This is a genomic window from Cognatiluteimonas profundi (genome assembly GCF_009792795.1).
Lineage (GTDB): Bacteria > Pseudomonadota > Gammaproteobacteria > Xanthomonadales > Xanthomonadaceae > Cognatiluteimonas > Cognatiluteimonas profundi.
Window position 1 is genome coordinate 1 of the sequence record NZ_VKHQ01000001.1, and the last position, 56,218, is coordinate 56,218.

The following is a 56,218-nucleotide window of genomic DNA, read 5'->3' on the forward strand; positions in this document are numbered from 1 at the left end:
GGCGGGTCAAGACCCGCCCTACGTTAAAATGCCTGTCTCGCTCCCAAGGACGCCCCCATGCAACTCAACGCTGTTCGCGCCGTCGTCACCGGCGGTGTCTCCGGTCTCGGCCTGGCCGTCGCCCGGCACCTGGTCGCCCATGGCGGCAAGGTGTCGCTGTTCGACGTCAACGATGACAAGGGCGCCGCGGCGGTCGAGTCGTTGGGCGCGTCGAACGCCCGCTACTTCCGCACCGACGTCACCGACGAGGGCTCCGTCGCCGACAACATCGACGCGGCCAGCGAATTCCTCGGCGGGCTGAATGTCGCCATCAGCTGCGCGGGCATCCTCGGCGCCGGACGCATGCTCGGCAAGGACGGCCCGATGCCGCTCAAGCAGTTCGCCGGTACCGTGATGGTCAACCTCGTCGGCAGCTTCAATGTCGCCAAGGCCGCCGCGGCGCGGATGCAGCACAACGAACCCGGCGATGACGGCGAGCGCGGCGTGATCATCAACACCGCGTCGGTCGCCGCCTACGAAGGCCAGATCGGCCAGGCCGCGTATTCCGCATCCAAGGCGGGCGTCGTCGGCATGACCTTGCCGATGGCGCGCGAGCTGGCGCGATTCGGGATCCGCGTCATGACCATCGCGCCGGGCATCTTCTGGACGCCGATGGTCGACGGCATGCCCGAAGCCGTGCAGCAATCGCTCGCGGCATCGATCCCCTTCCCCTCGCGCCTCGGCAAGCCCGAGGAGTTCGCCGACCTCGCGGCCTACATCCTGGGCAATCCCTACCTCAATGGCGAAACCATCCGCCTGGACGGCGCGACGCGCCTGGCCGCGAAGTAGGCGTGCCGGCATGAGCGTGCGCACGTGAACCAGAGTTGGCTGCAGCGGCGATGGCCGGCCATCCGCGCCAAGGGCCAGCTCAACTTCGTGCTGGTGCGCGGGCTGGTGGTCTGGGGTGGGCTGATGACGCTGGCGATGTACGCGATGCTGCTGGTCGCGGAGCGACGCCAGGGCCTGCACCTGGAAACCGCATGGCCACTGGTGCCGCTGTTCTGCCTGCCCGCCGGCGCCTTCTGGGCGCTCATCAGCTGGCACTGGAACGAATATCTCTTCCGCAAACTCGGATTCGACAAAGGCAATCCCAAGCGATGAAAGCGTACGACATCAAGAAAGGCAACGTGGTCGAGCACAACGGCACCGTCTATCAAATCCGCGACATCGAGCGCAGCTCGCCGCAGGGTCGCGGTGGCAACGTCAAGTTCCGTTTCACGATGTATTCGGTCCCCGGCGGCAGCAAGTTCGACCTCAGCCTTGGCGGTGACGACGAGCTCAAGGAAGTCGAACTGTCGCGGCGCCAGGCGACGTTCTCCTACAAGGATGGCGATGCTTTCGTCTTCCTCGACGACGAGGACTACACGCCCTACACGCTCGATGCGGACGTGGTCGGCGACGCAGCCGGCTACATCGTCGACGGCTTGTCCGATTGCTACGTGCAGATCATCGACGACATGCCGGTGGCCCTGCAGTTGCCGCAGAGCGTGGCCATGGAAGTCGTCGAGACCCCGCCGGAACTCAAGGGCGGGACAGCGACCAAGCGGCCGAAGCCGGCCCGGCTCTCGACCGGCCTGGAAATCCAGGTGCCCGAGTACATCGGCAATGGCGAGCGCGTGTGGGTGAACACGACGACGGGCGAGTTCGGCGGACGCGCCGACTGAGTGTCGCGGGGCGTTTCAACGGCCCCGCGCGCTGGTTCGCGCCAGCCACTTCCGTGCCATCCGCTGTAACGATGCGTCCGCCCCTGCGTCGGCGGCGAGCGATGGGATGTCGCGCCATGCCAGATCGTGCGATTCGTCGCTGACGACGAACTCCTCCGCATCGCCGGCGCGCACCACGAAGCGCACGTCGTAATGCCAATGCGCGCACACGCCGCCGTGCTCGGGAATCCAGTGCCGGTCGAGGTCGAAGATCTCCGGCTCCACCGTCAGCCCGGACAGGCCCGACTCCTCATGCGCCTCCTTCAATGCCGCGCGCGCCAGGTCGGGATCGCCGTCGGCATGGCCGCCCAGCTGCAGCCAGCGGCCGAGCTTGCGATGGTGGGTGAGCAGCACGCGCGCGCCATCGCGATCCACCAGCCACGCCGAGGCGGTGAAGTGGCCCGACAGGCGTTCGCGGACGAAGGAGTTGCCGTCCTCGCCAAGCAAGGCGGTGAACAGATCGACCGTCGCCGCTTCAGCAGTCCAGCGGCGACGATACTCGGCAAAGGCGTCAGCCAGGGACGCGACAGCGTCGGCGTTGCATGGGTCCATGTTGCATCGCCGCATCGGTTGTCCAGGCTGCTGATTATCGCTGCCGGACGCCCAGCGGCGCTTGTGCGTATCGCGGGCGCCCGGTAAGGTCGGCGCGGGAATCAACCGCGCGGCTGTTTCGCGCCCGATCATTGCCTTTGGGGAGTCCGCAATGCTGTTCCAGCGTGTCAAGCCGCTCGACGAAATCCTCGCCACCGCAGAGAAGCGCAGCCTCAAGCGCCAGCTCGGTCCCATCCAGCTCACCCTGCTGGGCGTCGGCGCCATCATCGGCACCGGTATCTTCGTGCTCACGGCCGAAGCCGGCCAGAAGGCGGGCCCCGGCATGATGGTGGCGTTCGTCATCGCCGCGGTGGTCTGCGCGCTCGCTGCGCTCGCCTACTCCGAGCTGGCGGCCATGATCCCGGTCGCCGGATCGGCCTATACGTACACGTACGGCGTGCTTGGCGAGAGCCTGGCGTGGGTCGTGGGTTGGGCGCTGGTGCTCGAGTACGCGATCGCCGCGGGTGCCGTCGCGGTGGGCTGGTCCGGGTACATGAACGGCCTGCTGCGCAGTGCCGGGATCGAGATACCCGAGATGTTGCGAACCGGTCCGTACGACGGCGGCACGTTCAACCTCCTCGCCTTCCTCATCACACTGGTCATCACCGTCCTGCTGGTGGTCGGCACCTCCAAGAGCGCGAAGGTCAATGCCGTCCTGGTGTCGATCAAGATCGCTGCACTGACTGCCTTCATCGTCATCGCATTGCCCGCCGTCAAGGATCCGAACTTCCATCCGTTCCTGCCGACCGGCTGGGGCAGCCCGCTCGGCGGCATCGGCGTGCTGGGCGCGGCCGCATCGATCTTCTTCGCCTTCGTCGGCTTCGATGCCGTCTCGACCGCGGCGGAAGAAACCACCAATCCCAATCGCAACATCCCGATCGGCCTGATCGGGTCGCTCGCGATCTGCACCGTGTACTACCTGCTGGTCGGGTATGCCGCCGTCGGTTCGGTCGGCTCGCAGCCGATGTTCGGCGCCAATGGCCTGGCCATCCATCCCGGCACGCCGGAGCTCGCGGAAGCCTGCCGTGGCTCGCAGGCGCTGGTCTGCAGCAAGGAGCCGCTGGCGCACGTGCTGCGCATGCTCGGCTTTGAAGGCATGGGCAACATGATCGGCATCGCGGCCGCGCTGGCGCTGCCATCGGTCGTGCTGATGATGATCTACGGCCAGACCCGCATCTTCTTCACGATGTCGCGCGACGGCCTGCTGCCGGCGGTGCTGTCGAAGGTGCATCCGCGTTTCCACACCCCGCACGTCGTGACGATCATCACCGGCATCGCGGTGTCGCTGTTCGCGGCGATGTTCCCGGTCGGCATCCTCGCCGACATCTCGAACTCCGGCACGCTGTTCGCCTTCATGATGGTGGCCATCGCGGTCATGATCCTGCGGGTGAAGCAACCGAACCGGCCGCGCCCGTTCCGCACGCCCTTCGCCTGGATCGTCTGCCCGCTCGCGGTTGCCGGTTGCCTGCTGCTGTTCCTCAACCTGTCGATGTATACCGTCGGACTGTTCTTCGCCTGGGCCGTGATCGGCCTGGTCGTCTACTACCTGTACGGCTATCGGAAGAGCCATTACGCGCACGGCACCGAGCCGCCGCACGATGGTCCCAAGCTGCCCGCGGAACCGGCGTTCCACGAGGGCCCGGACCTGGGTCCCTGATCCGGTCGTCCGCATCGAGGAAAAGCCCGGCTCCGGCCGGGTTTTTCTTTGACCGGCCGACAACATGAATTCGCTAGACTGGCAGCCATGCACAGCCCGCCTCCATTCAACCCGCAACAGCTGCGCCGCGTCGCGGCTGAGATCATCAGCAACGTGCGGGAGTTGTCCATTGCCGGCCTGACACCGGCCACCAGCAGCAATTTTTCATGCCGGCTGGACGACCTCCATGCCGCCATCACTGTGTCGGGCCGCGACAAGGGCCGGCTCGACGAAGGCGACATCATGGTCGTCGACTTCGATGGAAAACCTGTCGGCAGCGATCACCGGCCATCCGCTGAAACCCTGCTGCACACGCAGCTGTATCGGCGCTTCCCCGAAATCGGCTGTGTGCTGCATACGCATTCGCTGGCCCAGACCGTCGCATCGCGCCTGTTCGCCGGTGCCGGGCACGTCTCGCTGGAGGGCTACGAACTGCTGAAGGCATTCGCCGGCAACGCCACGCACGACACGCGCATCGACATTCCGGTGTTGGCCAACACCCAGGACATGCCCACCCTCGCCGCCCAGGTCGATGCGCTGCTGGATGGTCCGTGCCGATGGGCTTATCTCATCGATGGCCACGGGCTCTACACCTGGGGCAGCGACATGGCGCAGGCGCGCCGGCACCTGGATGCACTGGAATTCCTGCTGAAGTGCGAACTGGAACTGAGGAAGCTCAAGTGAGCCGGCTGCGCATCTTCGACGAAGAACACCCCGACATGCCGCTGCTGTCGACGACCGACCATGCAGCGATGGCGCGCGAGTTGTCCGCCATCGGCGTCGGCTTCGAACAGTGGCAGGCAACGCAGCCGATCGCCCCCGGCGCGTCGCAGGACGCCGTCCTGGCAGCGTATCGCAAGGACATCGATCGCCTGGTGCACGAACGCGGATTCAAGTCGGTGGATGTGGTCAGCATCAGCCCCGATCATCCGGACCGCGAGCAGATGCGCAGCAGGTTCCTCGAGGAGCATTTCCACAAGGAGGATGAAGTCCGTTTCTTCGTCGCCGGCTCGGGGTTGTTCACGCTGCACGTCGGCGGCAGGGTCTATGAAATCCAGTGCACGCAGGGCGACCTGGTCGCGGTACCGGATTCGACGCACCACTGGTTCGACATGGGGCCGGAACCGAGTTTCGTGGCGATCCGTTTTTTCACCGAGCCGGAAGGCTGGATCGGGCATTTCACCGGCACCGACATCGCGCAGCGATTCCCGCGCTACGACCCCGGCCAGGACGGCTGATGGCAGCCACGATCCTCACCGACATCGAAGGCACGACCAGCAGCATCTCCTTCGTCAAGAACGTGCTGTTCCCGTATGCGCGGCGCGAGCTGCCGCGATTCGTGCGCGAACGCGCCGACGATCCCGCTGTCCGTCGATGGCTGGACGCGGTTGCCACCGAGAGCGGCGGGATCTGCAACGACGATGTCATCGTCGAGACCCTGCAGGGCTGGATCGACCAGGACCGCAAGCACACCGCGCTGAAGGCACTGCAGGGCATGCTGTGGCGCGACGGTTACGAGCGCGGCGATTTCCGCGGCCACGTCTATCCCGATGCAGCGGCCGGCCTGCGGCAGTGGCGCGACGGTGGCCACGCACTCGCGGTGTTCTCGTCGGGCTCCGTGGGCGCGCAGCAGCTGCTGTTCGGCCACAGCGAGGCCGGCGACCTGGCATCGCTGTTTTCCGACTTCTTCGATACCGAGGTCGGACACAAGCGCGAGCCCGCGAGCTATCGACGTATCGCCGACATGCTGGGCCGGCAACCATCGGACATCCTGTTTCTCTCGGATGTGGTCGAGGAGCTCGATGCAGCCCGCGATGCCGGCATGCGGACCGTGCTGGTGGACCGGCTGGACGACTACCCGCAGCCGCGAGTCGGCAATGCGACCGCTGGCCACCGTCGTGTCGAGAGCTTCGCGCAGATCGATCCCAACGCCTGACCAGTCGCGCCGGACCGGGTCCGGCCCGGCTGTCTAACGCGTCTGCAGCGCGGCCCGCGCCGCGGCGAGGATGGATCCGTCCTCCACCATGCGCACGGCGGCGGAGACCTCGCCATCCAGCGCACGATCGCGATCCAGGAATGCAATCGACTCGCGGATCCTGGCGTGCGCGGCGGCAACCGCCCTGCCCGGCCGGAATGCGGGAGCGGCAGACAATTCACTGCGCAGGTTGTCGACCTCCACGAGGAATTGCCCGTGGTCCGGGCTGTCGGTTCGCGGACCGCATTGCACCTTGCCTGCAAATGCCATCGCGTCGCAGTTGCGCGCAAGCTCACGGGCGGCGGTGATCATGTCGCTACGCAGGTCCAGGGCCTGCGCAGCGGTGTACAGCTCGAGCGCCAGCACCTTGCCCAGGTCATCGGCCATCGCCAGCACGTGTCGCGCCTCGTTGGCGCCCATCGAGACGTGGTCCTCGGCGTTGGCGCTGGTCGGGATCGAATACACCGATGCCGGCATCGCGCGGCTCGCCAGGTCGTTGACGATGGCGGCCGCGGTGTACTGCACGATCATGTAACCGGATTCGGTGCCGTCCTCGTTGCCGATCAGGAATGGCGGCAATCCATCGTTCGTCGCCGGATCCAGCAGCTTGTTGAGGCGGCGTTCGGAAATCGACGCGAGCACCGGAATCGCGGCCTTGAGGTAACTCATGGCCAGGGCGAGCGGCATGCCGTGGAAGTGTCCCGCCGAGATCACCTGCTCCTCGACGTGCTCGGCATTGGAGTCGGGGAAGACCAGCGGATTGTCGGTGACCGAGTTGAGCTCGATGTCCAGCACCCGCTTGGCCTGCTCCACCGCGTCGCGCACGGCGCCATGCACCTGCGGCACGCATCGCAACGAATAGCTGTCCTGCGGCTGGTGTTTCTTGCCACCGCGGAACGGCAGGAACCGCTGGTAGAAGCGATCGCGCCCATGTCGCTGGTCCAGCGGCACCCATTCCCAGCCGATGTCGAAGCACGGCTGCCTGGACGCCAGCGTGTCGCCGGGAAGTACGCCGTTGGAAAACATGCTCCAACTGTTCGGCTGCCACTGCCGGAAACGGGGCACCAGGTGGTAACGGATGTCGGCCAGGCTCGAATCGGCAAGCATCGCTCGCAGGTTTTCAGCGACATGCACCTGGCCCGGATGCGGGCGCAGCTCATGCACCGCTTCGGCGAATGCACCCAGGCGGCCGGCGAAGGCGTCGATCGTCATCGCGGCGGCAAGATCGGCGGTATCCAGCAGGTCGTCGAGTTGCTGCACGGCCAGCACGCCTGTGGCGAGCATCTGCGCGGTGCCGTTGTTCAGCGCCAGGCCTTCCTTGTACGACAGTGAAATCGGATGCAGTCCGGCGCGCTCCAGTGCAAGCCCACCGGGCATGCGTTCGCCGGCGAAAAATGCCTCGCCGCCACCGATCAGGACGATGGCCAGGTGCGACAGCGGCGCCAGGTCGCCCGAGGCGCCGACCGATCCGAGTTGCGGCACGACCGGCACGATGCCGGCGTTGAGCAACGCGGCCAGCGCCTGCAAGGTTCCGACACGGATGCCCGAATGCCCGCGCAGCAGCGTGTTGATGCGGATGCACAACATCGCGCGGACCACGTGCGCCGGAAACGGCTCGCCGACACAGACGGCGTGGGTCACGATCAGGTTGTGCTGCAGCTCCACGTGCAGCGAGCGCCCGGGCGCGGCCGCATTGACCGCCGTGTCGCGCATGGGGTGGCCGCCAAGCAGCTTGTCGGCATTGCTGCCGAAGCCCGTCGAGACGCCGTAGATGGGTTCCTCGCGCCGCACCTGTTCGGCGAGGAAATCCGCCGCGCGTGCGACCGCGCGCAATGCCTGCGCGTCCAGCTCGACCGATGCACCGCGCGCGACCGCCACGAGTTGTTCGCGCGTCAGCGACCGTCCATCCAGGTTGATGACGACGCTCATGCCGCGGCCTCCGGAAGCGGATTGGTCCGCCCATGCTGGGCTCTCAACGCATCGGCGATGTCGTCTTCGGCAACGTCGAACTGTTCGCCGCGGCGCAGGTCGCGGATGGCGACCGCGCCACGCGAGGCCTCGTCGTCGCCGCGGATCACGACGAAGCGGATCCCGGCACGGTCGGCGTATTGCAGCTGGCGCGCGAGCTTGCGCGGCTCCAGCTGCGTTTCCACGTTCAATCCCGCCGCGCGCAGGCGCTGCGACAGCGCCAGCGCATGTTCGAGCCCGGAGTCGTCGAGGAGCGCGACCAGCACGTCGACGGAACTTTCCGCGGCGGCGACGATGCCCGCATCGCGCAACTGGAAGAACAATCGCGTCAGGCCGATGGAAATACCAACACCTGGCAGCTTCGAACGCGTGTAATGCCCGGCAAGATCGTCGTAGCGCCCGCCCGAACAGATCGAGCCGATCTGCGGGTAGGCATCCAGCGTCGTCTCGTAGACGACGCCGGTGTAGTAATCCAGTCCGCGCGCGATCGACAGGTTGAGCGCGTAACGCGACTCCGCAACCCCCATTGCGCGCAGCTGCTGCAGGATCCCGCGCAATTCGCTGCGACCTTCCTCGAACAACGGCGTGCCGTCGCCGAGCGCATCGAGCTTCGCAAGTGCATCGGCATGACCATTCGAACGCACCTGCGAAAACGCCATCAGCCGCTCGATGGCCGCTGCCGGCATGTCGAATCCCTCTCCGGCCAGCGTTGCGCGCACCGCCTGCTCGCCGCGCTTGTCGAGCTTGTCGAGCTCGCGTAGCACCCCGGACTGCTGCTGGCCCTCGCCGATGCCGAGGCCCTCGAAATAGCCGCGCAGCAACTTGCGGTGGTTGAGCTGGATGGTGAACTCGCCGATCGCCAGCCCCTCGAACACCGCGCTGATCACGGCCGGGATCTCGGCATCGAATCGGATCGACAACGCGTCCTTGCCGATGACGTCGATGTCGCACTGGTAGAACTCGCGGAAGCGACCGCGTTGCGCGCGCTCGCCACGGTAGACGCGCTGCATCTGGTAGCGACGGAACGGAAACGCGAGCGCATGTTCATGTTCGGCCACGTAACGCGCCAGCGGCACCGTCAGGTCGAAGCGCAATGCCAGTTCGGGGCGCGCGTCGCCAGCCGCCTGCTCCGCCGCCTTGTCCAGGGCGCCCGTGGACTGGACGAAATACACCTGCCGCTCGGTTTCCCCGCCGGACTTGGTCAGCAGCACCTCGGACAGCTCCATCACCGGGGTTTCCACCGGCAGGAATCCGAAGCGCTCGAAGGTCTGGCGAATGCCATCGAGCATGCGCTGGAACGCGATCTGCTCGCGCGGCAGCAACTCCATGACTCCGGGCGGGGTACGCGGCTTGATCAAGCGGAAAACTCCGGGCGGCGCGGGCCGCACAGTGTAGCGGCTGGCGCCGGCGTGGCTGGCTCGCCATCGACAGGGCTTGCCCCGAACCCATCCAAGTCACTAAAATGCCGGGCTCACCTGTCGGGGTGTAGCTCAGCCTGGTAGAGCGCTACGTTCGGGACGTAGAAGTCGCAGGTTCAAATCCTGTCTCCCCGACCACCGGTTCGCGCTTGTCAGCCCGCATCGCTGCCTGCGCCAGCGCGCCATCTGTCGCGCAACACGTCCAGACCCATGTCCGCCGCGCCTCCGGGCGATACGCGTGCCGCAAGGCTCGCCTCGGCGTCCGTGCGCGTCCAGCTGGCGGGGTCGGCTGCCTGGCGGTAGGCATCCCGGAACGGGACACCCTGACGCGCCAGGTCGACCGCGATGTCGGTGGCGAACAGCGATGGGTCCAGCGCGGCCCGCATCCGGTCGGGATTCCACTGCAGGTTGCGCAGCAGGTCCGGCAGCAGGGCCAGCGCCGCAAGGCCCCTGCCGAAGCCATGCACCAGCGCCCCCTTGCTGATCTGCAGGTCGCGGTGGTAACCCGAAGGCAGCGACAGCAACTGTTCGATCTCGCATCGCGCCGCCGCCACGCTGGCATAACTGCCGCGCATGAGCTCGATCACGTCCGGATTGCGCTTGTTGGGCATGATCGAACTGCCGGTGGTGTATTGCGCCGGCAAGGTGACGAAGCCGAACTCCGCTGTCGTGAACAGGCTCAGGTCCCAGGCCAGGCGGCGCAGGTCGAGCATCGCGCTGCCGAGCGCCTCCAGCGCGGCGAGTTCGAACTTGCCGCGGGACAGTTGCGCGTAGAGCGGCGACACCTGCATGCGACCGAATCCCAATGCCAGGGTGGAATGCGCGCGATCCAGCGGAAGGTTGACGCCGTATCCGGCGGCGGTGCCCAGCGGGTTGGCGTCGATCCAGTCACGCGTCCGCGCCGCGCGTTCGGCGTTGTCGATGAAGGCCTCCGCCCAGCCCGCCCACCACATGCCCGCCGTCGACACCACCGCCCGCTGGAGGTGCGTGTAACCGGGCATCGCCAATGCGGCCTCGGCCTCCGCGCGGGCAAGTGCGATGTCGGCGATCTCGCGGCACAGCGCCACGACCTGTCCCAAGCGGTCCTTCAGCCACAGTCGCGTCGCCACAAGTACCTGGTCGTTGCGGCTGCGGCCGGTGTGGATCTTGCGGCCGACGTCGCCCAGCCGCTCGGCCAATCGCGCCTCGATCGCTGAATGACCGTCCTCGAATCGCGCATCGAGCACGAAGGTGCCGTTGCTGAAGTCGCCTGCCAGCGCGGCCAGCTCACGCAGCAGCGCATCGAGTTCGGCACTGGTGAGGATCCCGATCCGTTGCAGGCCTTCGGCATGCGCTCGGCTGGCGGCGATGTCGTGCAGGAAGAACTCGCGATCCAGGATCACATCGTCACCGGCGAGGAACGCCTGGATCGATGCATCGACGGCGACGCCGGGCTTGCTCCACAGGAGGTCGGTCATTGTCGTTTCCCGGATGACGGATTGCTCGACACGTCTACGGCGAGATGCCGTCGAACTCGTCGAATCCAAAGGCGATGTTGAGGTTCTGCAGTGCCTGCGTCGCGGCGCCCTTGAGCAGGTTGTCCAGCGTCGCGACAACCACCAGCCGCTGTGCGTCGGCCGTAAGCGTGAAGCCACCGATCTCGACGTGATGCCTGCCGGCAATGCGGCTGACCCATGGCGCCTGCTCCATCACGCGCACCAAAGGCTCGTCCGCATAGCGCTGCGTGTAACGCGATACGACCTCGTCGATGGTGAATGGACGGGACAGATGCAGGTTGGCCGTGATCGAGAGCCCGCGGAAGTGTGGTGCGACGTGCGGCATGAACTCGACGGCATGATCGAGCTGTCGCGACACTTCCGCTTCGTGCACGTGACCAGCCAGCGCATACGGCATGAGGTTGTCGCGCAGCTTGCCCGGGTCGTTCCTGTCCGAAGGCGACGTGCCGGCGCCGGAGTACCCGGACACGCCGAAGCACTGCACCGGGCCGGACAGGACATCGCGCATCGGCGCGATGGCCAGTTGCATGGCGGTGGCATAACAACCCGGATTGCTGATCCTGCGCTGGCCGGCATAGCGGCCGCGGGTGAGCTCGGGCAGGCCGTAATACCAGGCATCGTCGAAGCGATGGTCGGCCGACAGGTCGACGATCACCGGTTGGCGACCGCCATGCGCATCGAACGCCGCCACATAGACGGCCGCCTTGTCGTTGGGCAGCGCGAGCACGATCGCGGACGCCCCGGCATGGGGAAGTTCTGCCGGATCGGGAGCGGTGTAGCGCAGCCCGCCTGTGTAACCCGGGACGTGGTCGGCAACGGCTTGCCCGGCGCGCTCGCGCGAGGACACGAACGCGAGCTCGAGTTTCGGGTGGCCAGCGATCAGCCGGATCATGTCTTCGCCGACGTGCCCGCGTGCACCAACGAGTCCGACCGATTCACGCATGCGCGGCGAGCCTCGCCAGCAGGTTGGTCTTCACCGCCGGCCACTCGGACGCGATGATCGAGAACACCACGGTGTCGCGCACGCTGCCGTCGGCATGGCGCTGGTGGCTGCGCAGGACGCCGTCCTGCTTGGCGCCGAGGCGGGCGATCGCCGCGCGTGAGGCGTGGTTGAACCAGCTGGTCTTCAGGCCGACGGAAATGCAGTCCAGCGATTCGAAGGCATGGCCGAGCAGCAGCAACTTCGCTTCCGTGTTCAAGCCGGTGCGTTGCGCGCTGCGTGCGTACCAGGTGTATCCGATGCTTAGTCGCGGCACGCTGGCGTCGATGTCGTAATAGCGCGTCGAGCCGACGACGGCGCCCGTCACATCCTTCACCACGAACGGAAACGCGGTGCCGGCATCGCGCATCGCCAGTGCGGCCGCGATGTAGGCGTCGATGGCATCGGGCGCCGGCACATTGGCGTACCAGCTCCGCCACAAGGCGCCGTCGTCGCTCGCCGCCCGCAGATCCGCTGCATGCGCGTCCGTCAGCGGCTCCAGCGAAACGTGCGACCCGCGCAACTGCGCCGGCATCGTCCAACCCGTCATTCCACCCTCCCCGGCCATGTCAGTCCTTCAGCGTCGCGGTGCGGCCGCGACAGTGTGCCACTGCCTCACGGATGTCTTCGAACCGTTCAAGGCCATACCAGAACACATTCCATCGATCACCCTTGAAACAGCCGTCGGCTTCGCCGAAGTAGAACTCGTTGACCGGATTGGATGGCCGCGAACGCCAGAACAGGCGCTCGACGTCGCCGCGCATCACATGCCAGATCGCGCGTCCCAGGCCCTCGCCCTGCGCGTCGTCGGCGACCGCGAATTTGTCCAGGTGTGCCACGCCGTCGGTGCCGTCGAGCATTTCCTGCGTCAGCAGCAGCGCCGCGCGGTAGTGCTCGGACACATAGATGCGATAGGGCCGCGTCGTCTCGAAGTAGTCGGGTTTGAGCTTGCGCCCGAAAGCCGATTCGATCAGCGCGCGCAGGCGTTCCAGGTCCAGTTCGTCCCAGCTGGTCGCGCACAGGATCCGCTCGCCACGTCGCACGAGCGTGCCCGAGCCGCGGTGGGTGAACAGCTCCTTGGCCAGTTCGTCCGGCCGCGTGATCGACACGGACGACGACGGCGGCAATGCCATCAGCAGGTCACGGACCTGCTCGATCTTGACCCGCATACCCGAATGCAGCCATGGCTGTGCGAGCAGTTCCTCGTACTCGGTGCTCAGGTTGATCGAATCGATGACCGCGCCGTCGCCGTCGAGCAGGCCGCCGGTTCCGGTGAGGAACACGATCTTGTAGGGCTGCAGCGTCTTGACCAGCTCGTTGGCCGCCCAATCGGCGTTGACGTTGACGATCTGTCCACCGGTGGTTTCGCCCAGTGACGCAATCACCGGGATCGAGCCGACCTTGATCGCGGCATGGATGCCTTCGACATCGACCCTTGCCACCGCCCCGACGAGGCCGTAGCGCTCGCCGTCGAGCAGCGTGCATTCGAATACGCCCGACTGGATCGACGTCGCGCGCACGCCATCGGCCTGCAGTGCCTCGACCAGCCGCAGGTTTTCCCGGCGCATGACCCGCCGCACGACCGACAGCACCGCCGGATCTGTATGGCGCAGGTTGTCGACGACGATCTTTTCGATGCCCGCCGCCTGCATGTCGGCGTCAAGCTGCGGGCCCGCGCCGTGCACGACGATCGGCGTCAGCCCCACCTGCTGCAGGAAGGACAGCGACGAGACGAGTGCCTCGAGCTGGTCGCGCAACACCGCCCCGCCGACCTTGACCACGGCAAAGCGCGCGGCATCGACCTGCGAGAAGCGCTTGAGGTATTGCTGGATCTCCCTGGCGTTGGCCATGTTCGACAGCAGGCGGACGATCGTGGGCCGAAGGTCCTTCTGCACGGGTACCGCCATTGCCCCGGCGCTCATGACAGCAGCCGCAGGTAATGACCGGCTGCGCACGACAACTGGTCCAGCGACACCCATTCGTCGGCGGTGTGGGCCTGGGCGATCGAGCCCGGCCCGAACACCAGCGCCGTCATCCCGGCCTGCGAGAACAGCGAGGCCTCGGTCCAGAAGTCGACCGCGTTGCCGACCGGCAACTGCAGCTCGTCGGCAAGATCGCGCGCCATCAGCCGCCGTTCTTCGGCCATGGCGACGTCGCCGGCGGGCAGCGGCGGTCCGCGGAAGGTTTCGACGTAGCGTTCGAGCGCTTCGGCGCCGGCGAAGCCGCGCAAATCGTCGTGCAAAGCCTGCATGTCCTGCGACGGCAGCGGCCGGAAGCCGAAGCGGACCTCCGCGCTCGGGGCGATCATGTTGGCCTTGATGCCGCCCTCGACCCGTCCGATGTTGAAGCGCAGTCCGGTCAGTCCGCCAAAGCGCAGGTGCGATTGCGACTGCACGAAGTCCAGCGCACGCACGCCCCAGCGCATCGCCTGATGCACGGCGCTGGCGTCGGCAGCCTGCGCACCCGAGGCATGCCCGGCTTCGCCACGGAACCCCAGCAGCACGGAGCTGATGCCGCGGTGGGCAAGTACCGCCTCGCAGCCCGTGGGCTCGGCGACGACAGCCTCGGTGAAGCCATGATCGCTGGCGAGGAAGGCCGCGATGCAGCGCGCGTCATTGGCTTCCTCGTCACTGCTGAACAGGAATGCCGCATCGCCGCTGGTGCGCGCCGCAGCGGCGAGCAGGCCGGCGGCCGCGCCCTTGGTGTCGCAGGCGCCCAGGCCGATCGCACGATCCTCTGTCACGCGCAAGGCCAGCGGGTCGGCCTGCCATGCCGCCGATGCCGGCACCGTGTCCAGGTGCACGTTGAAGATGCGATGCGGCGACCCGCGCCGTGCGATCAACGACACGGCGCCCGCCCCGTGATCGATGCAGTCCACGTCGAACCCGGGCAGTTGCGCGCGGATGTAATCGAAGATGCCGCCGGTGCCGATCAGCCGCGGCGGATTGCGGGTGTCGAAGGACACCAGCGCCTCGAGATGGCGAAGGACGTCATCGAGCACGTCAGCCTCCATCGGGCGTGTTGACCTGCGCCCAGACCGTGCTGCTCATGCCGAACAGGCGGATGAATCCTTCTGCTTCCTCGACACCCCAGTCCGCGGACTGCGCATAGGTGGCGCCCTTCGCATCGAGGATGTGCGGCGACCGGACCGCCACGGCATCGACGCGACCACCGCGCGTTTCCAGCACGACGTCGCCATTGACCATGCGCTGGCTCGATGCAAGGAAGCGTTCCAGGTCGGTCTTCAGCGGATCATGGAAGAAACCTTCGTACACCAGCTCCACCCACTTGCGCGCAACGTCGGGCTTGAAGCGGTTCTGCTGCTTGCTCAGCACCGCCTCCTCCAATGCCTGGTGCGCGACCAGCAACGCGGCCAGGCCCGGCGCCTCGAACAGGATGCGGCCCTTGAGGCCGATGGTCGTGTCGCCGGTGTACAGGCCGCGGCCGACGCCATAAGGCGCGAAGATCGCGTTGAGCCGCGCGAGGATCTTCTCGCCGGGCATGTTTTCACCGTCGATCGCGACTGCTTCGCCCGCGACGAATCGCAAGCTCACCTGCAACGGTTGCGCGGGCCAGTCCTCGCGTGACGCGCACCAGCCGCGCGCGCCGTCGCCGGGCGCCTGCCAGCGGTCGATCTCGCCGCCGGACATGGTCAGGCCAAGCAGGTTTTCGTTGACGGTGTAGGCCTTCTGCCGGGCATCGACCGCGAAACCGCGCGACTCGAGATACTGCTGCTCGTAGGCGCGGGTCTGCGTGTGCTCCTTCTGGATCTCGCGGATGGGCGCCACGATCTGGTAGTCGCCGGATGCCTTCACCGCGAGGTCGAAGCGCACCTGGTCGTTGCCCATGCCGGTGCAGCCGTGCGCAATGGCACGCGTGCCGAGGTCACGCGCACGCGCGAGCGCGGCATCGACGATCAGGTAACGGTCGGACACAAGCAGCGGATACTGGCCCTGGTACGACTGTCCCGCCCAGACGAATGGCTTGACGAACCCAGCCCACAACGCGGGTCCGCCATCGATGGTCACGTGGCTGGCGACGCCGAGCTGGGCAGCACGCTGCTCGATGGCCGCACGCTCCGCGGCATCCACCCCGCCGGTGTCCGCGAACACGGTGTGCACGTCCCAGCCTCGCTCCTGCAACCACGGCACGCAGAAGCTGGTATCGAGGCCGCCGGAAAACGCGAGGACGATGGTTTTGTTTGTCATGTGCATGGCCCGGATGGTTTATTGGGAAATCAGCGCGGACATCACGGCTTTCTGCACGTGCAGGCGGTTTTCCGCCTCGTCGATGGCGATGCAGCGTGGCGAATCCATCACGCCGTCCGTGGCCTTGACGTTGCGTCGCAGCGGCAGGCAGTGCGAGAACACGCCATCGTTGGTGAGCGCCATCTTGGCCTCGTCGACGATGAAGTGCCGATATCGATCGCGGATGGGTTTTTCCGCTTCCCACTGGCCGAAATACGGCAGCGCGCCCCAGCTCTTGGCATAGACCACGTCGGCGCCGGCATAGGCTGCCGCGATGTCATGGCTGACCTGCAGCGATCCACCGCTCTCGGCGACATTCCGCGCGGCCCAGTCCATGTAGCGCTGGTCGAGCACGTAGTCCGGTGTCGGGCACAACAGCGTGACGTCCATGCCCATGCGCGTGGCGATCGTCAGCGCCGAATTGGCCACCGCCGTGTTGAGCGCCTTCGGGTGGTAGGTCCAGGTCAGGACATATTTCCTGCCGCGCAGGTCGGTGGTGCCGAAGTGCTCTTGCAACGCCATCACGTGGGCAAGTTCCTGGCACGGATGCGTGATGGTTTCCATGTTGATCACCGGGACCGTCGCATGCGCGGCAAAGCTGCGCAGCACCTGGTCCTGGCGATCGACCGACCAGTCGACGAACTTCGGGAATGCGCGCACACCGATCAGGTCGACGTAGCGCGACAGCACCTTCGCCACCTCGATGATGTGTTCCTCCGCATCGCCATCCATGCGCGCACCGATCCCGAATTCGATCGGCCACGCGTCCTTGCCGGGCTGCAGCACGACCGCGTGGCCTCCGAGCTGGAACGCGCCCAGCTCGAAGCTGGTCCGCGTCCGCAGCGACGGGTTGAAGAACACCAGCGCGACCGACTTTCCCTTCAATTCATCGCCGATACGGCTGCGCTTGAAACGCGCCGCATCCGCCAGCAGCGCGTCGAGCTCGCTGCGGGTCCAATCCTGGGTGTTGAGGAAATGCTTCATGGGGGCCTGGTGTCGAGCGAATGGGGGGGAAGCGGCGTGGCATGCAACGGACAACAAAAAAGCCCAGCGTTGGCTGGGCTTGATTCGTCTCGTCGGCAATGACGGTGGACGCTACCCGGCGCGGATGTGGGCTTCCAGTCGGCGCGCACGCGAGGTCATGCCTGCCGCCATGCGGGCGGAGGTCAGGATCATGGCGGTGGCGAGGGCTAGGCGCATCGGACGCGCATCGTGGCATCGCGAACCGGTGGATGCAAGATCAGCGCTTGTCGGGAGCGACATACGGCGTCACCGATACGCGCACGCGCAGGCGGTTGCCCGGATCGTTGGGCAGGCGCGACCGGTACTTCATGCCCTTGTAGATGTAGTCGACGTCGAACGCGATCGGCCGGCGGAACTGGCGCTGGACCGGCACCATCCGGCAGTCCCGGTTGGGCGTTGGGGCGGCATCGGTGGACCTGGATCCGAGCGCCTTGATCTTGCCGACGATGCGCGACAGCCCCTTTGGCGATGGGTTGGGCACTGGCACGCCGTCGCATTGCTGCTCGATCTGGGTTGCCGTCAGGGTCTGGTAGACCGGCGCGACCTGCAGCACCTGTGCATAGTCCATGCGGACGTTTTCGACCTGAATCACGGTTTCCTGCGCGCGCAGGGCTCCGCCGAACAACACCAGCGGCGGCAGCAACGCAAGGACAATGGGCAGTCGAAGGAGTCTCATCAGCCTCGGAAGTGTATGCGCTGGAGACGCGGGAGGCCTGAATCTCCGCTGTCGTGGGCGCTGGCGACGGTAGAATTGCGCCGCTGGATCCCCTCCTTCCGACCCATCCGCGATGAGCCTGCACCTGTACAACAGCCTGACGCGCCGACTCGAGCCGTTCGTGCCGCTGGACCCGGCCCGTCCGACGATGTATCTGTGCGGCCCCACCGTCTACAACTACGTGCACATCGGCAATGCGCGGGGTCCGGTGGTGTTCGGCGTGCTCGCCGAGGTGCTGCGCCGGCGTTTCGGGTCCGTGCGTTACGCCCGCAACATCACCGACGTCGACGACAAGATCAACGCGGCCGCGCGGGACATCGGCGCGCCCATCACCACGATCACCGATCGCTTCGCCGCCGCGTATCGCCAGGACATGGCTGCACTGGGCGTCGCGCCGCCCGACCTGGAGCCCGAGGCGACCCGGCACATCCCGCAGATCATCGCGATGATCCTGGACCTTGTCGCATCGGGACACGCGTACGCCGCCGATGGCCACGTGCTGTTCTCGGTCTCCAGCTTCCCCGATTACGGTAAGCTCTCGCGCCGCGACCCCGACGACATGCTGGCCGGCGCACGCGTGGAAGTCGCGCCGTACAAGCGCGATCCGGGCGACTTCGTCCTGTGGAAGCCATCGACCGACGACCTCCCCGGCTGGGATTCGCCCTGGGGTCGCGGTCGCCCCGGCTGGCATATCGAATGCTCCGCGATGGCGGCCGCGCACCTGGGCGACACCATCGACATCCATGCCGGTGGCGTGGACCTGCAATTCCCGCATCACGAAAACGAGATCGCGCAGAGCGAATGCGCACATGGCGGCAAGCCGTTCGCGCGGTACTGGCTGCACAACGGCATGCTCAATTTCGGCGGCGCGAAGATGTCCAAGTCCGTCGGCAACATCGAGAAGGTGCATGACCTGGTGCGCGCGCATCCACCCGAGGCGCTGCGTTACGCGCTGCTGTCCGCCCAGTACCGGCAACCGCTGGAATGGTCGGACGAACTGATCGAGCGATCGGTGCGCACGCTGGATCGACTCTATGGAACCTTGCGCGACCTGGGTCCGGTCGCAGCCACGCCTGGCATCCCTGGGGCGATCGAAGCTGCGCTGGACGACGATCTCAACACGCCGCAGGTGTTGGCCGAGATCGCCGCGATCGCAACCGACGCGCGCAAGGCCGAAACACCCGCGGAGCGGCAACGGCTGAAGTCAGCGCTGATCGGCGCCGGCCTCGCGGTGGGCCTGTTGCAGCAGGAGCCATCGGCATGGTTCGAGCGCGGTGCGTCGCTCGATGACGACGCGCGCATCCAGGCATTGATCGAGGAGCGCGCGGCAGCCAAGAAGAGCCGCGACTTCGCCCGGTCCGACGCCATCCGCGACCAGCTCGCACGTGAAGGCGTGCTGCTGGAGGACACGCCACAGGGTGTGCGCTGGAAGCGCGCATGAGCGAACCTGCGCAGCTGTTCCCGATGGAGCCCACGGCCGCGGACGCGCAACGGGCGATCGTCGAGGAATTCGCGTTTTTCGGCGACTGGTCCGAGCGCTACCAGTACCTGATCGACCTCGGCCGCAAATTGCCGCCCTTCCCCGATGCGTTGAAGACCGAGGAACACCGCCTGCACGGCTGCCAGTCGATGATCTGGATCGTCGCTTCCGGCGATGCGGCGAAGCTCGACTTCGCGGCAGCGAGCGACTCGACCATCGTGTCCGGATTGGTGTTCCTGGCATTGCGCGTGCATTCGGGCCGCCCGGCCGCGGAGATCCTCGCCACCAACGCGGATTACATCCGTGAAATTGGACTCGCGCAGCACCTGTCGCCAACGCGCAGCGGCGGCCTGGATGCGCTGCTGGCCTTCATCCGCGATGCCGCGAGGCAGGCCGGATGAGCGAGGACGCCACGACGGCGTCGCCCTTGCGCAGCAAGGCGTTCACGGTCCTGCTGGCCTATCGCATCCTCGCGATCCTGTCGTACCAGATCGTCGCGGTGACCGTCGGCTGGCATGTCTACGAATTGACGCACGATCCGCTGGCGCTGGGCCTGGTCGGCCTGGCGGAAGTCATCCCGTATTTCTGCGTTGCGCCATTCGCCGGTTACCTGGTCGACCACCTGCCGCGACGCAAGCTCGGCATGGCGGCCTGCGCGGGCCTCGCCGCCACCGCATCGATCCTGATGGCGATCGCCGCCGGCTGGCTGCCCCCGCACGGGACCTGGCTCATCTATGGCGCCATCGCCCTGACCGGCATGGTGCGTGCGTTCCTGACCCCCATCTACAACGCACTGTTCGGACGCGTGCTGCAGCGTCGTGACTTCGCGCGCGGCGCAGGCGTCGGCAGCGTGGTGTTCCAGCTGGGCCTGGTAATCGGTCCGGCGCTCGGCGGCATCCTCGTCGGCTGGTCGGGCAAGACCCTGGCGTACGCGACGGCGGCGGGACTGGCGCTGGCGGCGCTGTTCGCGCTGGCGCTGTTGCGCGTCGGCGAGCCGGCGTCCACGAGCACGCGTACGCCGGTATTCGCCAGCATCCACGAAGGCCTGCGCTTCGTGTTCGGGCACCAGGTGCTGCTGGGTGCACTGGCGCTGGACATGTTCTCGGTGCTGTTCGGTGGCGCGGTGGCACTGCTGCCAGCCTTCATCACGGACATCCTCCACGCCGGGCCGGAGGCGCTCGGGATCCTGCGTGCGGCGCCCGCAGTGGGCGCGGTGCTGGTTGGTGCCTGGCTGGCGCGGCGTCCGCCCGAACACGGCGCCGGGCGGCTGCTGCTGGCCGCGGTCGCCGGTTTCGGGCTGTGCATCATCGGTTTCGCGCTCTCGCGCGATCTGTGGCTGTCGGCTGCGCTGCTGTTCGCATCGGGGCTGTGCGATGGCGTCTCGGTCGTCATCCGCTCGACCATCCTGCAACTCGCGACGCCCGATGCGATGCGCGGGCGCGTATCGGCCATCAATGGCATCTTCATCGGCTCGTCGAACGAACTGGGCGCATTCGAGTCCGGTCTTGCCGCCAAGCTGCTTGGTCTGGTGCCGTCGGTCATATTCGGCGGCTGCATGACGCTGGGCGTGGTGGGCATCACCGCGAAGGTTGCGCCGAGGCTGCGGCGGCTGGACCTGAAGCAACTGCACGGCGCGCCGGCCGGCTGAACGACGCCGGCATGGCGAAGCCGCCATCGATCCGATCCCTGGAAGAAGAAAACCCCGCATTGGCGGGGCTTTCTTCGCGAACAACTGCGTCAGCGATCGTGCAGTTCAGTCGCCGATCTGCTTCTGCAGGTGCTCCCAGCGCTCCTGCTCGTCGATCGTGCGCTCGGCGGTGAGGCGGGCTTCGAGCCGCTCCAGGCCGATGTCCTCGCCCGAGTCGACGCTGTAGCCGTATTCGCCGGCGTCCACGCGCTTGAGCGTGCTGTCGATCTTGCCGATCAGCTTGCGATAGCGGTCACGGGTGCGCAGTTCGAGCGAGTTCTCGGTTTCGCGGGTGGCGCGCTCGGCTTCATCGCCGACGTCACGCACTTCATCCTTGAGGTTCTCGATCGTCTGCTTGGATTCCTCGACCAGGTCGGCGCGCCATGACAGCAGGCGCTGGCGGAAGTACTCCACCTGCAGCGGACCCATGTATTCCTCATCCGGGCTGGGCTTGTAGCCCGGCGGCAGGATTGGTCGACCGGTCGATTGGTCGGTCTTGTACGGCACCATCTTGTATTTTTCCTTGCGCGCGGGCGCGCTGGGCTTGGCTGCGACAGCCACGGCGACCTTGCCGATCGGCCGGGGCGCGGTGACGGGCCGCGTGGCGGGTGCAGCCTGTTGCGTGGGTTCCTTCGCGACCGGTTTGGCAACCGGCTTGGCGACGGGCTTGGGCGTGGGTTCCGCAGTGCGGCCTTGGGACTGGCGCGTCGACTGCGCGGACGACGCTTCGCGCCCAACCGACTTTACCGCCGGCGCCTTGGCCGACATCGGTTTGGATTTCGCTGCCGGCGTCGGCTTGGCGGTTGGTTTGGTGGCGGAGACGGACCTGGTCGGCTTCGACGGCTTTCCGTTGGCCGCCTTCTTTGCCGGAACCGGCCGTGCCGCAGCCTTTGCTGGCGCTGCCTTGGCCGGGATCTTCTTCGGCGCGGGCTTGCCGGGCGCCGCTTTCTTCGGCGCGACTTTCTTCACGACGGCCTTTTTTGCCGGCGCCTTGCTCGCAGCCGGCTTCTTCACCGCGGACTTGCCTGCGGCGCCCTTGCTGGCCTTGACGGCCTTACCGGGGGCCTTGGCGACCTTCTTGACTGGTTTTTTCACTGCCACGAGCGAGTAATCCTTGATTCCCTTGAGGCGGGAAAGCGCGCTGTTATACCCTGCCGGGCCTACAGCGGCAACCGCGCGAGTCTGCGGCGCCGCAACGTGCAAAGGCCGTGATCGATCAACTTCTCATCCGTATCCTGCGGACTTACAAGCGCTGGTTGAGTCCGTTACTGGGACCTCGCTGCCGCTTCACCCCGACCTGCTCGGAATACGCGATGCTGGCGATCCAGCGCTTCGGCACGCTCAAGGGTGGATGGCTGGCGATCCGCCGCATCGCCCGCTGCCACCCACTGCACCCGGGCGGCCACGATCCCGTGCCGCCCCACCCCCACGACTGAGGAATCCGCCGCATGCCCGACACCCTGATCGTCAATGCCCGCCTGGTGAGTTCGGGTCGGGAGTACGACGGCGACCTGCGAATCACTGGCGGCCGGATCGCACAGATCGGCTCGGGACTGTCGGCGCGCGATGGCGACAACGTGATCGACGCCGCGGGGCGCCGCCTGTTGCCCGGAATGATCGACGACCAGGTGCATTTCCGCGAACCGGGCCTCGAATACAAAGCCGACATGGCCACCGAATCCGCGGCTGCCGTGGCCGGTGGGCTGACCACGTTCATGGACATGCCGAACACGACGCCACCGACCCTGGATGCCGCGGCGCTGGAAGACAAATACCGGCGCGCGGCGGGCCGCGCCTGGGGCAATTTCGGGTTCTACCTGGGCGCGAGCAACGACAACCTGGAGGCCGTCCGCACGCTGGACCCGCGCTCTGCGCCGGGCATCAAGGTGTTCATGGGCGCATCGACCGGCAACATGCTGGTCGACGATCCGGAAACACTCGATGCCATCTTCCGCGAAGCGCCAACGCCGATCATCACCCACTGCGAGGACACGCCCACGATCGAGGCCAACCTCGCCCGTTACAAGGCGCGTTACGGCGAGGACATCCCGATCGAGGCACATCCGGACATCCGCTCGCGCGAGGCCTGCCTGAAGTCGACGCAACTCGCGCTGCAGCTGGCCAGGCGCCACGACACCCGGTTGCATGTCCTGCACATCAGCACGGCCGATGAACTGGCGCTGTTCGAGCATGGCCCGCTGATCCGCGCCGACGGTTCGCGCAAGCGCATCACCGCCGAAACCTGCATCCACTTCCTGCGCTTCGATCGCGGCGACTACGCGCGACTGGGCAACCTGATCAAGTGCAATCCGGCGATCAAGGACGCCAGCGATCGCGAAGGCCTGATCCGCGGCCTCGCCGAGGATGCCATCGACGTGCTCGCCACCGACCACGCGCCGCATACGCTGGAAGAGAAATCCCGCCCGTACCAGCAGGCCCCGTCCGGCCTGCCACTGGTGCAGTACGCGCTGAACGCCGCGCTGGAACTGGTCCATGAAGGCAGGCTCACCACGGCCCAGGTCGTGCAGAAGTTCGCGCATGCGCCGGCGCAGTTGTTCGATGTGCGCGAGCGCGGCTTCCTCGAGGAAGGCTTCTGGGCGGACCTCGTGCTCGTGGACGACACCCCGATGACCGTGCGCCGCGAGGACGTGATCTCCAAATGCGGCTGGTCGCCGTTCGAGGGCACCACTTTCCACACGCGCATCGCGGCGACATGGGTCAATGGCGTGTTGGCCTGGAATGGAACCGCGCTGGCTGGAACGCCGCAAGGCCAGCGCCTGGAATTCGCCAGGTGAGACGCGCTTCCATGCTGCTGGCGCCGCTGATTGCACTGGCTCTGCCGGTCCTGGCGTCGACGGACGACACCACCCTTCCACCGACCGTTGAGCAGGGCGCCCTCGTGCTCGGGCATACGACGCCTGGAAACCAGGTCTCCATCGGCGATCGCCCGGTGCGCGTCGGCGGCGATGGTGCATTCGCCTTCGGTGTCGGCCGCGACGAGGCGGGCCCCCTGCAGGTCGAGATCCACAGGCCGGATCGCTCCTCGCAGGCCGTCGCCATCGCCGTCACCGCGCGGCAATGGCCGATCGAGCGCATCGTCGGCGTGCCACCCGCAACGGTGAACCCGCCACCGGCGATTGCCGAACGCATTGCGCGCGAGCAGGCGGCAGTCGCCTCGGCACGGTTGCGCGACGATGATCGCGACGACTACGAGCAGGCTTTCCAGTGGCCGGTGCAGGGCCGCATCAGCGGCCGCTTCGGCAACCAGCGCGTCTATGTCCTGCCCGACGGTTCGGACGCGCCCAAGTCGCCGCATTCGGGGATGGACATCGCGGCGGCAACAGGGACGCCGGTGCTCGCGCCAGCGCCGGGCGTGGTCACGTTCGTCGGACCAGAGCTCTACCTCACAGGCGGCACGGTCGTGCTCGACCACGGCCACGGGATCAGCAGCAACTTCCTGCACCTGTCGCGCATCGACGTGCGCGTTGGCGACCGGATTGCCGAAGGCCAGCGGATCGGCGCGGTGGGCGCGACGGGTCGCGCGACGGGGCCGCATCTGCATTGGGGAATGAACTGGTTCGACGTGCGCATCGACCCGCTGCTGGTGCTGGGAAAGACTCCGTAGCCGTGATCCAAGGCGCGCGGCGGCGCGCTGCACTGAGCTGGCAATCGCGTGGATAGCGGCGCGGTTCGACGTTCGCATCGACCCGCTGCTGGTGCTGGAAAGATCCGCTCCGCCTGGCTCACCCCAACGGACAATTGCGAATCCGTGATCCAAGGCGCGCGGCGGCCCTCGTATCGGTGATCCAAGCCGCGCGGCGGCGCGTTGCACCTATCCAGCAAGCGTGTGAATCGCGGCGCCCCTCAATCGACGTTACGACCGCTCACCCGCGCAGTGGCATCGTGCGGATGCAGGCTCTCGAAATGCGCCACGCTTGCGTCGAAACGTTCAACGCGCGGGTCGGTCGACAGCGCGGTGGCGATACGCCGCGCCGCGTCCTCGCAGAACATCAGGTTGGCCGCATTGAGCCTGGCGAATGCCTGCTCGTCCTCGCGCTTCACCGCGGTCTGCACCGGTGTTCCCAGCGCGCGCTCCAGTGAATCGATCAACGCCATCACCGGCAATTCGTCGAAGGCGGGACGCAACTGGACGTGCACGTCGGCGCGGCTGCGCTGCGCATGCGGGGTGGCTGCAAGCCCGCGCTCGGATTCGAGCCATTCGCGCACGATGCCGGCTTCCAGTGGATCGGACGCGGCAAAGTCCTCGGCGAAGCGTTCGGCATTGAGCTGGCGCGACAAGGCCGTGGATGCCGGGCACGTGCTGGAATATTCGACGGCCAGGGTCAGCCCGAGGTGCAGGTGGCCATCGCGCAGCAGGGCGTCGATCGCCACCGGATAACGCCGCCAGCCCTGGTGTGCGCTCGCCAGCGCCGGGCGCTGCACCATGTGGTCGTATCGCACCACCAGGCGCGACGCCGTCGAGAGCCCTTGCTGGGAGTCGATGAAACTTTGCAGCACGCGGCGCAATCCTGCCGGCGTGACGGTGTCGGTCGCGAACGCCTGCTGCAGCTGCAGGTACAGGCGCGACATGTGGATGCCGCGCGCATGCGGATCGCGCAGGTCCACGGCGACATCGACCGACGCGGCAACCCGTAGCAGGCCGCCCTGGCCGTCGGCAACCTGCACCGGCAGCGCAATCCGGTCCATTCCGACCCAGTCGAGCGGTCGCGCAAGCGCCGCTGCGTCGCTGGCGACGTCGGGCATCGGCATGGCATCGGGCAACGAGGACACGGCAGCGCTCGCGCGGAGGGGCCGCCATTGTAACGACCACCCCGGGCAGGCGCCGTCACTGCATGCAACGCTGTGTCGCGCGTGGTGCTTTGCGCCCAACGCCGACCATCCGCCGGCGCGTGGTGGATCAGCCCCGCGCAGCCCGCCAGGCGGTCCACAGCGTCGGCCACCGCGGCACCGGCCCGAATGCCGCCTGGCCAGCGGCGAATCGCGCCAGGCGCTGGCGCTCCAGCGCCGCGAGGATGCGGCCCGCGCGCGATCCTCCGTGCGGCGGCCACCGCTGCAGGACTTCACCCGCCCACGCCCGGGCAACCGCCTGCTCCGCGATTAGGTGCCCGGCGACAGCGGCGGCCTGCCGCGCGCGCAGCTGCAATGGCGCGGCGGCATCGCCGAGCAGGACGATCTGCTCGCACAGCAAACCAGCAACCACAGCCGTCGCTGACGCCGGCTGCGGCGACGCAAGCAGCGCCGCGTCGATCGCGATGGCAGCCTCGGCGAATGGCGTCAGGCGGAGAATGGCTTCATCCGCATCCCGCGCCGGTTCGCGGGTCGCTGCCAATGCAATGGCAGCCGTGGCCAGCGGCGACCACGCAGCCGAAGTGCGTTGCAGCACGATACCCAGCGGATGCCGACGTCGCCCCTGCGTCCATCCGAGCAACTCCTCGGCCCACCAGCCAAGCTTGGCTTCACCCGGCCGCGGGTCGCTGCCAGCCCACGCCGCATCCAGAAGCTCCTGCCGCAGTGCAAACCAGGCCAACGCCACCGCGTGCTGCGAAGGCGCGACAAAGACCTGCGCGATGCGCCACTCGGGCCAGCGATCCTGCCACTTGGCGGTGAATGCCGACGCGGACTGCGAAGTGTCCATGCCTGTCACGGCCAGGCCTGTCACGGCCAGTTGGCGGGATCGAGCAACTGCATCGGGCTGTCGATCATCCGGTCGCCCCCCCATGCCGACGGGTCGTCATCGTCCAGGCGATAGCCCCATAGCGCCACGATCGACGACATGCCGGCCGCGCGTGCGGCGTCGATGTCGCGCTGGTCGTCGCCGACATAGGCGCAGTCCGCGATCCCGACCCGCAACTCGCGCGCCGCATGCAGCAGCGGGAGCGGATCGGGCTTGCGCACGGGCAGCGTGTCGCCGCCGATGAGGATCGCGCAGCGTGCGTCCCATCCAAGCAGCGGCAGCAAACGAAGCGCAAGGTATTCCGGCTTGTTGGTCACGATTCCCCATCGGCAACCGGCGGACTCGATCGCACCGAGCAAGGTCTCGACGCCATCGAATGCCTGGCCGTGGCGGGCAAGTTCCCCGGCATAGACCTCGAGGAAGCGTGGAATCAGCGCCTGCACCGCCGCTTCCCCGATCTCCGGGAATGCAGCCGTCACCATGGCGCGGGCGCCGCGGGACACATGCGGGCGCAACAGCGCCGCGGGCAGCGCGGGGTGGTCGCGTTCGGCCCGCAGCACGTTGACGGTGGCGACGAAATCCGGCGCGCTGTCCAGCAGCGTGCCGTCCAGGTCGAACAGCACCAGCTCAGGGAAGGCCCGGGTGATCAAGCTGGTTTCAATGCGCAGGCGAGGTAGTTCACATCCGTGCGGCTGGAGATGCGCGCCGCATTGCGCCACGGCTCGTACACCAGGCCGCTGACGTCCTCCAGCTCGAGACCGGCTTCGCGCAGCCAGGCAGCCAGCTCGGACGGCTTGATGAAATCCCGGTACTCATGCGTTCCACGCGGCAGCAGCCGCGCGATGTATTCGGCGCCGACAATCGCAAGGGCAAACGCAGCGGGCGTCCGGTTCAACGTCGAGACGAACAGGCGTCCGCCTGGCTTGAGCAACCCGGCGCAGGCAGCGATGACCGCTGCGGGATCCGGCACGTGCTCCAGCAGCTCCATGCAGGTGATGGCGTCGAAGGGTGCTTCGCCCGAAGCGGCCATCGCCTCGATCGACGAGCGTCGGTAGTCCACCTGCACGCCCGACTCCAGGCGATGCAGGCCGGCGATCTTCAGCAGTTCCGGTGCCAGGTCGATCGCCGTGACGTCGGCCCCCGCCAGCGCCAGCGCTTCGCTGAGCAGCCCGCCGCCGCAGCCGACGTCCAGCACGCGCGCGCCGCGCAAGGCGATGCGTTGGCTGACGTACGCCAGCCGTGGCGGGTTCATCGCGTGCAGCGCCTTCTGCGGGCCCGACGGATCCCACCAGCGATGCGCAAGCTCATCGAACTTGTCGATATCCGGCTGTGAAAAATTGTCGTCGCGCACGGTACTCATCGGGTCTTGATCCCTGCAATGCGTTCGCGCCATTGCCTGGCGTTGGCGAGCAGTCCGGCAATGTGGATATCGACCAGCACGCGCCCATCGAGTTTGCGGTGTCCGCCGATCCACACGTCGGTGACCTGGTCGCGCCCGCACGCGTAGACCAGCTGCGACGCGACGTGGTGCAGCGGCTGGGTCTCGACCTGGGCCAGGTCGACGCAGACCAGGTCCGCCTGTTTCCCGGGCTCGATCGTGCCGACCAGATGATCCATGCCCATGGCCATGGCGCCGCCGAGCGTCGCCGCCCGCAGCGTGGTCGCGGCGTCCATCGCGCAGGGATCGCTGGCGACACCCTTGGCGAGCAATGCCGCGCTGCGCATTTCGCCGAACATGTCCAGGTCGTTGTTGCTGGCGGCGCCATCGGTACCCAGCGCCACGGTGACGCCGGCGCGCTGCAACTTCGCGACCGGGCAGAATCCCGATGCCAGCTTGAGGTTGGATTCGGCGCAATGCACCACCGACACGCCGCGCTCGGCGCATTGCGCGATCTCCGCGTCGGTCAACTGCGTCATGTGCACGGCGATCAGGCGGTCGTTCAACAGGCCAAGCCGGTCGAGCCGCGCAAGCGGACGCTGGCCGAATTTCTGCACCGATTCGCCGACTTCCGCTTCGGTTTCGTGCACATGGCAGTGCACCGGGATGTCCAACTGATCGGACAGCATGCGGATGCGTTCGAAGTTTGCGTCCGAGACCGTATACGGCGCATGCGGGGCGAAAGCCGTCGCGATCAGCGGATCCCTGCGCCACTGGTCGTGGACTTCGGTGGCGCGGTCGAAATATTCGTCGTCCGTGCGCGCCCACGCCGAGGGGAAATCGATGATCGGCAAGCCGATGCGCGCACGGAATCCGTGGTGCTTGTAGGTCGCTGCCTGCACGTCGGGGAAAAAGTAGTTCTCGTTGCAGCAGGTCGTGCCGCCCCGCAACATCTCGGCGATCGCCAGCGAGATGCCGTCGGCAACGAATGCCGGCCCGATCAGTTGCGCTTCAAGCGGCCAGATATGTCCCTGCAGCCACTCCATCAGCGGAAGATCGTCCGCCACCCCGCGCAGCAGCGTCATCGGATTGTGGACGTGGGCATTGACCAGCCCGGGGATCACGCAGCCATCGGGGCGGGCAACCACCTGGGCCGCGGCAAACCGGGTCCGCGCCTCGGCCGTTGGCAGCACGGCCACGACCAGGCCGTTGCTCACCGCGATCGCGTGGTCCGCCAGCACGACGCCGTGCGGGTGCACGGGCACGACATGACCGGCTTCGATCAGCAGGTCGCAATGCTCACGCGCGCCGTCCGTCATCGCTTATTTCACGCGTGAGACGTATTCGCCGGAACGCGTGTCGACCTTGATGATCTCGTCCTGGCCGACGAACAGCGGCACGCGGACCACGGCGCCGGTCTCGAGCTTGGCCGGCTTGCCGCCGCCGCCAGAGGTATCGCCGCGCACGCCCGGATCGGTCTCCACGATCTTGAGTTCGACGAAGTTCGGCGGCTGCACCGAGATCGGAATCCCGTTCCACAAGGTCACGACGCAGTCTTCCTCGCCCTTCAGGTATTTCGCGGCATCGCCGACGCCGGTCTTGTCGGCCTGCACCTGCTCGAAGGTCTCGGGCTGCATGAAATGCCAGTGCTCGCCGTCGGCATACAGGAACTGCATGTCGGTATCGACGACGTCCGCGGCTTCGAGGCTGTCGGTCGCCTTCATGGTGAGCTCGACCACGCGGCCCGACTTGATGAAGCGGTACTTGATCCGGGTGAACGCCTGGCCCTTGCCCGGCTTGACGTATTCCGTCTCGGTGATGATGCACGGCTCGTTGTTGACCAGGATCTTCATGCCGTTCTTGACGTCGTTCATGCCATAGCTGGCCATGGAAACTCCTGCGGGCCGCCTCGGGGGACGGCTAAACTAAGGGGATCGAGATTCCGGCCGCTGCCGGAAGATGCTGGAAACGCTGACCGCCAATGATACCTGCAGCCTCCCCCGTACTGCAGCCTTCGCCTGTGGATGCCAGGACCGAAGCGTCCGGTGATGCGGCTGTGGGTGCACTGTCGGCTGACTGGCGACGCCTCTGGCGCGAGTCTGTCCGCGATCCGCACGAACTGCTGGCAATGCTCGGCCTGGAGGCGCTCGCCGGCCGACTGTCCCGGTCCGCCGCCGAACAGTTTCCGCTGCGTGTTCCGCGCGGGTTTGTCGGGCGGATGCGCCACGGCGATGCCTCGGACCCGTTGCTCCGGCAGGTGCTGCCGCTGGACGACGAGGAACGCCTGCTACCCGGCTTCGTTCTTGATGCGGTCGGCGACACGGCGGCAGGCATTGCGACGGGCGTGCTGCGGAAATACCAGGGCCGCGCGCTGCTCATCACCACCGGCGCCTGCGCCGTGCATTGCCGATATTGCTTCCGCCGGCACTTTCCCTATGCCGGGCAGGCGGCGTCGCGCGACGGATGGGCCGGCGCGCTGGACGCCATCGCCCAGGATCCGACCATCGACGAGGTGATCCTGTCCGGAGGCGATCCCTTGTCGCTGGACACGCCCAAGCTCGCGCAGCTGACGGCGGCCCTCGCCCGCGTCCCGCATCTCAAGCGACTGCGCATCCACACGCGTTTGCCGATCGTCCTGCCAGAGCGGGTGGATGACGCCCTGCTCGACTGGATCGATGGGATGCCCTGGCCCGTCGCGGTCGTTGTCCACGCGAACCACGCCAATGAATTCGACGCCGATGTCGATGCGGCGATGGGGCGGCTGCGCGGCACCGGAGCGACCCTGCTCAACCAGGCCGTCCTGCTTCGCCACGTGAACGATTCAGTCGATGCGCTCGCCGCATTGAGCGAGCGCGCCCATGCCGCTGGCGTGCTGCCGTACTACCTGCACCAGTTGGACCGCGTCCAGGGCGCGGTGCATTTCGAGGTCGACGATTCAACCGCACTGGCGCTCCATGACGGATTGTCGTCACGCCTGTCCGGCTATCTTGTCCCAAGGCTGGTCCGCGAAGTCCCCGGGGACACGGGAAAGCGTCCATTGACGCCATTGCGGCAGGATCCGGCGGATGGATGACGCGCCCGGATTGGACGCAATCCGCCCCATCGTGTAGAAAACGGCCCATACGGAGAGCTGCATGCAGAATGGGGTCGACACCGCGTTGCGCCTGATGATCGTCGACGACAGCGTCGAGGACGCCGAAGCGATCGTCAGCGCCATGCGTAATGCCGGGATCGCCGTGCGGCCATTGCGGCCGGCGTCGGCGGAAGAATTGCAGGACATGCTCGGCGCGCAGCCCGTCGATCTGGTGCTCGCCGCGCAGCAGTCCACCGGCATCCCCCTGGACGACGTACTGCAGCTGGTGAAGGCCAGCGGCAAGGACCTCCCGGTCATCGCCATCGCCGATCGTGTCGATGAAGCCAGCCTGGCACAGGCCTTTGCCTCGGGCGTGCGCGGGATCGCCCTGCGGCAAAAACCGCAGCAGTTGCTGGGCGCCGTCCGGACCGAGTGGGCCGACCTGGAGGCCCGCCGCTCGCTGCGTCGCCTGGAAGCCCAGGTGCGCGAAACCGAACGCCGTTGCGACGCCCTCATCGAATCGTCCCGCGAGCCCATCGCCTATGTGCACGAAGGCATGCACATCCGTGCCAATGGCGCCTACCTGGAAATGTTCGGGTATGAGTCCTTCGATGACCTCGAGGGAATGTCGCTGCTCGACCTGGTCGCACCGCACCATGTCGAAGGGTTCAAGAAGCTGCTGAAGTCGCTGAGCAAGGGCGAGCCGCCACCGCCGCGCTACGAACTGGAAGCGCGCGACATCGCAGGATCGGCGTTCGCGGCGGTCATGGAATTCACGCCTGCACTCTATGAAGGCGAGCCTTGCCTGCAGGTTGTGTTCCGGCGCCAGGAAACCGACCCGGAGCTTGCCCGGGAAGTCGAGGAACTGCGCCAGCGCGACCAGGTGACCGGGCTGCTCAACCGTCCGACCTTCCTGCGCGCGCTGGAGGATGCGGTGGCCGGCGCCGCCCAGAACCAGGGCCAGCACGGCCTGCTCCTGCTCGAGCCCGACCACTACCAACGACTGCTGCAGGAAATCGGGCTGGATTCGGCCGACGCATTGCTCGAGGCCATCGCCGGCCGCCTGCGCAGCGTGCTGGAAGCGGGACATGCCAACGACGCACTGGCTGCCCGCTTCGGCGAACACAGCCTGGCGGTTCTCGTCCGGGCCGACCACGTGACAACCACGGCGCTGGCGGAGAACATCCGCGAGGCGTTCGCATCGCACGTCTTCGAGATCGGCAACCGCTCCAGCGCGATCACCGCGAGCATCGGCGGCGTGCAGATCGGCGAAAAGATCGCCAGCGTCACCCAGGTCCTGGCCAAGGCCAACCATGGCGTGCAGTCCTCCATCGCCGTGGGTGGCAACCGGTTCGAGATCTTCGACCCCAGCGCCGTGGATCGCGCCGAGGAGGAGCGCATCCATGCATGGGTCGCACGCCTGCGCGATGCGCTGGACCACGACCGTTTCCTGCTGTTCTACCAGCCCGTGATCAGCCTGCAGGGCGAACCGGGTACCACCTACGAGACCTACATCCGGCTGGATGCGGGCGCCGGCGAGATGGTCCCGCCGCTGAGCTTCCTGCAGATCGCCGAGGAGCACGGGCTGCTGTGGGAGATCGACCGCTGGGTCGTCGGGCATGCGATCGCCGTGATCGGCGAGCGCGCCCGTGCGGGCAACCCCACGACACTGCTGGTGAAGATCACCCAGGCCTCGCTGGCCGACGACACCCTCTCCCGCTTCGTCGGCGAGCAACTCGCCGCGCAGGGCGTGAGCGGCGAATACCTGGTGCTGCAATTGCCCGAGGCGAAGGTGTTCACGCACCTGCGCGCGGCGCAGGAATTCGCGGGCGCGGTCGCCGCGCACAAATGCCGTGTCGGGCTGGAGCAGTTCGGCGTGGGCCTGGACTCCTTCCAGCTGCTGTCGCATTTCGATCCGGCCTTCCTCAAGCTCGATCGCAGCTTCATGGAAGACCTTGCCAAGAACACCGCCAACCAGGCCCGCATCCGCGAGATCGCCACCAAGGCGCGCACGCTCGGCATCCGCACCATTGCGGAATTCGTCCAGGATGCCGCCAGCATGTCGGTGCTGTTCTCCAGCGGCGTGGACTTCGTGGAAGGCCACTTCCTCGCGCCCGCCGGGCCCGACATGAATTACGAATTCGACTGACGAAGTGCTCGCGGCCGGCGCCCTGCCGCGACGGCCTCAGGCCACCACGCCCTCATGCAGGGCACGACCGTCGAGCGGTGCATTGCGCAGCGCCGCGATCCGCTCGTCCAGCGGCGGATGGCTCATCAGCAGGCGGCGCAGTCCGCCACTGGTGCCACCGCTGATCCCGAAGGCCGCCACCTGTTTGGGCAAGGTGGTCTGGCCGTGGTTCTGCGCCAGGCGCTCCAGTGCGGCGATCATCTTGTCGCGGCCGGCGAGTGTCGCCCCGCCCGCATCGGCGCGGAATTCGCGATGCCGCGAAAACCACATCGCGATCATGCTGGCGAACAGGCCGAACACCATGTCGAGCACGAAGACGACCGCGTAATAGCCGATGCCGCCACCGCTGCTCTCCCTGCCGCCGCTCAGGTAGCCATCGACCACCCGGCCGACGAGGCGGGCCAGCACGATCACAAATGTATTGAGCACGCCCTGCAGCAGGGCCATCGTCACCATGTCGCCGTTGGCCACGTGGCTGACTTCATGGCCCAGGACGGCCTCGGCCTCGTTGCGATCCAGCGCGCGCAGCAGGCCGGTCGACACCGCGACCAGCGCGCTGTTGCGGTTGGCCCCGGTGGCGAAGGCGTTGATCTCCGGAGCATCGTAGATGGCGACTTCCGGCACGCCGATGCCGGCGGCCGTCGCCTGGCGGCGGACCGTCGCAAGCAGCCATTGTTCGGCTTCGTTGCGTGGTGTCTGGATCACCTGCGCGCCGGTGGCGCGCTTGGCGACCCACTTGGACAGCAGCAGCGAAACGAACGACCCGCCGAAGCCGAACAGTGCGGCCATCACCAGCAGTCCGCCGAACTGATCGGCGTTGACGCCAAGCACGGACATGACCACGCTGACCAGGGCCAGGACAGCGAGATTGGTGACGAGGAACAATGCAACGCGCTTCAACATCCGGGTGCTCCATTGGGTCGCGCTCATGCGCGCACTACGCACGATCTGTGGCAGCCGGCCGGGAATTTCAAGTGAGCACGCCCTGCATGGCTGGTGTCCGGGTAATCCGATGAGCCTGGACCAGACGAGCTACCGCGGACGCTTTGCGCCATCGCCAACCGGCCCGCTGCACCTCGGGTCGTTGCTGACCGCATGGGGAAGCTGGCTGCTGGCCCGGAAGGCCGGTGGACGCTGGCTGGTCCGCATCGAGGACCTGGACCCGCCGCGCGAAGTCCCGGGTGCCGCGGGACTGCAGTTGCGCACGCTCGCAGCCTTCGGCCTGGCAAGCGATGAACCGGTCGTGCGCCAGAGCGAACGCGGCCCGTTGTACCAGGCGGCCCTGGACCGCCTGCTCGATCGCGGCGACGCCTTCCACTGCCACTGCTCCCGCAGGACCCTCGCGGCCAACGGTGGCGTCCACCACCAGTGCGTGGCTGCGCACGCCATCGACCACCCATCGGTGCGCTTCCGGGTTCCGCCACGCACCCGCTTGGAATTCGACGACCTGATCCAGGGTCCGGTGCACCAGGATGTCGGCAGCGAGGTCGGCGACTTCGTCCTCAGGCGCGCGGATGGCCCATGGGCGTATCAGCTGGCGGTGGTGGTGGATGACGCCGCGCAGGGCATCACCGATGTCGTACGCGGCGCCGACCTCCTCGTCTCAACGCCACGGCAGATCCTGCTGCAGCGCGCATTGGGCCTGTCGACGCCACGTCACGCGCACCTTCCCCTGCTGCTGGATGCCGACGGCCGGAAGTTGTCGAAGTCGCTGGCATGCGCGCCGGTCGACGCGTCGGATCCGCTGCCCGCATTGCGCGTCGTCTGGGCAGCCTTGGGGCAGGATCCGTCTGCGCATGCCGGCGCCGCGTCGGTCGCCGCGATGCTGTCGATGGCGCAACGGGAATTCGATCCGTCACGCATACCCGGACAACCTGTCGCGATGCCGTCCCTGCCCGACACAAGCGTAACGCGCCGTCCTTAAACTGCTGCCTGGCACGTTACATTGACCGGACAACGACCGCGTCCGCGGTCCCTGAGGATTCGACATGAGCGAACGCGTGGCACTGGTGACCGGTGGAACCGGTGGTATCGGAACCGCCATCTGCAGGCGGCTTGCCGACCTTGGCCACAAGGTCGCCACCAACTACCGCAACGAGGACAAGGCCCGCGAATGGCAGGGGAAGATGCGATCGGATGGCTACGACATCGCACTGGTCAAGGGTGACGTGTCCTCGCCCGAGGGTGGAGCGGCGATCGTGGCCGAGGTCGAACGACAGGTCGGGCCGGTCGACATCCTCGTCAACAACGCCGGCATCACCCGCGACACGACCTTCCACAAGATGCGCCCGGAACAGTGGAGCGAGGTCATCAACACCAATCTCAACTCCGTCTACAACATGACCCGCCCGGTCATCGAGGGCATGCGCCAGCGCCAATGGGGCCGCGTGATCCAGATCAGCTCGATCAACGGGCAGAAGGGACAGTACGGCCAGGCCAACTACGCCGCCGCCAAGGCGGGCATGCACGGGTTCACGATTTCCCTGGCCCAGGAAAACGCCAGGTTCGGCATCACCGTCAACACCGTGTCGCCCGGCTATATCGGCACCGACATGGTGATGGCGGTTCCCGAGGAAGTCCGCGCGAAGATCGTCGCGCAGATCCCCACGGGGCGCCTCGGATTGCCCGATGAAATCGCGTATGCCGTCGCCTTCTTCATCCCCGACGAGGCCGCGTGGATCACCGGCGCAAACCTGTCCGCCAACGGTGGCCAGTACATGGGCTGGTAGCCCCGCGCCAACCGTCGCGGCTGGCACAGCCGGCGATGAACGTCGGCGGCCTCCCATGACTTGTGACGCTTGACACGGCGGTTGCAAGGGCTGCGGAGCTGCGCCATGCTCGGGCTTCCACCGGGGGGTCCGTCGCATGGCTACGCGCGTCATCAAGAAATATCCAAACCGTCGCCTCTACGACACCGAGATCTCCAGCTACATCACCATCGAGGATGTGCGCCAGCTGATCGTCGAGGGCGAGTCGTTCGAGGTGCGCGATGCCAAGAGCGGCGAGGACCTGACGCGCCAGGTGCTGCTGCAGATCATCGCCGAGCATGAACAGGACGGCGAACCCATGCTGTCCACCCAGCTGCTCAGCCAGATCATCCGTTTCTATGGCGATTCGCTGCAGGGCTTCATGGGGAACTACCTCGAGCGTTCGATGCAGGTGTTCCTGGAGCAGCAACAGCAGTTCCGCCAGCAGGTCGGCGGCCTCCTCGGCCAGACACCGTGGACGATGATGAACCAGTTGACCGAGCGCAATCTCGAGGTCTGGAAGGACTTCCAGCAGACCCTCGCCGGAGGCGTCAATCGCGCCGCCGGTCCGCCTCCGCGCGAGAAGGAAAAGGACAAGTCCCGCAGTTGAGGCCGGCCATGGCCGCCACGCCGCGCGTCGCCGCCGTCAGCGGTGGCATTGGTGGACTGGGGACAGCCATCTGCATTGCCCTGGCCAAGGCCGGGCGTCGCGTGGTCGCGCTGGACCTGGACCGTCAGGCCGCCGTCGCCGGGTTCCGCCGCGCCGTGGAAGGACTGGACGTGGGCTTCCAGCCGCTGGACGTGACCGACTTCGACGCCTGCGGGGCATGCGTGCGGGGCATCCAGTCGGACCTGGGCTCGCTCGACATCCTCGTCAACGCCGCCGGCATCACACGCGACACGACGCTACGCAAGATGGACAAGCTGCAGTGGGACGCCGTCATGGGCGTGAACCTGGATGGCGTCTTCAACCTGAGCCGGCATGCGGTCGACGCGATGATGACGGCGGGATTCGGCCGCATCGTCAACATCAGCTCGGTCAACGGACAAACCGGGCAGTTCGGCCAGACCAACTATTCGGCATCCAAGGCCGGCATGCATGGCTTCACCATGGCCCTGGCGCGCGAGGTGGCGCGCAAGGGCGTCACGGTCAACTCGGTTTCACCCGGCTACTGCGAAACCCCGCTGGTGCTCGCGATGCCCGAGGAGACCCGCGCTTCCATCGTGCAGGGCGTCCCGGTGGGACGCCTCGGTAGGCCCGAGGAAATCGCACGCGTCGTGGAATTCCTCAGCGCTGACGAGTCCGGCTTCATCACCGGCACCAACATGGCCGTCAACGGCGGCTTGTTCATGAGCTTCTGAGTGCGCCGCGCCGATCATGGCGCAGCGGCAGCGCTCCCGGCTCCCTTGCAGAAGCGTGACTGGTAATCGAGCGCCTTCGGCATCAGCGCCTGCAGGTTCTGGATGCGCGTGCCGGGATTGGGATGGGTCGATGCGAACTCGGGCTGGCCACTGCCACCGCTGGCTTCGGTCATGCGCTGCCACAGCGGGATGGCTTCGCGCGGGTTGTAGCAGGCCGCCGCGGCCAGCATCAGGCCCATCTCGTCGGCCTGCGTCTCCTGCTTGCGCGCGTAGGGCAGCGCGTGCCCGTAACCGTAGACGGCCATGACCGCCTGCATCTGGTTCTGGTCCATGCCGCTGGCGGCGCCCGCCATCTGGCCGATCTGCTCCAGCTTCTGCTCCGTCAGGCGCTGCGCACCATGCCGCAGCAGCGCGTGGGAAATCTCATGCCCCAGCACGACCGCCATCGCATCGGCGTTCTGCGCCACCGGGACGAGTCCGGTATAGACCGCGATCTTCCCGCCAGGAAGGCAGAACGCGTTGACCTGGTCGGACTGCAGCACGTTGACGGCCCAGTCGAACGACTTCTCGACATGCGGCGCCTGCATGCCGTGCTCGCTGGCCAGGGCATCCTCGACCTCGGGGACCTTGGCGATGAGGCGCTGGGCGACTTCGTGCACCTGCTGCGCGATCTGCGAGTTGGGATCCAGCGGTTGTTCCTGGGTGAGGATCTCCTGGTATGCCTGCAGCCCGAGCGCCTTTTCGTCCTGTGGCGAGATGTTCTTGTCGATGACGACTTTTTCGCCGGTCAATGCATCGGTCGTGCGATTGGAAAACCAGTAGTAGCCAGCATAGGCGGCGAACAACACCAGCACCCACAACCGCAATCCGCCAAAGCCGAACCCGCGGCGCGTACCTGTTGGATCCTGTCGCATCGTGGTTCCCCTGATGGTTGAGCTGTCATGTCCCTGTCCGGGACGTCATATTTCGCGAACGACCCGGAAGCCGATGCGTGCATTCGTGGCTTCGGCATCCAGCGGCGCACGCCACGCGGACCGTGTCTGTGCCGGTGAACTGGCCCAACTCCCGCCACGGACGACTCCCATCCGGCATCCGGGGTTCAACCAGCCTGCCCCATCGTCCGGTGCACGCCGATAGCTGTCATGCCAGCAGTCAGCGACCCATTCGCTGACATTGCCGGCAAGGTCGTGAAGATCGTATGCATTCGCTCCGAAATGGCCGACCGGCGCGGGGCCCCAGAAGCCATCGCCATAACCGGCGTATGCATTGCTCCAGCGCCGACCGCCCGGGGACGTGTCCTTTGCGCCAGCAATGTTGTCCGTGCCCGGCGACGGCGATCCATTGCCCCAGGGATAGCGTCCGCTGCTGCCTGCGCGCAGGGCGTATTCGAATTCCGCCTCGCTGGGCAGGCGGTAGCGCTGGCTGCTCTGGGCCGCAAGCCATTCGACGTAGGCCTGCGCGTCGCGTGCACTGACGAACACCACCGGCAGCGAGCCGTCCGCACGGCTGCCGTCATACGCTGACTGCCAGTCCACGCCGCCGCGGCGGACGAAATTGCCGCTGCGCTCGTCGTACACCATCGCCTGCCCGCGTCGCGTCGCGGTGGTCCGATAACCACTGGAGCGGATGAAGTCGCGAAACTGATCCACGGTGACTTCCGTCCGCGACATGGCGAAGCCCCGCGCGAAACGCACGTAATGCGCCGGCTTCTCGACGTCGCCGGCTTCATCGTCCTCATCCGCTGCCCCCATGCGGAATCCACCGTGCGGCACCACCACCATCTCGGGGCTGCGCGCGCCCAGCTTCAGCCCATCGGTGAAATGCTGGCCCGCGCGAAACTGCCCGTAGTGCGTCACCTGGTCGATGCGCTGTCGCAACTCGGCAACCGCCCCGTCGGCGGGGTCGGCGATGCGCAGCATCTGCGTCAGCTTGCCGCGCGCCAGCGCAATACCCTTGGGCTGCAGCAATGCCTGCATGCCTTCGTCATGAAGCTGGTCGACGCGGACGCTGCGGATGACGGCGATGCGCGCGCGGGCGTCGGCGATCGTGCCCGCATCGTGGCGAACCGCGGATGCGACAGCGAGCCAGCGCGAGGCCGACGCGAAGTCTTCCTTGCGGGCAGCGTCCTCAGCCCTGCGGATCAACCCGCTTTCGACCGCAGCCAGGCCCTGGCTTGCGCGCGACTGGCCAGGCTGCAGGCGCAGGGCGGCACGCAGCTTCGTCAGTGCGCCCTTGCCGGACTCACCGAGCCGGCCAGCCCGCAGGTCTTCTTCGGCCTGCCGGTTGAGTTCCCACAATTGATCCGCCGTGTCGACGCGATGCAGGTAGTCGCGCACCGCGTCATCCTCCGGGGCCGCAGTCCTGGCCACCGCCGCGACCCGATGCGCGCTTCGCAGGGCTTCGATATCGTCGCCGGACGTCGCCAGGAAACCGTCGCCGCTGGCAAGCAGGACATCGAGCGCATGCCGCAGGCCGTTTCGCGCAATGACGTCGCCGGGCTCCTGCCTGACCAGGGCCATGTACAGGGGGATCGCCGCATCGCCATCGTCGTACAAGTGTCCGGCGGCAAGCGCGGCGGCGGCTTTCGCCAGTGCGACCTTTCGGCCCCCGGCCGGCAATTCCACGGCGGGCGCCTGCCATGTGAGCGACTCGGCGATACGGTCGTCGCCCTGGACCGTGACAGTGCCGGTACGGTCGGTTGCGGTGCCCGATTTCGAAGGTGTCCCGGCGTCGCGCGAACAGCCCCCCAGCAACGCCATGCCCAGGACGGTCGCCGCCAGGATGCCGCGCAATGCAACCATGAACGGAACGCGCAAGGACACTCTCCATCCCTCGATCGAGGGCAGCCAGCGCCAACTTAGGCCATTGTCGCCGCCTGCGGCAACCCGCACATGCGGTGTTGGACAATCCGCGTGCGCCCGTTAGGCTCTTGAGCCGCAACCCAGGAAACCCCTCACCGTGGAGTGGATCACCGACCCCGCCCAGCTCCAGTCGCAGCTCGCGACCGCATCGTCGCGGGTGGGACTGGACACCGAATTCATCCGGGAGCGCACCTGGTGGCCGCAGCTGGCGCTCGTGCAGGTGGCGATCGAGCACGAAGAGGTGTCCGCGCCGCGGATCCTGCTGGTCGATCCGCTGCTCCCCGGCATGTGCGACGCGCTGCGCGACATGCTGGTCGACGCCTCGCTGACGAAGGTGATGCATAGCGCCAGCGAAGACCTGGTCGCGCTGAAGCACGCGTGTGGCGTGGTGCCCGCGCCGCTGTTCGACACGCAGATCGCCGCCGCGCTGGCCGGCGTCGGCGCCGGTGTCGGTTACCAGCGCCTGGTGCAGGAGACACTCGGCATCGCACTGGAAAAGGGTGAGACGCGATCGGACTGGTTGCGTCGTCCCCTGTCGCCATCGCAACTGCAGTACGCAGCCGATGACGTCCGCCACCTGTTCCTGCTGCACGATGACCTGGCCACGCGGCTCGATGACCTGGGACGTCAAGACTGGCTGCACGAAGACTGCCTCAGGCTCGTCGGCAACGCGCAACGCGATGATCTCGAGCTCTGGCCGCACCTTGGCCTGCGCTCGGCGCAATACCTCGACGCCGACGCGCAGGTACGCCTGTTGCGCCTGCTGCGCTGGCGCGACGCCTACGCGCGCGACAACGACCGCCCACGCACCTGGATCCTGGAGAGCGAATTCGCCGCGTTGCTGGCGCGCGCGCCGCCGGGCGACCTGCCAGCCCTGCAATCGCAGCTCGATGCGCAGCCCAAGGCGCCACGCAAGTTGGCATCCGCCATCTGGGCCGCACTGCACACCCCGTTGGCGGATGAATCCGACGCGCCTGCGATCAGCAGCGACGAGCCCGACAAGAATGCGTTGCGCAAGCTGCAGCAGGCTGTCGCGGCGCGCAGCGCCGAGCTTGGCCTTCCCGATGGCGTGCTGGCCTCGCGCCGGTGGCTGGAACCGCTGCTGGGCGGCAAGGACTGGCCGGGGCCGCTGTCCGGCTGGCGACGCGGCCAACTGGAGCCGTCGCTTGCGCCACTCCTGCGCCCGACTGGCGGCGGCAGCGACCCGTCCGTATAATTCGCCGCTCGTGGGGCGGTAGCTCAGCTGGGAGAGCGTCGCGTTCGCATCGCGAAGGTCAGGGGTTCGATCCCCCTCCGCTCCACCACTCGCCACCGACAAGGTCGCGAGCCCCGCAAGCCCGGCCGCAATGCCGGGTTTTTAGTTTCCGGCGCCTGGCATCGAAGACCGCGCGGGATTCCGGCACCCGACGAATCGCGCAGGCGCCAACGCAGCGCCTGCCATGGACAGCTTCGGCCAATGCCTCCCGGGTTGACGCTGGTCAATTGCAACAGGGTCCCTTCTGAATCATTGTTGCAGGGCAGACCAGCGTGCATCCTTCGAGGAGAGCCCCATGCGAATCCTTCTGGCGGTTGATGGCAGCCAATCCGGCAACCGGGCCGCGCGATATGTCGCCAAGCTCTCGTCGGCCCTTGCCGAGAAGCCGCACGTCACCCTGATCAACGTCGACGAGCCGCTGATGCGATCGGTCTCGGTGGAACTCGGTGTGCAGGGCACGGCCCGCTACCATGCCGAAAACGCCAACTACGCGGTTAAAACCGCGCGTTCGGTGCTCAGGAAGGCCGACGTCGACTTCGAGGAACAAATGCTGGTGGGCAACCCGGCCGACACCATCATCAAGGTGGCCAAGTCGTCCCGAAGCCAGCTGATCGTGATGGGCTCACATGGACGCAATGTGCTCCAGAGCGTCTTCCTGGGTTCGGTGACCATCAAGGTACTGGCGCATTCGACCATCCCGGTGACCATCATCCGCTAGCGGAACCCGCGCGGCCCGGCGGTGGACGCAAACGGGTCAAAGCAGCAGTTCGTGGATCAGCTGGGACGCGTCATCCGGGTCCACGTGGTGCAGGAAGCCCAGGTCGCCTGCGAGTTCCGTCATCCTGACGTTCTCCGCCGAGTCGACCGAGTACATCCGATGGATTCCCCGTGCGCGCGCGACCTCGATGAGATGCTTCATCAGCAGCGTCCCCAGCCCCTTGCCTTGCCAGTCGTCGCTGACCGTCACCGCGCATTCGCAGACGTCGCCGGCGGTGTTGGCGCTGTAGCGCCCCACGCCGACGATCCGCTCGCGCGAGTCCTCGTGCGTGACGGCCGCAAAGGCAACGTCGTGGACGTTGTCGACATCGGTCAATTGATCGAGCAGGCGGTCGCTGGGGCGGCATACCTGCCCGAGGAACCGGAAATGCCGCGATTGCGGCGACAGGCCTTCGATGAATGCACGCTCCTCTTCCCGATCCTGCGAGCCCATGGGCCGGATGACGACGTGGCTTCGGTCACGCAGCGTTTCCGACCAGCGTGGATAGTCGGGGGCGTGCGTGGTGTTCAATCCGGATGCCGTGATGTTCATGGCTGGCCTGCGATGGGTGGGCACCCAGCGTAGGCAGCAGCGGATCGAACGGCTTGACGTGGATCAACAACCTGGAGCAGCTGGCATGTTCATCTTTGCGATGACGAATCCAAGGTGCCGATGATGTTCAAGGACATCCTGCTTCCCATGCTGGAGGGCGACATCCCGGAATCCGCGCTGCACCACGCCCGCGTCCTGGCCGAAGGCTGTGGCGGGCGAGTCACCGCGCTGGTGGCGGTGAGCGCCTACCTTCCGGCTTCCGCGGACTGGGTGCGCCGTCCGCTGGCCACCTACGAAACCCTGCACCAGGCAGCGACGTCGGCCCTCGCCGAACAGGTGCGCAATGTCGAAGCCCGGCTGGCACGGGAAACCGTCCAGCACGAGGTCCGCGGATCCCAGGCCTTCTGGTCGACACCAGCCGAGATCCTTGCCGCACAGGCGCACATCGCTGACCTGATCGTGCTCGAAGCCCGTCGCCCGCTGGACGAGCCGGGGCGACACTTGTTCGCCGGGGCGCTGATCGGCTCCGGGCGACCGGTGCTGCTGGTCCCCGCGAGCGATACGCCGCATGCGCTTGGTCGCGTGCTGGTCGCCTGGAAGCCGTCGCGCGAAGCCGCGCGCGCATTGCACGATGCCATGCCGCTGCTGCAGGCGGCTGCACGCGTTGACGTGCTGATCGTCGATCGCAAGGGTTCGGCCCCCGCCGACGGCGACTCCGACGCGATGCTCATCGAGCACCTGCGCCGTCGCGCCATCGAGGCAACGCTGGTCCATCAGCCCTGCACGGGCGCATCGACCGGCGAAACGATCGCGGCGTATGCAGCGCAGATGCACGCCGACCTGATCGTGTCAGGTGGTTATGGCCGATCGCGCGCGCTCGAGCAGGTCTTCGGGGGAGTGACCCGGTTCCTGCTCGAACACGCGACGATACCGGTGTTGTTCTCGCACTGATCCAGCGATCCGGATGCGTTCGCGACGCATCATGCAATCAGGATATGGTCCTCGACGGCGCTGACGCCGGGCGTCGACCACACCGCCCGCTCCACGGCCTGCCGTTCGTCCCAGTTGTCCACCTCGCCGTCGATCTTGACGGTGCCGTTGGGGCGGACGTCGACATGGATGCGGTTGGCTTCGACTTCGGCATGGCGTTTCAGCGCACCGACGATCCGCTCCTTCACGTCGGCGGGCTGCACCGTCTGGACCAGCTTGATGTCGTTGCTGATTCCCTTGACGCCGGACAGCTTGCGGATGCCCGCCTCCGCCGCGAGGCGCTGGAATTGCCAGTTGACCTGGCCGCTGAGCGTGACCCAGCCCTGCTGCACCTTCACCTTGATCGCATCGCGCGGGATCGTCGTGCTCCACGCAAGCATGTTGAGCGCGCGTTGCGCGATTTCGTCGTCGTTGATCTTCTCCGACGTCGGGAACCGCACCTCGATCTTCTCGGCGATGGCCTTGACACCCTTGACACGCCAGGCGGCCCTCTCCGCGGCCAGCTTCTGGGTGTAGCTCGGGACGTGCCCGCTCAGGGTGATCACGCCATTCTCGGCGGTGACGCCGATATCCGACGAATCCACGCTCGGCTCGAAGTCGAGCTCATCAATCACATGCTGGCGCAATTGCTTGTCGTTCATGGGGGTGCTTCCTTGTTGGCTGGGGGAAGCCACGATTCTGGTGCGGGCGCGGTGTCGCACGTTGATGTACGTCAACAAACACCGGTCTGTCGAGGCCGCGCACCGCGCGCCCCGATGCATGTCATTTCATTCCGGTTCCTTCGCGCCGGTCCCTTCCGACGACTGGTCTGCCTGCATCAACGGAAGATCCTCGCGCTTGCTGCCGGCTTGCGTCGGATCGTCGGTGACGACCAGCGTCGTGCCCGGGACCAGCAAGTCATAGACGTTCCTGGCGAAGGACGGCGGTATGGACAACTGCCCGGCGGCGACTGCCTGTCGCAGCGTGTTCCCTGCCGGCTCCGCGCCCTGGTCGAGCGGCACCCGCATCCAGCGCAGCGACGGGCGCCCCGGCACGAGTCGGCTCATGCCATCGTCAGTGCCGCCCAGCAGCACATACACCTGCGTTCCCGGCAACGCACCGGGATCCAGTTCCACCGGGGCACGGCCAATTTCCACGGCGTTGCGCATGACGACGATGTCCCGGTCGTGCGTGCTCAGCACGATGGTCACCGGCCCGCTGCTGGCGCGTTCCGGCGCCCAGGTAAACGTGTCGCCCGCAAGCGGCGGCTCCTCCACGCGCGGCGAGCCGGTGCGCGGATCCACCGGCGCGAACAGTCCCGGATAAGCCACGCCCGGACCGCCAAGGCTTTCATCGGCAACCACGACGGTCATGCCCTGGCTGGTCAGGCGGAACAGTTTCTCCGCGAACGCATACGGCAGGCGGATGCATCCGTGCGATGCCGGATAGCCCGGCACATTCCCGGCATGCAGGGCCACGCCGTCCCAGCTCAGGCGCTGCATGAAGGGCATCGGCGCGTTGTCGTAACGGTTGGAGAAATGCTCCCGATGCTTCTGCAGGATGCTGTAGACGCCAGCCGGCGTATCGAAGCCGGGGCGGCCGGTGCTGACGTTGGCGACGGCGATGCGAACACCATTGCGGTAGACGTACGCAAGCTGGGCCGGCAAGCTGACCACGATGACGACCGGCCCGTTCGGGGCGAGTTCCGGCATCCACACGTAGCCGGCGTCGGCCAGCCGTTCGGCCAATGGCGCTGCCGGCATCGCCGACGGCGGTGCGGGCCACATCGACACCATCACCAGCAGCACCAGCGCCGCGGCCCTGCGCAGCGGCGGGCACCGTGTGTTTGTGGTCATGGCGACCTGCTCATCCATGGATCGCCATCCTGCTCCATCAATGGACGGTCGACACGCGCTGGGTGAATGAAGACAGGTCCTTGCGATGGCTGGCCGGCGACAGGTGCTCGGCGTCCACCACCAGCGTCGCTTCCGGCTCCCGCCCGCATAGCAGGCGCAGGTCCGCGAACGCCGTGTCGGCCCCGCGCCCGCCCTCGGTGCAGAAGAAGGCAACGTGCGGTGCGGTGGATGCGTATCGCTTGGCATAACTACGCACCGGGGAGGCCATGCGCCCGGCCCAGACCGGCCCGCCGATCAACAACACCTGGTAACGGCCGGGCTCGTGCGTGATGGGCTGTATGGGCGGCTCGCGCCGGGCAACGGCATCGAACAGCGCACGCATGACGCCGATCGGTCCATGGCGGGGATGCGGCTCCTCGATCTCCTCGATGTCCGCGCCGATCGCATCGCGGAGTTCGTTGGCGATGGCGCGCGTTTGCCCACCCATGGAGTAGTACGCGATCAATGTATTCGTGTTCATCGTGGGGCCTCCTGGTGCAGCCTTTGTCGACCACGTCGTCATCATCCGACCGCGGCGGTCAAGGCGAGTTGATGCAGGTCAAGGCCCTGGTGCGCACGCGAACCCGGCAGTCGCGCACGGCGGTCGGCGCAAGCGTTGACCCTGATCAACATGGCTTCGCGGCAACGCCCGACAGTGGTGTCCAGTCATCGACGTTGGAAATCCCGCCCAACGCGTTGCAAACCAGGAGAACCACCCATGGCATTGCTTCCCACCACATGGAACCCGCTGCGCCAGCTGACGCGGTTCGATCCCCTGACCGACCTCGAAGAGGCATTTCGCGGCTTCGGCAGGCAATCCCTGTCGCGCCAGTACCAGGACATGATGGAGATGCGCATGGACGTCACCGAGGACGATACGTCCTACTACGTCAACGTCGACATCCCCGGCGTCAACAAGGACAACATCGACGTCGCCGTGCAGGGCAACACCGTGACGATCAATGCGCAAGTCGAGCGCGAGAAATCGCGGGAGACGAAAAAAGAGGTCTACAGCGAACGCTTCGCCGGCAAGGCTTATCGGTCGTTCTCACTGCCGACCGACGTCGACAGCACCAAGTCCGAAGCCAGCTATGACGGCGGCGTGCTGAAGCTCAAGCTGCGCAAGCTCACGACCGACACATCGCGGCACCTGTCGATCAACTGACGCCGGCGCCCGGCAGTCGATGGTTGCCACTGCCTCCGCCGCCCGGTCGTGGACCGGGCGGCGGGTTCGGTGGCAACATTGTGTACGCAGGTCGCGTCGCCGACTCGCATCGCCGACAAACCGCTAGACGCCGAATGGCCAGGTTTCCGGGACGCCGCGTCCGTGCTCGTCGGTCAGCGGCGTGATCGCGGTCGTGCGATCGAACCAGACATACGCATCGAACTGGCGGGGCAGCTGCGCATCCGTGTAGTGGCTCCAACGCTCGGTGTGCGGACGGTAGATGACGCCGATGAACCGTTCGAGTTGCGACTCCGTCAGTCGCTCGCGCAATTCCGGATGTTGTCCGCTGCGCAGGTCGACCAGGCACCGCTCCACCCCGGCGCCATGGAACAGGCGCTCGTAGCTGCCGGCCAACGACGGATTCACCCGCATCACCTGCATGGGCTCGTCCCAGTTGCTGGCCGCGGCAACGGTTCCCTGGTCGGTTCCGAAACCGATCAGCGCGGCCTGGTCGCCGAACTGCTGGCGGCACAACTGGCCGATGTTCAGCTCCTCGCGCAGCTGGCCCATCTCCGTGTATCGCGCATCGCCGATGTGCGAGTTGTGCGCCCACACCACTGCCCGGCTGTCGGCGCCGCCGGCATCCAGCAGGTGCTGCAACGTGCGGAACATGTGGGTATCGCGCAGGTTCCATGACTCGGCCGAGCCGTAATACATCGCGCGGTAATAGGCCTCCGCGTCGCGCACCAGGCGCGCGTTCTGCTCGGCGTCGAAGAAGCTCTCGCCATCCTTCAGGCTGTATTCCAACCGTTTGGACAGCAACGACTGCAGCATTTTGGTGACCGCCTCCTCGCAGACCGCGTAGCCCGCGGTCAGCGCCATGTGGCCGTATTGCGCCGGCTCCTTTGACCAGGGCGTCAGGCAGCCATAGCGACGGCGGGCGATCGTCGCGGCCTCGGGATCGACGCTGTCCAGGTAGGTGATCACGGCGTGGATCGACGTATTGAGGCTGTAGAGGTCCAGTCCGTAGAACCCCGCCTGCCGGTCGCGCGGCAGGGGCTCGTTGTGCTGGCGCATCCAGTCGATGAAGCGGTCGACATCGGTGTTGCGCCACATCCATGTCGGGAACCGCTGGAATGCAGGTTCCGGCGGGCGCTTGGCCGGCGCGACCCGGACATAGCGGTCGATGCTGGCGGCGTCGGGCCAGTCGGCCTCGACGGCGACGATGCGGAACCCATGCGTTTCCACCAGCCGACGCGTGATGGCATCGCGGGCGCGATAGAACTCCGACGTCCCATGGCTCGCCTCACCCAGCAGCACCACCCGCGCGTCGGCGAAGCGGTCGAACATCTTTCCGAACGCGGGGTCGCTGAAGTCGGGCAGCGGCTCGGCTGCCGCGCGGATCAGCCCGTGGATGCCCTGGCTGACGTCGCCGCGGCCACGAACGCGCCTGGCCGGCTCGGCCATGGTCACCGGTGCGTCATCGCGCCAACCGTGCTCGCCGATCAGCGGCACGAAGCGCACCGCGCCCAGTTCCTTCTGCACGAAGCGATCGTTTTCGGTGCGGGTGACCAGCACCAGCCGCTGCTGGTCGCGGGTGCTGCCGATCGGCATCGCCAGGCGGCCGCCGGGAGCGAGCTGCTGCAGCAGCGCATCGGGCACCGACGGGCCACCGGCGGCGGCGAGGATCGCGTCGAAGGGGGCGGCTTCGGGCCAGCCACGCGTGCCGTCACCGACCCGCACCTGGATGTTGTCGTAGCCCAGTCGCTCGAAGCGTTCGCCGGCAAGCCTGGCGAGCTCCGGCACCCGCTCGATCGCGTAGACCTCCTTGGCGATGGCAGCCATGACCGCGGATGCATAGCCGGATCCGGCGCCGATCTCGAGCACGCGCTCGCCGGGACGGATGCCCGCTTCGGCGATCATCAGCGCGACGATGTACGGCTGTGAAATCGTCTGCCCGGCCTCGATCGGCAGCGGCGAATCCTCATAGGCGAATTCGCGCAGGGATGGCGCCACGAACTCCTCGCGCGGCACCTGGCGCATGGCGGCAAGCGTGTAGGGGTCGCGGATGCCGCGGTCGGCGATCTGCCGCTGGACCATGCGTTCGCGTTGCAGGTTGGGATCCAACATCACGGGGCTTCTCCTCCGGCGCGCCTGCCCGCCATGCGCGATGGCGGGAAGTCGACCCGCTGCGCTGGCGAAGTGCGCCATGCGGCCCTGCAATACAGGTGCAGGGCGATGATCCTGACGATACCCGCGCGCGGTGAAGGCAAGGCGACGGGAAGCCGCCGCGACGACGGCCGCGGGCCGCTTTTTGGAAGCACAACCCATTCATGCGAAAATTCCGGGATTGGCCCCGTAGCTCAGCTGGATAGAGCGGTCCCCTCCTAAGGGACAGGTCGTGCGTTCGAATCGCGCCGGGGCCACCAGGCTGCCGTCCCCCACACGCTCCGTGCATGTCCGCGCGGGCTTTCCAGATGCATGCCCTGAACCGGCACGCCAAGACAACACTTCCAGGAGTTCCAGCATGTCGCACCCCGTCCTCACCGCACTCGGCCTGAGCGGCACCGAATCCGGCACCTACCTGGGCGCAGGCAAGTGGTCCAGCACCTCCGACGCCGGCCTGCTGGAGCCGATCAATCCCACCGATGGCAGCGTGCTGGCACGCGTGCAGGCTTCGTCGGCCGACGATTACGAAACCATCGTCGAGCGCGCCCAGGCCGCGTTCAAGGTGTGGCGGACGACGCCGGCGCCACGTCGCGGCGAAGCCGTCCGCATCTGCGCCGAGGCGCTGCGCACGCACAAGGATGCGCTCGGCTCGCTGGTCGCGCTGGAGATGGGCAAGAGCAAGCCCGAAGGCGACGGCGAAGTGCAGGAGATGATCGACATCGGCGAATTCTCGGTCGGCCTGTCGCGCCAGCTGTACGGCCTGACGATGCATTCCGAGCGCCCCGGCCACCGCATGTACGAGCAGTGGCAGCCGCTGGGCCTGGTCGGGATCATTTCCGCATTCAACTTCCCGGTCGCGGTCTGGGCGTGGAATGCCTTCGTCGCCGCCGTGTGCGGCGACATCTCGATCTGGAAGCCGTCGCCCAAGACGCCGCTGTCCGCGATCGCCGCGGTGAAGATCTGCAACGACGCGCTGCGCGACGCCGGTTTCCCGGACATCTTCTTCCTGTTCAACGATGCCGGCAGCGAGCTGGCGCAGGCCTTCGTCGACGACAAACGCATCGCGCTGGTCAGCTTCACCGGTTCGACCAAGGTCGGTCGCATGGTCGGTGAACGCGTGGCCCGTCGCATGGGACGCTCGCTGCTCGAGCTGGGCGGCAACAACGCGATCATCGTCGACGAGACCGCCGACCTGAAGCTCGCGATCCCGGCGATCGTCTTCGGCGCCGTCGGCACAGCCGGCCAGCGCTGCACGTCGACGCGGCGGTTGTTCGTGCACGAGTCGATCTACGACGACGTGCTCGCGCGACTGGTCACCGCCTACGGCCAGGTCGAGAAGAAGATCGGCGATCCGACCGATCCGGCCAACCTCATGGGCCCGCTCAACAGCCGCGACGCCGTGCAGGGATTCCTGGATGCGGTCGAGAAGGCGCGCGCCAGCGGCGGCACCATCCAGAGCGGCGGCACGGCGATGACGGATCGCAAGGGCAACTTCGTATTGCCGACGCTGGTCACCGGGCTGTCCAACGATGCCGAGGTGGTGCAGACCGAAACCTTCGCGCCCATCCTCTACGTGATGAAGTATTCGACCCTGGACGAAGCGATCGCCCTGCAGAACGCGGTTCCGCAGGGACTGTCGTCGTCGATCTTCACCACCAACCTGAAATCGGCCGAGGCATTCCTCGCCGCGTCCGGATCCGACTGCGGCATCGCCAACGTCAACATCGGCACGTCAGGTGCGGAGATCGGCGGCGCATTCGGCGGCGAGAAGGAAACCGGCGGCGGCCGCGAATCCGGATCCGATGCCTGGAAGGCCTACATGCGGCGGCAAACCAACACCATCAACTATTCCGATGCGCTGCCGCTGGCGCAGGGCATCAAGTTCGACCTCTAAGGACCGACCGGACATGTACGGCCTCGTACGACCGTTCCTGTTCGCAATGGAACCCGAGCGCGCCCATGCGCTCACCTTGGCGTGGCTGGAAACCGCCCATCGCTCGGGCCTGACCCGCGCGCTGGGCAGCCGTCCGGCGCCCTACCCCACGCGCACGCTCGGGCTGGTGTTTCCCAATCCGGTCGGGCTCGCCGCGGGCCTGGACAAGAACGGCGCGCACATCGACGCCCTGCTCGACCTGGGATTCGGTTTCGTCGAAGTCGGCACGGTCACGCCGCGACCGCAACCGGGCAATCCCAGGCCGCGCATGTTCCGGCTGCCTGAGTCGGAGGCGGTCATCAACCGCCTTGGCTTCAACAACGATGGCGTCGATGCACTCGTGCGCAACGTCGCCAGGGCGCGTCGCAAGCAGGGATTGCTGGGCATCAACATCGGCAGGAACAAGGACACGCCGAACGAATTCGCCGAGTCCGACTACCTGTTCTGCCTGGAGCGCGTGTATCCGCTCGCCGACTACATCACCGTCAACATCTCCTCGCCCAACACCGCGGGCCTGCGCGAACTGCAGGAGGAGCAGGCGTTGCGGCGACTGGTCGGCAACCTGCGCGACGCGCAGGAGCGACTGGGCGCGCAACACGGCAAACGCGTGCCGATGCTGGTGAAGGTCGCCCCCGACCTGTCGGACGACGACATCGAGGCCGCCGCGCGCGTGCTCGGTGACCTCGGCGTCGATGGCGTCATCGCCACCAACACCACGACCGCACGCACGGCAATCCCCGATGAACCGCTTGCGCGTGAAACCGGTGGCCTGTCCGGCGCCCCGCTGATGAACAAGTCGACCGCCGTGCTGCGCATGTTGCGCACCCGGCTGCCGGAGAACATTCCACTGATCGGTGTCGGCGGGATCCTGTCCGGCGCCGACGCGGCCAAGAAAATGGCGGCCGGGGCGACGCTGGTGCAGCTCTACACCGGGCTCATCTACCGCGGTCCGCAGTTGATCGGCGAATGCGTCGAGGCGATGCGCCGCCGCAAGGAAGCACCCAGCCGCGGCAACGTGCCGCCGCATCACTAGCGCGCGCCGGGACATGGCTGGTTACCGGCTCATCGAAAATGCGCGGCTCGATGCCCGCAACACATTCGGGGTGCCGGCACGGGCGGGTTTGCTGGTGGAAGTCGCCGATACGGCATCGCTGCCGGAGCTGTTCGGCTATCCGATGCTGCGTGACGGTCCATTGCTGGTCCTCGGTGGCGGCAGCAACCTGCTGTTCGCGGGCGACCCGGAAGGCGCCGTGCTGTCGATGTCGTCGCAATCGATCCGCATCGTCGCCGACGACGGCGAGGTCGCGGTGGTGCGCGCCGATGCCGGCGTGGAATGGCACACGCTGGTGCTCTGGACGCTGGGGCATGGGCTGTCCGGCCTGGAGAACCTTGCGCTGATCCCGGGCACCGTCGGTGCCGCGCCCATCCAGAACATCGGCGCCTATGGGGTTGAAGTCGGCGAGCACGTCGCGGTGGTCGAGGCATTCGAGCGCCAGCCCGCGGCCACGGTCCGGCTGGATGCCGCGGCATGCGCGTTTGCCTATCGCGACAGCGTGTTCAAGCGCGAACCCGATCGATACCTGGTGACGGCCGTCGAATTCCGCCTGTCGCGCGCGCCACGCCTGACGCTGTCCTACGCCGGCCTGGGCGATGAACTGCAGGCGATGGGCATCGATGCACCGACTCCCTCCCAGGTCGCCGAGGCGGTGTGCCGCATCCGCCGGCGCAAGTTGCCCGATCCCGCCGTGCTCGGCAACGCGGGCAGCTTCTTCAAGAATCCGCTGGTGGCGGCGACGGTAGCCGGCGCGCTGAAGGCCGCGCATCCCGCCCTGCCGGTCTTCCCGGGTGGCGGCAACACGATGCGCAAGCTGTCGGCGGCGTGGCTGATCGACGCCTGCGGCTGGAAGGGCTTCCGCGAAGGCGACGCCGGGGTGTCGGCGACGCATGCGCTGGTGCTGGTCAACCACGGCCGGGCGACCGGCCTGCAGCTGCTGGATGTCGCACACAGGATCGCCGCTTCAGTGCATGAGCGCTTCGACGTGGCGCTGGAACCGGAACCTCGCCTGGTCGGTGCGCGCTGGTGACGGCCGGGCAACCGCGATTCGCGCGGGCGGCCGCATTGATGCTGGCCAGCACGATTTCCTTCGCCTTGATGGCGGTGATGATCCGGGTGGCGTCGGCGACGTTGCCGACGTTCGAGATCGCATTCTTCCGCAATGCGTTCGGCTTGCTGGCGCTGCTGCCGGTGTTGCTCCACGGCCGCGCGCCCTTGCGCACGCGGCAACTGCCGCGTTACCTGGTACGCAGCGTGATCGGCATGGGTTCGATGCTGTGCGGCTTCTGGGCAATCGGCAACCTGCCGCTGTCGCAGGCGATCTCGCTGTCGTATTCCAGCCCGCTGTTCGTCACCATCGCCGCGGTGGTGTGGCTGGGAGAGCAGGTGCGCTGGCGTCGATGGGCGGCCGTCATCGTCGGCTTCATCGGCGTGCTGGTGATCGTGCGACCGGGTTCGAGCGGCTTCACGGCCGCATCGCTCGTCGCGATCCTGGCAGCGGTGCTGACCGCAGTCGTCGCCATCCAGATCAAGCAGCTGTCGCGCGTGGATCCGGCCGATACGATCGTCTTCTACACCTACCTGTTCTGGGTGCCGCTATCCCTGCTGCCGGCGCTGTTCGTCTGGCAGTGGCCGCACGGCATCGCGTGGCTGTGGCTGGCCAGCATCGGCGTGCTGGGCACCGGTGGACAGGTGTTGTGGACCCGCGCCCTGCGTCTCGGCGACGTGTCGGCGCTGACGCCGATCAGCTTCATGCAGCTGCCGATCGTGGCGGTCGCCGGCTACCTGCTGTTCGCCGAGCGCATCAGTCACTGGACCCTGGTCGGTGCCGCGATCATCTTCGCCGCCAACGCCTACATCGCGCATCGCGAAGTCAGCCTCGCGCGCGTCGCCGCCACCAGCGCGCCGAGCCAGGCAGCCATTCCCGGCGAGTGACTCAGCCCGGCCGATTCGGTCCGGGCACCTGCCACGGGCGCAACGTGCCGTAGTACACGAGTCCATACACGCCCACGACCCAGGCGCACGCGGCCGACCAGCCGGCGAGGATGTCGGACGGGTAATGCACGCCCAGGTAGAGCCGCGACAGGCCCACCATCAGGACGAATGCGCCCATCAGCAGCGCCACGGGCCAGCGCCACGACCACCCTGACTTCGTGCGCACGTTCCAGCACAGCAGGATCACGACCATGGCCAGCGTCATCGATCCCATCGCATGGCCACTGGGGAAGCTGTATGTGGTTTCCGCGGGTGCGATCGACCGCCACAGGTCGGGCCTGGTGCGCGCGAAGGAATGCTTGGCCGCGAGGTTCAGCAGCAGCGAGCCGCCGATCGACACGATGGCGAAGACGCCCTCGCGCATCCGCCGCCACAGCACCAGCGCAACGATCAGGATCGCATCGACCGGAACCACGCCCCAGGCGTAACCCAGCGCGGAGAACAGCACGAACAGGCGATCCAGCTGCACGGATGCGATGCCATGCACCGCCTGCAACACCGGAACGTCGAATGCGAATGCCTCGCCCTCGTGCAGGGCATCGGCCATCGCACCAAACGCCCACAACGGCGCCAGCAGTCCGAGGAAGACCAGCAGCAGGCGCCAGCCATGTGCGCGCAGGAAGGCCGCGCCCAGGCGCCCTTGCTGCTTGACGACATGCGCGGCCTCGGCCGGCGATTCCGGCAGCGGCGGCACCGCTGTGGTGATGTCAGCCGGACCCGTATCGGCGCTGGACATACGTGTCGATGATCCCGACGAAGTCGGCGGCGATGGTATCGCCGCGCAGGGTGACGGACTTTTCACCATCGATGAACACCGGCGCCGCCGGTGCTTCGCCAGTGCCCGGCAACGAGATGCCGATGTTCGCGTGGCGCGATTCGCCCGGCCCGTTGACCACGCAGCCCATCACCGCGAGCGTGAGATGCTCGGCGCCGGGATGCGTGATCTTCCATTCGGGCATCTTCGCGCGCACGTGTTCCTGAACCGTCCGCGCGAGCTCCTGGAAGAATTCCGACGTGGTGCGGCCGCAACCCGGGCAGGCAGTGACCATCGGGGTGAACGCGCGCAGGCCCATCGTCTGCAGCAGTTCCTGGGCGACGACGACTTCCTGCGTACGCAATCCACCGGGATCGGGCGTGAGCGAGATGCGGATCGTGTCGCCGATGCCTTCCTGCAGCAGCACGGCCAGTGCTGCCGTCGAGGCGACGATACCCTTGCTGCCGATGCCGGCCTCGGTCAGGCCAAGGTGCAAGGCGAAGTCCGAGCGGCTGGCGAGATCGCGATACACCGCGATCAATTCCTGCACGCCACTGACCTTGCAGGACAACACGATGCGCTCGGCCGGCAGGCCCAGTTCGACCGCACGCGCCGCGGAATCCAGCGCCGAGCGGATCAGCGCTTCGCGCAGCACGTGCGCGGCTTCCCACGGTTCGCTGCGCGTGGCGTTCTCGTCCATCAGGCGCGTCGCCAGCGACTGGTCGAGCGATCCCCAGTTGGCACCAATGCGGACCGGCTTGTCATGACGGATGGCGAATTCGACCAGCTGCGCGAACTGCGTATCGCGTTTTTTCCCGAAGCCGACGTTGCCCGGGTTGATGCGGTATTTCGCCAGCGCCTCGGCGCACGCCGGCTCACCGGCCAGCAGCTGGTGTCCGTTGTAATGGAAGTCGCCGATCACGGGCACCTCGATGCCCATCATCCGCAGGCGCTCGACGATCCTGGGCACCGCCGCCGCCGCTTCGGGCGTGTTGACGGTGACCCGCACCATCTCCGATCCGGCCCGCCACAAGTCGGCGACCTGTCGCGTGGTGCCGGCGACATCCGCGGTGTCGGTGTTGGTCATCGACTGCACCGCGATCGGCGCGCCGCCGCCGACGGTGACGGCGCCGATGCGGACCTGCCGCGTCAGGCGCCGCGGCGCCGGTCCGGACACGAATGCGCAGGGCGCAATGGCCGGTGCAATGCTCTCGTTGCTCATCCCCATAGTTTAGTCTGGCGCGGTGAATGCGACCCCCTCCCGCGACCGCGACATCCTGACGCCGAGCCAGCTCAATACGCTGGCGCGCGACCTGCTGGAGGGCGCCTTCCCGCTGATCTGGGTCGAGGGCGAGCTCAGCAGCGTGTCCCGGCCCGGCTCCGGGCATCTGTACTTCAA

56 protein-coding genes and 3 tRNA genes (1 of these 59 cut by a window edge) are annotated in these 56,218 nt (G+C 67.0%); 31 read left to right on the forward strand and 28 right to left on the reverse strand.

All coding sequences use genetic code 11. The annotated features are described in order from the left end of the window. Positions 1-57 precede the first annotated feature (57 nt). From GST15_RS00005 to yeiP, 3 genes are read left to right on the forward strand one after another with little or no spacing between them, the layout of a single operon-like run. Complete coding sequence (locus GST15_RS00005; protein ID WP_159015212.1) at positions 58-828, forward strand: SDR family NAD(P)-dependent oxidoreductase; 771 nt, start codon at positions 58-60, stop codon at positions 826-828. Positions 829-852: 24 nt separating this feature from the next. Continuing rightward, positions 853-1,140 carry a hypothetical protein gene (locus GST15_RS00010; protein WP_159015213.1) on the forward strand — a complete coding sequence of 96 codons (288 nt, stop codon included), beginning with the start codon at positions 853-855 and terminating at the stop codon, positions 1,138-1,140. Further along, positions 1,137-1,703, forward strand: a complete 567-nt coding sequence (gene yeiP, locus GST15_RS00015; RefSeq protein ID WP_159015214.1) for an elongation factor P-like protein YeiP — start codon at positions 1,137-1,139, stop codon at positions 1,701-1,703. Before GST15_RS00010 ends, yeiP begins: the two co-directional genes overlap by 4 nt. Positions 1,704-1,718: 15 nt before the next feature. Here the strand turns inward: yeiP and GST15_RS00020 are convergent, their stop codons facing one another. Then, positions 1,719-2,294: an NUDIX hydrolase gene (locus GST15_RS00020; RefSeq protein WP_159015215.1), complete on the reverse strand. Its 576-nt coding sequence runs from the start codon at positions 2,292-2,294 to the stop codon at positions 1,719-1,721. A gap of 151 nt (positions 2,295-2,445) precedes the next feature. On the opposite strand from GST15_RS00020, the gene GST15_RS00025 reads away from it, so the two are divergent. The 4 genes from GST15_RS00025 (at position 2,446) to mtnC (ending at position 5,965) form a co-directional block, all read left to right on the forward strand. Further along, positions 2,446-3,990 carry an amino acid permease gene (locus GST15_RS00025; protein WP_159015216.1) on the forward strand — a complete coding sequence of 515 codons (1,545 nt, stop codon included), beginning with the start codon at positions 2,446-2,448 and terminating at the stop codon, positions 3,988-3,990. 87 nt (positions 3,991-4,077) lie between these two features. Continuing rightward, entirely contained in the window at positions 4,078-4,713 is a 636-nt protein-coding gene (locus GST15_RS00030; protein ID WP_159015217.1) for a methylthioribulose 1-phosphate dehydratase, read from the forward strand. Then, on the forward strand, positions 4,710-5,267 hold the full coding sequence (locus GST15_RS00035; RefSeq protein WP_159015218.1) for a 1,2-dihydroxy-3-keto-5-methylthiopentene dioxygenase: 558 nt from the start codon (positions 4,710-4,712) through the stop codon (positions 5,265-5,267). Before GST15_RS00030 ends, GST15_RS00035 begins: the two co-directional genes overlap by 4 nt. Further along, positions 5,267-5,965 carry an acireductone synthase gene (gene mtnC, locus GST15_RS00040; RefSeq protein WP_159015219.1) on the forward strand — a complete coding sequence of 233 codons (699 nt, stop codon included), beginning with the start codon at positions 5,267-5,269 and terminating at the stop codon, positions 5,963-5,965. The genes GST15_RS00035 and mtnC overlap by 1 nt, the downstream gene beginning before the upstream one ends. 33 nt (positions 5,966-5,998) lie before the next feature. On the opposite strand, the gene GST15_RS00045 is transcribed toward mtnC, so the two are convergent. Both GST15_RS00045 and hisS read right to left on the reverse strand, forming a co-directional pair. After that, positions 5,999-7,933 (reverse strand): HAL/PAL/TAL family ammonia-lyase, encoded by a 1,935-nt coding sequence (locus GST15_RS00045; RefSeq protein WP_159015220.1) that lies wholly within the window; start codon positions 7,931-7,933, stop codon positions 5,999-6,001. After that, the gene (gene hisS / locus GST15_RS00050; protein WP_159015221.1) at positions 7,930-9,330 is read right to left on the reverse strand and encodes a histidine--tRNA ligase; all 1,401 of its coding nucleotides are present in this window, start codon (positions 9,328-9,330) and stop codon (positions 7,930-7,932) included. The genes GST15_RS00045 and hisS overlap by 4 nt, the downstream gene beginning before the upstream one ends. Positions 9,331-9,451: 121 nt before the next feature. Between hisS and GST15_RS00055 the strand changes: the two genes are divergently transcribed. Beyond that, positions 9,452-9,528: transfer RNA gene (locus GST15_RS00055), tRNA-Pro, on the forward strand. A gap of 14 nt (positions 9,529-9,542) precedes the next feature. On the opposite strand, the gene argH is transcribed toward GST15_RS00055, so the two are convergent. The 8 genes from argH to GST15_RS00095 all read right to left on the reverse strand — a co-directional run bounded on the left by argH (position 9,543) and on the right by GST15_RS00095 (position 17,811). Then, positions 9,543-10,847, reverse strand: a complete 1,305-nt coding sequence (gene argH, locus GST15_RS00060; RefSeq protein WP_159015222.1) for an argininosuccinate lyase — start codon at positions 10,845-10,847, stop codon at positions 9,543-9,545. A gap of 34 nt (positions 10,848-10,881) precedes the next feature. Beyond that, positions 10,882-11,829, reverse strand: coding sequence for an N-acetyl-gamma-glutamyl-phosphate reductase (gene argC, locus GST15_RS00065; protein WP_159015223.1), 948 nt, complete (start codon positions 11,827-11,829; stop codon positions 10,882-10,884). After that, positions 11,822-12,415 carry a GNAT family N-acetyltransferase gene (locus GST15_RS00070; protein WP_199268681.1) on the reverse strand — a complete coding sequence of 198 codons (594 nt, stop codon included), beginning with the start codon at positions 12,413-12,415 and terminating at the stop codon, positions 11,822-11,824. Before GST15_RS00070 ends, argC begins: the two co-directional genes overlap by 8 nt. Positions 12,416-12,434: 19 nt before the next feature. Continuing rightward, positions 12,435-13,772 carry an acetylglutamate kinase gene (locus GST15_RS00075; RefSeq protein ID WP_159015339.1) on the reverse strand — a complete coding sequence of 446 codons (1,338 nt, stop codon included), beginning with the start codon at positions 13,770-13,772 and terminating at the stop codon, positions 12,435-12,437. Between the two features lie 11 nt (positions 13,773-13,783). Next, positions 13,784-14,866, reverse strand: coding sequence for an acetylornithine deacetylase (locus tag GST15_RS00080; RefSeq protein WP_159015225.1), 1,083 nt, complete (start codon positions 14,864-14,866; stop codon positions 13,784-13,786). Position 14,867: 1 nt separating this feature from the next. Then, the gene (locus GST15_RS00085) at positions 14,868-16,073 is read right to left on the reverse strand and encodes an argininosuccinate synthase (RefSeq protein WP_159015226.1); all 1,206 of its coding nucleotides are present in this window, start codon (positions 16,071-16,073) and stop codon (positions 14,868-14,870) included. Between the two features lie 18 nt (positions 16,074-16,091). After that, positions 16,092-17,096 (reverse strand): N-acetylornithine carbamoyltransferase, encoded by a 1,005-nt coding sequence (locus tag GST15_RS00090; protein WP_159015227.1) that lies wholly within the window; start codon positions 17,094-17,096, stop codon positions 16,092-16,094. 256 nt (positions 17,097-17,352) lie between these two features. After that, positions 17,353-17,811 (reverse strand): hypothetical protein, encoded by a 459-nt coding sequence (locus GST15_RS00095; RefSeq protein ID WP_159015228.1) that lies wholly within the window; start codon positions 17,809-17,811, stop codon positions 17,353-17,355. 112 nt (positions 17,812-17,923) lie between these two features. Here GST15_RS00095 and cysS point away from each other — a divergent pair, with 112 nt between their 5' ends. Genes cysS through GST15_RS00110 form a run of 3 tightly spaced genes read left to right on the forward strand, consistent with a single transcriptional unit; the run spans position 17,924 to position 20,978 of the window. After that, a complete protein-coding gene (cysS, locus tag GST15_RS00100) occupies positions 17,924-19,291 on the forward strand; it encodes a cysteine--tRNA ligase (RefSeq protein ID WP_159015229.1) in 1,368 nt (455 codons plus the stop codon). Then, positions 19,288-19,731, forward strand: coding sequence for a SufE family protein (locus GST15_RS00105; protein WP_159015230.1), 444 nt, complete (start codon positions 19,288-19,290; stop codon positions 19,729-19,731). The genes cysS and GST15_RS00105 overlap by 4 nt, the downstream gene beginning before the upstream one ends. After that, positions 19,728-20,978 carry an MFS transporter gene (locus GST15_RS00110; RefSeq protein WP_159015231.1) on the forward strand — a complete coding sequence of 417 codons (1,251 nt, stop codon included), beginning with the start codon at positions 19,728-19,730 and terminating at the stop codon, positions 20,976-20,978. The genes GST15_RS00105 and GST15_RS00110 overlap by 4 nt, the downstream gene beginning before the upstream one ends. 105 nt (positions 20,979-21,083) lie before the next feature. Here the strand turns inward: GST15_RS00110 and dksA are convergent, their stop codons facing one another. Next, the gene (gene dksA / locus GST15_RS00115) at positions 21,084-22,118 is read right to left on the reverse strand and encodes an RNA polymerase-binding protein DksA (RefSeq protein WP_159015232.1); all 1,035 of its coding nucleotides are present in this window, start codon (positions 22,116-22,118) and stop codon (positions 21,084-21,086) included. Positions 22,119-22,225: 107 nt separating this feature from the next. Between dksA and yidD the strand changes: the two genes are divergently transcribed. From yidD to GST15_RS00130, 3 genes are read left to right on the forward strand one after another with little or no spacing between them, the layout of a single operon-like run. Next, on the forward strand, positions 22,226-22,453 hold the full coding sequence (gene yidD / locus GST15_RS00120) for a membrane protein insertion efficiency factor YidD (protein ID WP_233262991.1): 228 nt from the start codon (positions 22,226-22,228) through the stop codon (positions 22,451-22,453). 12 nt (positions 22,454-22,465) lie between these two features. Next, positions 22,466-23,812 (forward strand): dihydroorotase, encoded by a 1,347-nt coding sequence (locus GST15_RS00125; RefSeq protein ID WP_159015233.1) that lies wholly within the window; start codon positions 22,466-22,468, stop codon positions 23,810-23,812. Positions 23,813-23,823: 11 nt separating this feature from the next. After that, on the forward strand, positions 23,824-24,642 hold the full coding sequence (locus GST15_RS00130) for a M23 family metallopeptidase (protein WP_159015341.1): 819 nt from the start codon (positions 23,824-23,826) through the stop codon (positions 24,640-24,642). Positions 24,643-24,881: 239 nt separating this feature from the next. On the opposite strand, the gene folE2 is transcribed toward GST15_RS00130, so the two are convergent. The 6 genes from folE2 to efp form a co-directional block, all read right to left on the reverse strand. After that, positions 24,882-25,787, reverse strand: a complete 906-nt coding sequence (gene folE2, locus GST15_RS00135; RefSeq protein ID WP_159015342.1) for a GTP cyclohydrolase FolE2 — start codon at positions 25,785-25,787, stop codon at positions 24,882-24,884. Positions 25,788-25,935: 148 nt separating this feature from the next. Further along, positions 25,936-26,673, reverse strand: coding sequence for a phytoene/squalene synthase family protein (locus tag GST15_RS00140; protein WP_159015234.1), 738 nt, complete (start codon positions 26,671-26,673; stop codon positions 25,936-25,938). Positions 26,674-26,693: 20 nt separating this feature from the next. After that, positions 26,694-27,380, reverse strand: a complete 687-nt coding sequence (gene gph, locus GST15_RS00145; RefSeq protein ID WP_159015343.1) for a phosphoglycolate phosphatase — start codon at positions 27,378-27,380, stop codon at positions 26,694-26,696. Next, positions 27,359-28,072: a bifunctional 2-polyprenyl-6-hydroxyphenol methylase/3-demethylubiquinol 3-O-methyltransferase UbiG gene (gene ubiG, locus GST15_RS00150; protein ID WP_159015235.1), complete on the reverse strand. Its 714-nt coding sequence runs from the start codon at positions 28,070-28,072 to the stop codon at positions 27,359-27,361. Before ubiG ends, gph begins: the two co-directional genes overlap by 22 nt. Then, a complete protein-coding gene (locus GST15_RS00155; RefSeq protein WP_159015236.1) occupies positions 28,069-29,409 on the reverse strand; it encodes a TRZ/ATZ family hydrolase in 1,341 nt (446 codons plus the stop codon). Before GST15_RS00155 ends, ubiG begins: the two co-directional genes overlap by 4 nt. Before the next feature lie 3 nt (positions 29,410-29,412). Further along, positions 29,413-29,979, reverse strand: a complete 567-nt coding sequence (efp, locus tag GST15_RS00160) for an elongation factor P (RefSeq protein WP_159015237.1) — start codon at positions 29,977-29,979, stop codon at positions 29,413-29,415. A 92-nt stretch (positions 29,980-30,071) separates the two neighbouring features. Between efp and epmB the strand changes: the two genes are divergently transcribed. Both epmB and GST15_RS00170 read left to right on the forward strand, forming a co-directional pair. After that, positions 30,072-31,163 (forward strand): EF-P beta-lysylation protein EpmB, encoded by a 1,092-nt coding sequence (gene epmB, locus GST15_RS00165; RefSeq protein ID WP_159015238.1) that lies wholly within the window; start codon positions 30,072-30,074, stop codon positions 31,161-31,163. 61 nt (positions 31,164-31,224) lie between these two features. Beyond that, positions 31,225-33,312: an EAL domain-containing response regulator gene (locus GST15_RS00170; protein ID WP_159015239.1), complete on the forward strand. Its 2,088-nt coding sequence runs from the start codon at positions 31,225-31,227 to the stop codon at positions 33,310-33,312. Positions 33,313-33,348: 36 nt separating this feature from the next. Here the strand turns inward: GST15_RS00170 and htpX are convergent, their stop codons facing one another. Next, positions 33,349-34,254 carry a protease HtpX gene (gene htpX / locus GST15_RS00175; protein WP_159015240.1) on the reverse strand — a complete coding sequence of 302 codons (906 nt, stop codon included), beginning with the start codon at positions 34,252-34,254 and terminating at the stop codon, positions 33,349-33,351. Positions 34,255-34,363: 109 nt separating this feature from the next. Between htpX and gluQRS the strand changes: the two genes are divergently transcribed. The 4 genes from gluQRS to phbB (GST15_RS00195) all read left to right on the forward strand — a co-directional run bounded on the left by gluQRS (position 34,364) and on the right by phbB (GST15_RS00195) (position 37,460). Next, positions 34,364-35,275: a tRNA glutamyl-Q(34) synthetase GluQRS gene (gene gluQRS, locus GST15_RS00180; protein WP_159015241.1), complete on the forward strand. Its 912-nt coding sequence runs from the start codon at positions 34,364-34,366 to the stop codon at positions 35,273-35,275. 64 nt (positions 35,276-35,339) lie between these two features. Then, positions 35,340-36,080, forward strand: a complete 741-nt coding sequence (gene phbB / locus GST15_RS00185) for a beta-ketoacyl-ACP reductase (RefSeq protein WP_159015242.1) — start codon at positions 35,340-35,342, stop codon at positions 36,078-36,080. A gap of 136 nt (positions 36,081-36,216) precedes the next feature. Then, the gene (phaR, locus tag GST15_RS00190; protein ID WP_159015243.1) at positions 36,217-36,708 is read left to right on the forward strand and encodes a polyhydroxyalkanoate synthesis repressor PhaR; all 492 of its coding nucleotides are present in this window, start codon (positions 36,217-36,219) and stop codon (positions 36,706-36,708) included. Positions 36,709-36,716: 8 nt separating this feature from the next. Beyond that, positions 36,717-37,460 (forward strand): acetoacetyl-CoA reductase, encoded by a 744-nt coding sequence (gene phbB / locus GST15_RS00195; RefSeq protein ID WP_159015244.1) that lies wholly within the window; start codon positions 36,717-36,719, stop codon positions 37,458-37,460. Positions 37,461-37,474: 14 nt separating this feature from the next. Here the strand turns inward: phbB (GST15_RS00195) and GST15_RS00200 are convergent, their stop codons facing one another. Both GST15_RS00200 and GST15_RS00205 read right to left on the reverse strand, forming a co-directional pair. Beyond that, positions 37,475-38,374: a M48 family metallopeptidase gene (locus tag GST15_RS00200; protein WP_159015245.1), complete on the reverse strand. Its 900-nt coding sequence runs from the start codon at positions 38,372-38,374 to the stop codon at positions 37,475-37,477. A gap of 45 nt (positions 38,375-38,419) precedes the next feature. Then, positions 38,420-40,261, reverse strand: coding sequence for a formylglycine-generating enzyme family protein (locus tag GST15_RS00205; protein WP_159015344.1), 1,842 nt, complete (start codon positions 40,259-40,261; stop codon positions 38,420-38,422). A 157-nt stretch (positions 40,262-40,418) separates the two neighbouring features. Here GST15_RS00205 and rnd point away from each other — a divergent pair, with 157 nt between their 5' ends. From rnd to GST15_RS00220, 3 genes are all read left to right on the forward strand, one after another. Further along, positions 40,419-41,537 (forward strand): ribonuclease D, encoded by a 1,119-nt coding sequence (rnd, locus tag GST15_RS00210; protein WP_159015246.1) that lies wholly within the window; start codon positions 40,419-40,421, stop codon positions 41,535-41,537. Positions 41,538-41,549: 12 nt separating this feature from the next. Next, positions 41,550-41,625, forward strand: a tRNA-Ala gene (locus GST15_RS00215). Between the two features lie 246 nt (positions 41,626-41,871). Further along, positions 41,872-42,294 (forward strand): universal stress protein, encoded by a 423-nt coding sequence (locus GST15_RS00220; protein ID WP_159015247.1) that lies wholly within the window; start codon positions 41,872-41,874, stop codon positions 42,292-42,294. Between the two features lie 36 nt (positions 42,295-42,330). On the opposite strand, the gene GST15_RS00225 is transcribed toward GST15_RS00220, so the two are convergent. Beyond that, the gene (locus GST15_RS00225) at positions 42,331-42,885 is read right to left on the reverse strand and encodes a GNAT family N-acetyltransferase (protein ID WP_159015248.1); all 555 of its coding nucleotides are present in this window, start codon (positions 42,883-42,885) and stop codon (positions 42,331-42,333) included. Between the two features lie 123 nt (positions 42,886-43,008). On the opposite strand from GST15_RS00225, the gene GST15_RS00230 reads away from it, so the two are divergent. Next, the gene (locus tag GST15_RS00230) at positions 43,009-43,836 is read left to right on the forward strand and encodes a universal stress protein (protein ID WP_159015249.1); all 828 of its coding nucleotides are present in this window, start codon (positions 43,009-43,011) and stop codon (positions 43,834-43,836) included. Between the two features lie 29 nt (positions 43,837-43,865). Here the strand turns inward: GST15_RS00230 and GST15_RS00235 are convergent, their stop codons facing one another. From GST15_RS00235 to GST15_RS00245, 3 genes are read right to left on the reverse strand one after another with little or no spacing between them, the layout of a single operon-like run. After that, positions 43,866-44,591 carry a BON domain-containing protein gene (locus GST15_RS00235; RefSeq protein ID WP_233262994.1) on the reverse strand — a complete coding sequence of 242 codons (726 nt, stop codon included), beginning with the start codon at positions 44,589-44,591 and terminating at the stop codon, positions 43,866-43,868. 51 nt (positions 44,592-44,642) lie between these two features. Continuing rightward, positions 44,643-45,710 (reverse strand): L,D-transpeptidase, encoded by a 1,068-nt coding sequence (locus tag GST15_RS00240; protein ID WP_159015250.1) that lies wholly within the window; start codon positions 45,708-45,710, stop codon positions 44,643-44,645. A 37-nt stretch (positions 45,711-45,747) separates the two neighbouring features. Beyond that, positions 45,748-46,230: a flavodoxin family protein gene (locus GST15_RS00245; protein WP_159015251.1), complete on the reverse strand. Its 483-nt coding sequence runs from the start codon at positions 46,228-46,230 to the stop codon at positions 45,748-45,750. Between the two features lie 237 nt (positions 46,231-46,467). Here GST15_RS00245 and GST15_RS00250 point away from each other — a divergent pair, with 237 nt between their 5' ends. Continuing rightward, on the forward strand, positions 46,468-46,914 hold the full coding sequence (locus GST15_RS00250) for an Hsp20/alpha crystallin family protein (protein WP_159015252.1): 447 nt from the start codon (positions 46,468-46,470) through the stop codon (positions 46,912-46,914). Between the two features lie 123 nt (positions 46,915-47,037). On the opposite strand, the gene GST15_RS00255 is transcribed toward GST15_RS00250, so the two are convergent. Beyond that, a complete protein-coding gene (locus tag GST15_RS00255) occupies positions 47,038-49,044 on the reverse strand; it encodes a protein-L-isoaspartate(D-aspartate) O-methyltransferase (protein ID WP_159015346.1) in 2,007 nt (668 codons plus the stop codon). Positions 49,045-49,266: 222 nt separating this feature from the next. Here GST15_RS00255 and GST15_RS00260 point away from each other — a divergent pair. The 5 genes from GST15_RS00260 (at position 49,267) to GST15_RS00280 (ending at position 54,005) form a co-directional block, all read left to right on the forward strand. Beyond that, a tRNA-Arg gene (locus GST15_RS00260) sits at positions 49,267-49,343 on the forward strand. Positions 49,344-49,441: 98 nt separating this feature from the next. Next, on the forward strand, positions 49,442-50,977 hold the full coding sequence (gene amaB, locus GST15_RS00265; RefSeq protein WP_159015253.1) for an L-piperidine-6-carboxylate dehydrogenase: 1,536 nt from the start codon (positions 49,442-49,444) through the stop codon (positions 50,975-50,977). Between the two features lie 13 nt (positions 50,978-50,990). Beyond that, entirely contained in the window at positions 50,991-52,049 is a 1,059-nt protein-coding gene (locus GST15_RS00270) for a quinone-dependent dihydroorotate dehydrogenase (RefSeq protein ID WP_159015254.1), read from the forward strand. A 13-nt stretch (positions 52,050-52,062) separates the two neighbouring features. Then, a complete protein-coding gene (gene murB, locus GST15_RS00275; RefSeq protein WP_159015255.1) occupies positions 52,063-53,100 on the forward strand; it encodes a UDP-N-acetylmuramate dehydrogenase in 1,038 nt (345 codons plus the stop codon). Beyond that, the gene (locus tag GST15_RS00280; protein WP_199268684.1) at positions 53,094-54,005 is read left to right on the forward strand and encodes a DMT family transporter; all 912 of its coding nucleotides are present in this window, start codon (positions 53,094-53,096) and stop codon (positions 54,003-54,005) included. Before murB ends, GST15_RS00280 begins: the two co-directional genes overlap by 7 nt. A gap of 1 nt (position 54,006) precedes the next feature. Here the strand turns inward: GST15_RS00280 and GST15_RS00285 are convergent, their stop codons facing one another. Then, entirely contained in the window at positions 54,007-54,750 is a 744-nt protein-coding gene (locus GST15_RS00285) for a phosphatase PAP2 family protein (protein ID WP_425482171.1), read from the reverse strand. Positions 54,751-54,772: 22 nt separating this feature from the next. Continuing rightward, entirely contained in the window at positions 54,773-56,041 is a 1,269-nt protein-coding gene (gene ispG, locus GST15_RS00290; protein WP_159015257.1) for a flavodoxin-dependent (E)-4-hydroxy-3-methylbut-2-enyl-diphosphate synthase, read from the reverse strand. A gap of 22 nt (positions 56,042-56,063) precedes the next feature. On the opposite strand from ispG, the gene xseA reads away from it, so the two are divergent. Then, positions 56,064-56,218, forward strand: the 5' end (the start) of a protein-coding gene (xseA, locus tag GST15_RS00295; protein ID WP_159015258.1) for an exodeoxyribonuclease VII large subunit. It continues 1,195 nt past the right edge of the window; only the first 155 of its 1,350 coding nucleotides appear in the window; its start codon is at positions 56,064-56,066; its stop codon lies off the right edge, out of view.

Coding starts and splice junctions, on each gene's coding strand:
- GST15_RS00005 (WP_159015212.1), top strand. CDS start 58: ATGCAACTCAACGCTGTTCGCGCCGTCGTCACCGGCGGTGTCTCCGGT.
- yeiP (WP_159015214.1), top strand. CDS start 1,137: ATGAAAGCGTACGACATCAAGAAAGGCAACGTGGTCGAGCACAACGGC.
- GST15_RS00020 (WP_159015215.1), bottom strand. CDS start 2,294: ATGGACCCATGCAACGCCGACGCTGTCGCGTCCCTGGCTGACGCCTTT.
- GST15_RS00025 (WP_159015216.1), top strand. CDS start 2,446: ATGCTGTTCCAGCGTGTCAAGCCGCTCGACGAAATCCTCGCCACCGCA.
- GST15_RS00030 (WP_159015217.1), top strand. CDS start 4,078: ATGCACAGCCCGCCTCCATTCAACCCGCAACAGCTGCGCCGCGTCGCG.
- mtnC (WP_159015219.1), top strand. CDS start 5,267: ATGGCAGCCACGATCCTCACCGACATCGAAGGCACGACCAGCAGCATC.
- GST15_RS00045 (WP_159015220.1), bottom strand. CDS start 7,933: ATGAGCGTCGTCATCAACCTGGATGGACGGTCGCTGACGCGCGAACAA.
- argH (WP_159015222.1), bottom strand. CDS start 10,847: ATGACCGACCTCCTGTGGAGCAAGCCCGGCGTCGCCGTCGATGCATCG.
- argC (WP_159015223.1), bottom strand. CDS start 11,829: ATGCGTGAATCGGTCGGACTCGTTGGTGCACGCGGGCACGTCGGCGAA.
- GST15_RS00070 (WP_199268681.1), bottom strand. CDS start 12,415: ATGACGGGTTGGACGATGCCGGCGCAGTTGCGCGGGTCGCACGTTTCG.
- GST15_RS00075 (WP_159015339.1), bottom strand. CDS start 13,772: ATGGCGGTACCCGTGCAGAAGGACCTTCGGCCCACGATCGTCCGCCTG.
- GST15_RS00085 (WP_159015226.1), bottom strand. CDS start 16,073: ATGACAAACAAAACCATCGTCCTCGCGTTTTCCGGCGGCCTCGATACC.
- GST15_RS00090 (WP_159015227.1), bottom strand. CDS start 17,096: ATGAAGCATTTCCTCAACACCCAGGATTGGACCCGCAGCGAGCTCGAC.
- GST15_RS00095 (WP_159015228.1), bottom strand. CDS start 17,811: ATGAGACTCCTTCGACTGCCCATTGTCCTTGCGTTGCTGCCGCCGCTG.
- cysS (WP_159015229.1), top strand. CDS start 17,924: ATGAGCCTGCACCTGTACAACAGCCTGACGCGCCGACTCGAGCCGTTC.
- GST15_RS00105 (WP_159015230.1), top strand. CDS start 19,288: ATGAGCGAACCTGCGCAGCTGTTCCCGATGGAGCCCACGGCCGCGGAC.
- GST15_RS00110 (WP_159015231.1), top strand. CDS start 19,728: ATGAGCGAGGACGCCACGACGGCGTCGCCCTTGCGCAGCAAGGCGTTC.
- GST15_RS00125 (WP_159015233.1), top strand. CDS start 22,466: ATGCCCGACACCCTGATCGTCAATGCCCGCCTGGTGAGTTCGGGTCGG.
- GST15_RS00130 (WP_159015341.1), top strand. CDS start 23,824: ATGCTGCTGGCGCCGCTGATTGCACTGGCTCTGCCGGTCCTGGCGTCG.
- folE2 (WP_159015342.1), bottom strand. CDS start 25,787: ATGCCGATGCCCGACGTCGCCAGCGACGCAGCGGCGCTTGCGCGACCG.
- GST15_RS00140 (WP_159015234.1), bottom strand. CDS start 26,673: ATGGACACTTCGCAGTCCGCGTCGGCATTCACCGCCAAGTGGCAGGAT.
- ubiG (WP_159015235.1), bottom strand. CDS start 28,072: ATGAGTACCGTGCGCGACGACAATTTTTCACAGCCGGATATCGACAAG.
- GST15_RS00155 (WP_159015236.1), bottom strand. CDS start 29,409: ATGACGGACGGCGCGCGTGAGCATTGCGACCTGCTGATCGAAGCCGGT.
- efp (WP_159015237.1), bottom strand. CDS start 29,979: ATGGCCAGCTATGGCATGAACGACGTCAAGAACGGCATGAAGATCCTG.
- epmB (WP_159015238.1), top strand. CDS start 30,072: ATGATACCTGCAGCCTCCCCCGTACTGCAGCCTTCGCCTGTGGATGCC.
- GST15_RS00170 (WP_159015239.1), top strand. CDS start 31,225: ATGCAGAATGGGGTCGACACCGCGTTGCGCCTGATGATCGTCGACGAC.
- htpX (WP_159015240.1), bottom strand. CDS start 34,254: ATGTTGAAGCGCGTTGCATTGTTCCTCGTCACCAATCTCGCTGTCCTG.
- gluQRS (WP_159015241.1), top strand. CDS start 34,364: ATGAGCCTGGACCAGACGAGCTACCGCGGACGCTTTGCGCCATCGCCA.
- phbB (WP_159015242.1), top strand. CDS start 35,340: ATGAGCGAACGCGTGGCACTGGTGACCGGTGGAACCGGTGGTATCGGA.
- phaR (WP_159015243.1), top strand. CDS start 36,217: ATGGCTACGCGCGTCATCAAGAAATATCCAAACCGTCGCCTCTACGAC.
- phbB (WP_159015244.1), top strand. CDS start 36,717: ATGGCCGCCACGCCGCGCGTCGCCGCCGTCAGCGGTGGCATTGGTGGA.
- GST15_RS00200 (WP_159015245.1), bottom strand. CDS start 38,374: ATGCGACAGGATCCAACAGGTACGCGCCGCGGGTTCGGCTTTGGCGGA.
- GST15_RS00205 (WP_159015344.1), bottom strand. CDS start 40,261: ATGGTTGCATTGCGCGGCATCCTGGCGGCGACCGTCCTGGGCATGGCG.
- GST15_RS00220 (WP_159015247.1), top strand. CDS start 41,872: ATGCGAATCCTTCTGGCGGTTGATGGCAGCCAATCCGGCAACCGGGCC.
- GST15_RS00225 (WP_159015248.1), bottom strand. CDS start 42,885: ATGAACATCACGGCATCCGGATTGAACACCACGCACGCCCCCGACTAT.
- GST15_RS00230 (WP_159015249.1), top strand. CDS start 43,009: ATGTTCAAGGACATCCTGCTTCCCATGCTGGAGGGCGACATCCCGGAA.
- GST15_RS00240 (WP_159015250.1), bottom strand. CDS start 45,710: ATGACCACAAACACACGGTGCCCGCCGCTGCGCAGGGCCGCGGCGCTG.
- GST15_RS00245 (WP_159015251.1), bottom strand. CDS start 46,230: ATGAACACGAATACATTGATCGCGTACTACTCCATGGGTGGGCAAACG.
- GST15_RS00250 (WP_159015252.1), top strand. CDS start 46,468: ATGGCATTGCTTCCCACCACATGGAACCCGCTGCGCCAGCTGACGCGG.
- GST15_RS00255 (WP_159015346.1), bottom strand. CDS start 49,044: ATGTTGGATCCCAACCTGCAACGCGAACGCATGGTCCAGCGGCAGATC.
- amaB (WP_159015253.1), top strand. CDS start 49,442: ATGTCGCACCCCGTCCTCACCGCACTCGGCCTGAGCGGCACCGAATCC.
- GST15_RS00270 (WP_159015254.1), top strand. CDS start 50,991: ATGTACGGCCTCGTACGACCGTTCCTGTTCGCAATGGAACCCGAGCGC.
- murB (WP_159015255.1), top strand. CDS start 52,063: ATGGCTGGTTACCGGCTCATCGAAAATGCGCGGCTCGATGCCCGCAAC.
- ispG (WP_159015257.1), bottom strand. CDS start 56,041: ATGAGCAACGAGAGCATTGCACCGGCCATTGCGCCCTGCGCATTCGTG.